Origin of the sequence: Pseudomonas sp. PS1(2021) (assembly GCF_020405165.1) — a bacterium.
Classification (GTDB): Bacteria; Pseudomonadota; Gammaproteobacteria; order Pseudomonadales; family Pseudomonadaceae; genus Pseudomonas; species Pseudomonas aeruginosa.
This window is the reverse complement of sequence record NZ_CP084484.1, coordinates 7,468,892-7,524,387: the sequence shown is the minus strand read 5'-3', so window position 1 is coordinate 7,524,387 and position 55,496 is coordinate 7,468,892. Positions and strand designations below refer to the sequence as shown.

Sequence of the window (55,496 nt, the reverse complement as noted above, 5' to 3'; positions counted from 1 at the left end):
CACCCGCAACCTGCGCATCACCGGCGAAGGCCGCGCCATCGCCGAGCGCGCACGGGTCGCGCTCGGCGTGCTGGAAGAAGTGCAGGAACTGGCGAGCGGCGCCAGCCAGGAGCTGAGCGGCACCATTCGCCTGACCGCGCCCACGCCGTTCGGCCGCAAGTTCGTGGCACCGGCGATCCACGACTTCTGCCGCCTGCATCCCAGGGTCGGCTTCGACCTGCGCCTGTCCGATCAGGTGCAGGATCTGTATAGCGGCGACCTGGACATGGCGATCCGCATGGGCGAGCTGGCCGATTCGCGCTTGGTGGCGCGGCGCGTGGCCGACAACCGGCGCATCCTGGCGGCATCTCCCGCCTACCTGAAAGCGCATGGACAACCCGCGCAGCCGGAAGAACTGGAGCGGCACAACTGCCTGGTGTTCGCCTACCCGGGCCTGCTGCAAAACACCTGGCCGCTGCGCAAGGGCCGCCGGGAGAAGCCTGTCGCGGTCAGCGGTACGCTGTGCAGCGACAACGGCGACGTGCTGCATGCCTGGTGCCTGGCCGGACTGGGCATCTCGCTGCGCGAGACCTGGGACATTCACGAGGAACTGCGCGACGGGCAGCTGGTACGTGTGTTGCCGGACTGGGAAGCCACGCCCTCGAAGATCAGCATCGTGCGGGCACGGCGCGAACCGGTGCCGCGCCGGCTGACGGCGTTCAGCGATTTCCTGCTGGAACGCTGGCAGAACGCGCCGTGGGATCGCTGACTCGGCATACTGCCGATAGAGTTGCGCCCACGGTTCACGGTCGCTTTGTGCGACGCCCCTGAAGGTGACGGCGTCCGCGCTTTGATGCGTGGTGTTCGCGTTCATGCGGTGTCCGTCCATCTGGCCGCCAACAACCGCCTGGGTTGTCGTGCCAAGGGAATGTTCCTGCCGCTCGTCCATGATGAGCATCTCCCGTTCAGCGCTGACGGGCGATCGTCGCCGTGCGTTGCAAAGTCATCGCCCAGAACAGCAACGCCAGCAGGCTGACCGCCGCGCCCAGCGCACAGACGCCCTGCCAACCGGCATGCGCATAGGTCACGGTGGTGCCGATCGCACCCTGCCCACTGCCGACCGCATAGAACAGCATGTAGAGGCCGACCAGCCGGCTGTGCGCCTCGGGCCGGGTGCGGAAGATCAGGCTCTGATTGGTGACATGCAGCGCCTGGCAGCCCAGATCGAGCAGCACGATGCCGATCACCAGCGCCCACAGCGACCATTCCATCAGCGACAGCGGCCACCACGCCAGCAGCAGCACCGCAAGCGCCGCCGCGCTGGTGCGTTGGGCATGTCCCCGATCGGCCCATTGCCCGGCACGCGCAGCGGCCAAAGCGCCCACCACGCCGACCAGGCCAAACGCACCGATGACAGTGTGCGAAAAGTCGTAGGGCGGCGCGCTCAACGGCAGCACCAGCGCGCTCCAGAAGATGTTGAACGCCGCGAACAGCAGCAGCGCCAGCATGCCGCGCACCTGCAACACCTTTTCTTCCCGCAGCAGTGTCAGCATCGAGGCGATCAGGCGGAGGTAAGGCATCGGATTCGGTGCCGGAGGCAAGGCAGGCAGTCGCCGCCACAGCGGTAGCGCGATCACCAGCATCAGCACGGCGGCGCAGAAGTACACGCCGCGCCAGCCCGCCAGATCGCTGACACCGCCAGCGAACACTCGCGCGAGCAGCAGGCCGATGAACACGCCGCTCTGTGCCGCTCCCACAACGCGGCCTTGTTCACGGGGAGCAGCGGCGCTGGCCGCGTAGGCGATCAGCCCCTGTGTCATCGCCGTTCCCAGCAGGCCCACGGCAAGCATGCCTGCCAGCAGGATTGGCGCAGACGGCGCCATGCCGACCATCACCAGTGCCGCCACCAGCGCCAGTAGTTGCACCGCCATCAGGCGGCGGCGCTCAACGCGATCGCCCAGCGGCACCAGCAACAACAAGGCCACGGCGCATCCGACCTGCGTGGCTGTCACCACGCCACCCACGGCTGCATGGCTGATACCGAAATCGCGGGCCAGCGCATCGAGCAGGGGCTGCGCGTAGTACACGTTCGCCACGCTCAGGCCACTGGCAGCGGCAAACAGCAGTACCAGGCCGCGTGGCATATCGGCAGTTCGGGTTGGCATCGTCTCCAGAGGGGCCGGCACCATCGAAACGTGGGATGACTTCATGATCCATCGCCCATTCAATCTAGTTTCAAAATAAAACTGTTTGAATGTTAGATCAAGTGGTTTTAAAATGCAACCATTAGCCTTATCCCTGTCAGCCAGCCAGGAGATTTCATGCCAACCCGCAAACCTATGAACGACGCACCTTGTCCTGTTGCGCGCTCCGTCGATCTGATAGGGGATCGCTGGTCGTTGCTCATCGTGCGCGATGCCTTCGACGGCATGCGCCGCTTCGGCGACTTCCAGCGCAGCCTGGGCGTCGCTCGCAACATCCTCTCCGACCGCCTGCGCAAGCTGGTCGATGCCGGCGTCCTTGAAACGCAGGCGGCCTCGGATGGCACCGCCTACCAGGAGTACGTGCTGACAGCCAAAGGGGAAAACCTGTTCCCCATCGTGGTGGCGTTGCGGCAATGGGGCGAACAACATCTGTTCGAGCGTGGCGAGCGGCATTCGGTGCTGATCGACACGCGCACCGGCAAGCCGATTCCGCGCATGGCACCCACGGCGAGGGATGGCTCCGTGCTGGAACCGGCCACGACCGAAGTACGGAAGGTCACATAGGGCAATCGGTTGTTGTCCGTTCTTCATTGCCCCTTCAATCCTTCACCATCCTGCGCGACAAGGCCGATTCCCGCCTGCGCAGGAAGTCCCGCAGCAGCGCCGGGTAGTCTGGATGCGCGGCCTCGCGCACCGACGCGCGGCCGGCCAGCGCAGCACGCCAGGCCGTGGTCTTGGGCAAGCCGTCGAAGAAGCGGAAATCCCCCAGGCCATCGAACACGTCGAAGTAGCGAAACACCGGCCCGAACACCGCATCCACCAGACTGAACGCTTCCCCCGCGAACCAGGCGCCGTTGCCGGTGCGAATGGCCAGCGCAGCCTCGACCTGCGCCAGCCGCGCACGGAGCTGATCGGCTTGCGCGTCCAGCGCTGCATCGTCCTTGGCGTTGTAGAACGCGGCGATGGTGTTGAGCAGCGATGAACCGAACTCCATCCAGGCGCGATGGCGGGCACGGCTCAGCGCATCCTCGGGATGCAGGCGCGGCATCAGAGTGTCATCCAGGTACTCGCAGATCACGGCCGACTCGAAGATCGGCGCATCACCGACCAGCAGCACCGGCGTCTTGCCCAGCGGCGAGCAGGCCAGGAACCAGTCTGGCTTGTGTGCCAGATCGACATCGCGGCGCTCGAAGGGCACGCCCTTTTCCTTGAGCACGATCACCGCGCGCTGCACATACGGGCACAGCACATGGCTGACCAGGGTGAGTGGGTGGCTCATCGCGCGATCTCCCGCTCAAGCTGCCGGCACGAAGCGATGGCTGCGCCGCAGCGCAGGTGCGCCGTCGCCCAGCAACCACAGCGCCACCGAGGCCGCGACCAGGAACACCGGGTACTCCCAGCCGCCGCCGGCATTGGTATGCGCCCAGCCATTGGGCACATGCACCCAGGCCGCCACGGCCATGACCGGCACCAGTGCCAGCGCGATCTGGCGCGCATAGAAGCCCAGCAACAACGCGATGCCGCCCAGCAGCTCCACGGCGAACACCGGATAGGCCAGCCAGCCTGGAATGCCGACGCTGCCGAAATACTGCGCCGTACCCGGCAGGGTGAAGACGAACCATTTGAGCAACGCGTGCGCCACCCACATGACGCCCAGGCTGATGCGCAGCAAGGCAATGCCATAGGCCGAAGAAGATGGCGTGATTGCCATGAAACCTCCAATTTACGAATGAATGGTCTCAATCGTATGATTGCGGTGACGCAATAAAAATAGGCAGGCAGGAAAGAAGTGATTGCAAAAACGCAATACAAACTGGGCGCAGGCGACCTGGAAATCGTCCTGGCCCTGGTGCGTGCCGGCAACCTGGCCGGTGCGGGCGAACGGCTGGGCGTCGATGCCTCGACCGTCTTCCGCTCGATCCGTCGCATCGAGCGTGGCTTGGGGCAAAGGCTGTTCGAGCGGTCACGCGCGGGCTACTTGCCGTCGGAGCAGGCGCAGGTGCTGGCCGAACATGCCGAGCAGGTGGAGTCGCGGCTGGAACAGGCGCGCTCCGCCGTGCAGCTCACGCCCGAGCAAGTGTCGGGCACGGTGCGCATCACCACCACCGACACCATCCTGCACGGGCTGATCGCGCCAGCGCTGCGCACACTCGCTACCCGCCATCCCTTGCTGGACTATGAGCTACATACCGGCAATGAGTTGACCAGCCTGACGCGGCGCGAGGCTGACATTGCGGTGCGCGCCACCAAGAAACCGCCGCAGCACCTGGTCGGCAAGCACATCGGCCCGATCCGGGTGGCGCTGTACGCCAGCAAGGGCAGCGGCATCCGGCGCTACCAGGATGTTGAAGCCGGCAAGGCCGCCTGGATCGCGCCCGACGATGCGCTGCCGGAACACCCCTCGGTGCTCTGGCGCAAGCGCCATCATCCCAAGGCAGTGCCGCGCTACCGCGTCAACAGCATCCTGACGGTGATGGAACTGGTGGCCGCCGGTATGGGTGTCGGCGTGCTGCCGGTATTCCTGGCGCAGCCGCGCAAGGACTTGATCGCGCTGACCGACATCCTCGACGAATGCCAGACTGAACTGTGGCTGCTTACGCACCCCGAGTCTCGGCATCTGCGGCGGGTGTCTACGGTGTTCCGGCATCTGGGGGAGCACTTGAACCTTTGACTGCCAGGGTGCTTGCCAGCGGGTCGATTTCATCTGCACGGCTAAAGCGATCAAAACCGCCCGGAAAGCAGATACCCCGCATCAGGTACATGCGCCGCCAAACCCAGGGTTTTGAGTATCTGATACCGGAAACAGTGGAAGACCTGCAGCATCACGAATGCCTATCGTTCAGCCCGACAGCCTTGTCCTATTGGCTTGGCACTGGTGAGGACGTGCGTCGTCGATCAGTGTCGGGAAGATTGCAGATAAACAACGGCCAGGCACTCCGCATTGCTGCACTCAATGGCATGGGCATCGTCTTGCAATCCACCCTTCTGTTGGAAGAGGACATTCAAGCTGGCCGTTTGATTCAATTGTTTCCCGAGCAAGGTCTGCCGAGCCGACCGATGAGCGTTGTTTACCTTCCTGACCGCTACCATTCGACCAAGCTACGTAGTTTTGTGGCGTTTCTCATGGAGCACTTCCCGCCAATGGCCCGCGTGTAGTGCCTGCACCTAACAACTCAGCTTATTGAGAGATTGCGCTGCCGCCCGATTTCCCATGACACTCCACCGCCGCGCACCGTCGCTGCAAGCTGCTGCCCCAGCCGCTGTTCAATCACCGGACGCCACGGCACAAGCGAGAAGCCCATGCCGTCGTCCAGCATCGCGTACCGCCCGCTGGCGAGCATGACCGAGCGCCGGTAGATGCCGGCTACGCGCTGTCCGTCCGCCACTGGGCGATGTGACAGTCCGGTTTCGGCGGCAATGTCCTTTCCAACTTGCGCCAGCTCCCGGTTGCGCAGCGTCGCCAGCAGGTTGCGGGCGAGGATCACGCGCTGGCCGCGCCGCTGGGCCAAGCCCTGTTCTTCAAGGAAATCGGCGCGCTGCTGCATCGCCTGCTTGGTCTCGCTGCCAAAGCCCAGGTCGCCCAGCCCCTTGCCGCCGCCGATCAACTGCTGATCCAGCCAGGTCGCGCCGATCACCCGCGCCTGTCGCTCGATCGGCAGGTGCGATTTCAGCTCCACGGCCACGCCACCGAGGCGCTGCGCGTCGTACTGGCGGACACGCTCGGCCAGGTCGTCCGGCACCTTCCATAAGCCATCGGCCACGCGCTCCACGATGCCGGCCCGGCGCAGGGCTTCCAGCCGGCGGACGTGGGCCGCTACGACCTCCTGCGGGTCGCGGCCGGGCGTGGCTCGGCCCTGCTCGATCGCCAGGTGATGATCGGTGCGGTACAGACCATCGCTCGCCAGCGCCGCAATGTTTCTGTCGGCCGCCCGCACCCCGGCGGAACCGCGCACCTCCACCACCGCTCCGGTGGGATAGTTCGCCAGTTCGTCGCGGGCGTTCAAGGCAACGTAGTGAGCCTTGCCGTCAATGCCGTCGATGACCAGATAGCCGCGGTCGTGCAGCTCGTCGGCCAGCCCCTTGGCAGCGACGTGGCCGATAACGGTGCGGCCGTCGTCTCCCGGCTCGAACACCGCCAACTCGCGCGGCTGGCCGCTCATGGCCCGCTGCATGGTGCGGATGATGTCGCCACGCTCGCCCAGGGCGCGCAAGGTCTTCTCCGCGTCCGCATGGACGGCCCAGGTGCCGGGCTGCATCTCGTCGGCCAGGCCCAGGCGCTGCAAGCGTTGCAGGCGGCCGATCAGCAGCAGGCGCTGGCGTTGCAGCCGGGGTTCGTTGAAGCGTTCGATCTGCACCCGGCCATCCTCGCCGGCCTCGCGCTGCAACGTGCGGTCGAGGCTCGTCCACCGCTCTTGCTCCACTTCGCGCTGCAAGGTTTGCTGGATCTCCAGTTCGGTGCGCGGCCCCAGCCATTCCGTCGCCAGCTCGGCGGCGCGATGCCGGAAGCCGTGGGCGATGTAGTCGCCCGCGATGATGAGGTCTTTGCCGGTGTCGTCGCGTCCGCGCACGATCAGGTGCGTGTGCGGGTTGTCGGTGTTCCAGTGATCGACCGCGACCCAATCGAGCCGGGTTCCCAGGTCGGCTTCCATGCGGTTCACCAGATGCCGGGTATAGGTGCGCAAGTCGTCCAGTTCCGCGCCGTCTTCGGGCGAGACGATGAAGCGGAAATGGTGCCGGTCGTCGGCGCAGCGTTCCTTGAAAGCGTCCAGGTCGGCTTCGTCCGTCTGCGCCCCATAGGCCCGCCCCGGTTCGCCATCCCGGCCCGCGCCGTCGCGCTCGATGTAGCGCAGATGCTTGGCGAGCGATTGCGGGCTGGCATTGCGCTGATTGACCAGCAGGGTCTTGATGGTCACGCGCCGCGACATGGGCGTCAGCTTCACCCCGGCGAAACGCGCCGCCGTATGGCCGCGCCCCAGGCGCGAGCCGGGCCGCTGGCCGGTGCCGGCCGCCCCAGGACTGCGCACCGCTGACTTGCCGCTGCTGGCTTTGCCGGCCTGCTTGAGCACCCTGGAAACGAAGCTCTGCCCCTGGCCCTTGCCCCGGTTCTTCGGGGCGCTGGGGCGCACCCGGAAATCGTCGTCGCGGCGGTCGGTCATGGCTGCGCTCCTTGCAAGCTCTGGCGTGTCCTGTCGTGCGAAGCACGCGGACATGCCTGCATTGGCGCGACCCTCGCGCCGAAAGCGGCACGGCGGCGAAGCCGCTCCGTGCCGCTTTCCCCCCATGTGCAGACTGGCTTTGCGGTCGGCAAGGTGCCGAACCCTTTTGTCTTGCCTTCCGCCTTCGCTCCTCGCTCTCGCTCCGGGCGTCGGCGGCCCGGCGGCGCTGTGCTGCTTGCAGCCAGCGCGCCGGTGAACCCGCCAATGGCCGCAGGCCGGGCGCATTCGAGGCAAGACGCCTGCACGTGGGGCGGCTGCGCCGGAGGCAGTGCGAAGTGCGGTGCGAATGCACCCGCACTGCACGCACGGCGACATGGCGACGGCCAGCAGAACGACACGCTCGATGACACCACGAGATGCACGGCAACGTGCAGCGAATTGGCGGCCATCATGGGCGTGCCTTCAGCCAGACCGGATGCGCGACGCCGATCACGGCGGATGCGCTGACCGGGCCGAAATACCGGCTGTCGAAAGACGCCGGATTGGTCACGCTCAACAGGAATAGCTCGCCCGGTTCGAGGCGCCGGCAAAGCTGCAAGGATGGCAGCGGCCGGCCCAGCCGGTCGGCAGGCAGCACGGCGGCCGAAGGCACGCCGTCGATGCGTACCTGACCGGCGACGATGCAAACGTGTTGCGGTGCGACTGCGCCCACACGTTTGAGCAGCGGAATGCGCGTCGGCAGGTAGCCGCGCTGCGCAGCCAGTGCGGCGGCCTCGGCCGGCAGCGGCACCAGCACGATGCTGTCCACGGACAACGGACGTGACAGCGAGGCGGTGCGCGGGTCGAACGGCTCGATGCGATACCAGCCGACCGCCACGCTGTCGGATGGGTTGTACGTCAGGCGAGGCAGCGGCGACACGAGAGCCGCCCAGGCCAGCGCAGCGAGGCCGCAGGCGGTCAGGCCCGCCAGCACGATGCGAGCGCGCAGGCGCGAGCGAGGACGTGGCGCGGGGCCGGTCGTAGAAATGCTGGTCATGGGAATGTCCTTCCGGCCAGCCAAGCGGCGTGCCGTTCGATGCTGTATTCGGGCAGCGGCAGGCGCGCCGCTAGCCGGTTGCTCAGCGTGCGCCAGTACGCAGGCGAGACGGCAGACGGGGCGATGCCCAGCGCCTCGATGGCGTCGATGCGTTCCAGCACGGCGCGCACGCTGGCGTCACCCTCGGCGTGCAGCAGCAGGCGCGCACCGGGCCGCACGCCGGGGATGCGCTGCAAGGCATCCAGCGGCGTGGCGGCTTGCATCACCATCAACTGCCAGCGGATCGTGCCGTAGTCATTGGCCTGCCAGCGGATGCGGCAGAACATCGCGCCTGGCAGGAACTCCGCACAGCGCCGCCAGCGGTCGAGCCGAAGCGTGCGCGCCGGTTCGCCGAAGCGCAGGTAGAGCTTGAATCGCGGTTCGATGTAGGCCAGCGATACGCGCGTCAGCGGCACGTTGCCGGCCTGGCCGGCGAGTACCGCGAGCGACGGCGCAGCCGCAGGCGATGCGGCAGCCGTGGCCGTGTTCGCGGCGGGTGCAGCGGATGCGTTCATAGCGTGTTCTCCGTGCGGTTCTCGGGAAATTCCCGCTCTAGCAAAGCGCGCAGCAGTTCGGCCACCGTCACGCCCCGCGTGAAGGCCGACACCTTGATGCGCGCCCGCATGGCGGGCGTCACGTCGAGCGTCAGGCGGGCTGTGTAGAGGTCGCCCTTGTTGAGCGCATCGGCGTCGCCCTGGCGAATCCATGCCTCGGCATGCGGATTCGCGGGCGGACGTGCGCCGATACCGACGCGCTTGGCCGTGCGTTTGCTGTTATGTGGTGGTGGCTTCGCTGTCATGTCGGCCACCGCAACAGTTCATCGACCAGCGCCGTGATTTCGCGCGCGGCAGCGCTGTCCGGTGCCGTCTCGCGGGCCAGCCGGCCAGCGGCCACGCTGTCGGCGAAGACGATGCGCTGGCGAACCTCGGCGCGTAGCGCCGGCAGCGGCTGCTCGGCCAGCGATTGCCGCGCCTCCCTGCCAATGATCGTCGTGCTGATGCGCCGGTTGATGACGAAGGCTGCGCGCAGCGCAGGCCGGAACACCTGCGCCTCGCGGATCAGCGCCACCATCTCGGCGCTGGCCCACACGTCATAGGGGCTGGGCTGCACCGGGATCAGAACACGCTCGGCCGCCAGGAGCGCAGAGCGCGCCAAGGCGGCAATCCTGGGTGGCCCATCAATGACGACGTGATCGGCCCGCCTGGCAAGTTCTGGCGCTTCCTGATGCAGCGTTTCGCGGGCCAGGCCCACGGTGCTGAACAGCCGTGGCAAGCCTTGCTGGCTTCTGCGCTGCGTCCAATCCAGTGATGAGCCCTGCGGATCGGCATCGAACAGGACAACATGCTGGCCGCGCAGCGCCAATTCGCCCGCGATGTGGGTGGCGAGCGTGGTCTTACCGACACCGCCTTTCTGGTTGAGCAGAGCGAGAATCATGGTGCGGCCCTCCGTGTTGGAAAGCCGGTCTTTCGCTTCTGCATTTCGTGCCGTTTGGTGGTTGTCCACCGAAACGGCGCTTCTCTACTAAAAGTTAGAGAATTTAAGTTAGGAATGTTAGAGGGCGGCAAAACCCAATGGTGGCAAGGGTTTGCGGCCGATTTTGTTGCCTGATAGCACGAGGATTTGTTGCCTGATAGCACGAGCCTCCTGTTGCCTGATAGCACGAGTGAATTAACAGGTTTTCCCGCAGTTATCCCCGTGCCGTGGGCGGCACGGGCCGGAAGGTCAGCAGCTCGGTTTTCTCGCCGGGCATCCGCTCGATGCCCAGGACGTAGCCGGGCAACGATTGCCGCGCCACCAGGGCGCGCAGGTCGGCGGCGAAGTCGTAGAAACGCGCCACGCTGCCCGACTTGCGGTACAGATGCTGGAAATCGAATTGCCAGCCGTGCTCCTGCCGGCCGCCATGCTTGCGCACCAGGCGGTACAGCCAGCGTTCGATGCCGCCCGTGAGCCGGAAGTACGTCGGGTCGATGGTCAGCACCAGGGCCGCGTCCACCACGCCCGCGTAGAACCAGTCCGGCAGGATCAGCTCGATGCCCAGCGGCGTGCCGCTGGCATCGGCCAATTCCTTCCACTCGTTGATCCACGAAAAACGGTGCAGCCGCCTTCCCGTGGTTTCGCGGATGGACGTGGCCACTGTGGTCGATTGCAGCCGGTCGAGGGCGGCTTTCAGGCGCTGGTAGTCGCGCAAGCTTGTGCCACGCCCGATGAAGCGCAGGATTTCGTAGGGGCGCACCTGCATCAGCCGCGAGGTCGGGATGCCCGCATCGCGGGCTTCCACGATCTGGCTGGCGGCCCAGATCAGGATGTCGGCATCCCAGATCGTCGCGATGCCGTGTTCCTGCGTCCCTTCCACGCGGATGGTGATGCCGCCCGCCCGGAAGTCGATCGGCGCGGTGCGCCGCGACTTGGCGAGCGAGAAGAACGGAAAGGCCATCAAGTCCTGGCTGTCGCGCGGCGCCATGTCGCCCGGCAGCGCGCGGAACAGGTCGAGCTGTTCGCGCTGCTGCGCTGGTCGCTGCCGCAGGGGCAGCGATGGGCTGGACATGGCGATGGCCACCGGCGAGCCAGAGATCAGCGGCCGTCACGATAGTCGCCCGCATGCCGCTCGGCGTATTCCGGGTCGGAAGTCGCCGCGTAGCTGCGCGCATCGGCCCAGGCGTCGAGGTCGCTCACGGCATACATGACGCGGCGGCCGAACTTGCGGAACTTCGGCCCGCCACCGATCACGCGCTGTTTCTCCAGCGTGCGCGGCGACAGGCGCAGGTAGTCGGCGGCTTCGTCGTTGGTGAGATAGCGTTGGGGCTGCGCGGGCGCAGCGGCGGCAGGCCGCAAGGGAGCAGGTCGCATGGGAAGTACCTCCATCAAGCCCGGCCACACCACGCGGCCGGATAGAGGCACTTTCAAGAAAGCGAGGCTTCTTGCTAAGGGACGAATTGCAGGGACTGCAAAACGTCCCCCCTTACTGCGATACAACTGGCGGGAGCTGCGCCAGGCTGCGATAGCCGCCGCGCATCAGCGCCTCGCCACGGCGCACCAGCCTCCGCACGCGGGCACGCAAAGCACTGTCTTTGTGCCAGTCGGCCGCGACGACATCTGCGCCGAACAACCCTTCGGCCACTTCGCGCAAGGATGCACCTGCCAGGGTCGCGTCGAGGGCCTGCAAGGTATGCAGTTCCAGCACCGCGGCCGGCATGGGTCGGGAACGAGCCGCTGCCGCCGGTGCAGCAACCGTGGCGGCGGCCAAGGCATCCAGTTCGGCCGCCAGCGTGCGATAGCGCGCGCAGGGCGTGGCGCAGGCGCGGGTGGCGTAGAGGTAGGCCATGCCATCCTCCAGGCCCGGCCCGAGGGCGAGCCGCAGGCAGCAGCCGGGCCAGTGCGACACCAGCACCAGGCGCTTGCCGTCGTGGATCAGTTGCTTGCGGCCAGGCACGCGCCAGAACTCGAAGGCGTAGGCATCGGGCGGCGGATCTGCATCGGGGTAGAGCTGCACCACGGCATCGTGATCGGGGAACCAGGCCGGATGCGCGTCACGCGCATCCAGGGTGGGATCTTCCAGCAGGCGCAGGCCCCACGCCTGCGCCGCGTCCGGCCGGCGGCGACGGCGCAGCCAGTCGCGGCGGTAGTCGGGATTCCTTCGCAGGTACTCCCAGGCCAGCGCGGGGCCGTCCAGGTGCAGGATGTAGAGATAAGCCGCTGTCGGATACCAGTGTTCGGCGCTTCGATCAGTCATGGCGAGACCTCCCTGTGCTTGGGGTGCGTCGCCACGGATTCCGTCGTGCGGGAGCTATCGAAACGCCATCAGGTCGTCATCAAAAAAGATTAAGCTGTAACTGTCGGTGTCAAGACCGTTTGGCTCCGGCGTGTTGCGGAAATCGTCTGAATGCGACGGCTACGCAACCCGGAAATGGTGCGCGGCATCGGATACCGTGCCGCAGGCCGCGCCAAAGATCATGACTGTTTGCATCAGGCTGGCACCGCTTCGGTGCATCAATGCCGATTGAGACCGTACAGGTCTTGGGTAAGACCGAAATAGTCACAATGCGCCCCGGCTGGCCGGGCTGCGCTGGCCTTCATCAGTCCGTGATCGCGCCGTTTTCCTGCGCCAGCCGGACGTACTCCGACAGCGGGCGTAGCGCCTGGAAATACCGATCCCGCCGCACCGGCAGCTTGCGCGGGCCGACGATGCCGGCCAGGTCGGAGAGCTTGACCGTGCCCAGCGAGGGCATCCCGATACCGAGGTCGATCAGCCCGTAGGCCGTGTCGCCGTCCACCGGGTCGAGCGACACCAGCAGCCAGGTCACATGCGCATCGGGGGTAAACAGCCGCACCACGGGCAGCGGGTCGAGGTGCTGGCCAGCGGCGAGCGCCGCGCCGTGGGCGAGCAGCCGGGCGCGTTCGTCAGCGGTGACAAGTGGCAGGGTCATGGCCGGAACCTCCACGAAACCGAGGATGCACGGATGCGCTTCTGCGTCGAAGCACGGAACCGCCGAACCGTCTCCGTGCTTTCGTGCGCAAGCACGGATGCGCAAGCCATCGCATCCTGAGAAGAACGCAAGCGCAAAAGCGGAATTGTAGAAAGCCGGAAAGACACGGATGCGATTCCCCGGTTCTGCTGGAATCCGTAGATACGGATTTCCGTAAAGGCACGGAACAGCGTTTTTTCGTCAATGAGTTAAAGATAACGTGGTTTTAATTGTCCTTCGATTCGACGCTTCTGTCTATGCAGAAGCGATCCGTTCAGCCAGGCCGACCGGCCGGCGTTACCACCTTCGATGCCGATCTGGCGCAAGCCTTCGGCGCGGCGGTGCGCGCGCTACGGATGGAGCGAGGGATTGCGCAAGAATCGCTGGCGCACCTGGCCGGCATCGAGCGTTCGCACATGGGCAAGGTCGAGCGTGGCGAACACATGCCCACGCTGGCGGCCATCTTCAAGATCGCCCGCGCACTCGATTGCAGTACGGCGGTGCTGATGGCCGAGACGGAAAGCCAGATCGCGGCGTCCGAGACATAGCCGCAAGCGGAGCGCGCAGCGCCATCAGGCGCGAAGGCGTGAGGGATTGAAGCCGCATGGCCGTGACGGCTTGCCGGTACGGGGCGCAGCCCGAAAGCCCGGCGGCGCTTCCAGCGCCGACACGCCATCTTGCGCTTGCTGCCACGGGCTTGGGGGTTGGGGAGCAATGGAACTGAAAACCAACGTAAGCCGAATTAGAGTTCGTTTTACTCGTCAGCGACTGCGAATTAACGAACTTTGATTCGTGAGAAAGGTTTATTGCACTGATTTTCGGGTGTTGGTGACCTTTCCTCGCGATAGCGGAAACGGTTTCATAAAACGGTCGTTTTTCGAAACTATCCAGACGTTGCAAGGGTTTGCGGGGCAGCGACTGAGCTTAAGTGCACTTTCTGTTCCGTTGCTCCCCCAACCCCATCATCATTGCCGCCGCCGATGGCGAGCATTACGAAGTGGTGGCCGGTGGCCGTCGCCTCGCCGCGTTGAAGCTGCTGGCGAAGAAGCACCGCATCAGCAAGGAATGGGAAGTGCCTTGCCTGCTGGTGGCCGATGGCACCGCCCGCACGGCCAGCCTCACCGAGAACGTGCAGCGCGAAGCCATGCACCCCGCCGACCAGTTTGAGGCATTCGCCGCGCTGGTGGCCGATGGCCGCAGCATCGAGGACATTGCAGCGGATTTCAGCGTCACGCCGCTGGTGGTGCAACGCCGCCTGAAACTCGCCAACGTGTCGCCGCGCCTGCTGGCCGACTACCGCGCCGATGCCGTCGCGCTCGACCAGCTGATGGCCCTTGCCATCACCGACGACCACGCCGCGCAGGAAAGCGCCTTCTACGATGCGCCAACGTGGCAGCGCCAGCCGTCCGCGCTGCGCGACCGTCTGACCGAACGCGAAATCGACGCCTACCGGCATCCGCTGGTGCGCTTCGTCGGGCTGGACACCTACGACGCCGCAGGCGGCGGCATCCGCCGCGACCTGTTCGCCGAAGGCGATGCGGGCGTGTATCTGACCGATGCCGCGCTGCTGGAACGGCTGGCGCAAGACAAGCTGGCAGGCATCGCCGCAGAGGTGAAGGCCGAGGGATGGGCATGGGTGGATGCCACGCCCGGCACGACCCATGCCGACCTGCACGCCTTCCAACGCGCCCCGAGGGAACGCCGCGAACCGAACAAGCGCGAAGCCGCACGCATCGAGAAGCTGCAAGCCAAGCTGCACGAACTGGCCGAGGCCGTGGATGCCGCGCTGGACGCCGACGACGAGGAAAAGGCCGATGCCTTGCAGGAGGAAGGCGAACGCCTGGGCGAGCAGTTGCAGGCGCTGGAAGATGGCTTGCAGGACTACGGCGCGAACGTGAAGGCGGCAGCCGGTGCCATCGTCACCATCGACCGCAGCGGCGAAGCCGTGGTGCATCGCGGCCTGATGCGCGAAGCCGAAGCCAAGGCGCTGCGCACGCTGGAACGGCTGCGGCAGGGTTTCGGCGGCACAGAAGCCGAGAACGACGACGAAGGCGAGGACGGAGACAGCGAAGGGCAGCCCAAGACCGCCGCCATGTCTGACAAGCTGGCGCAGCGGTTGAGCGCCCACCGCACCACCGCGCTGCAAATCGAAGTCGCCCGGCATCCGCAAGTGGCGCTGGCCGCGCTGGTGCATGGCATGGTGCAGACCGTCTTGCAGGAAAGCCACTACGGGCACGACCTGCCGCTGGGCGTGAGCCTGAAAGTGCAAGACCGGCTGGAAAGCCTTGCCCCGGACGTGTCGGAATCGCCTGCCGCCGTGGCGCTGCGCACCTTGCAGGAAGTCGCGGGCGAAGCCTTGCCGGAGGACAGCGCCGAACTATTCGCCGCGCTGGTGGCGAAGTCGCAGGATGAACTGGTGCGGCTGCTGGCCGTGTGCGTGGCTTCCACGGTGGACGTGGTGACGCCCCGCGCTACGACGCAGCAACCGGGCGCGGAACTGGCGCAGGCTGTCGGCTTGGACATGGCCGCATGGTGGAAGCCCACCGCTGACGGCTATTTCCAGCATGTGCCGAAGGCCGCAATTCTGGAAGCCGTGGAGCAGTACGCCCCGGTGCACGTCACCCGGCTGGCGAAGTTGAAGAAAGGCGACATTGCCAGCGAAGCCGAGCGGCTGGCCGATGGCACCGGCTGGATGCCCGCCATCTTCCGTGCCGAAGCCCCGCAGCAGGACGCGCAGGACGTGACGGCGGACGAGGAAGCCGAACCGCCGGAGGAAGTCGCCGCCGTGGCGGATGAGCAGCCGCAGGCCGAGGCACTGGCCGCGTGACCTTGCACCACAGATAGCGCCCCGGTTCCGGCCGGGGCGCTTCATGCCGAGGATTCCCCCATGAGCCACGACACCACGAACCGCCCCCGCATGGCCGCGACCTACGCCCCCGGCACGGTACGCGCCCGCCGCTGGCATGGCGCTGGCGACGTGCGCGGCTACCGCCCGCCTCGCGGCTGGACAGCCCGCGCCGCCCTGACCGACCTGCACCCCATTACGGGCCGCGCCTTGCCGCGTGCCGTGTGGTGGATCATCGAAACCAAAGAATAGGGAGCAGCCCGCGCCCAAGCCGTTCCGTCTTGGGCGCGGGGAATGCCAAAATCCGGGCGCGGTCGTGGCCGCGCCCGGTGTTCAAGGCCCAAAGCCAGAGCGCCCCTGCGCCGCCTTCGGGCAGGCGACGCAGGGGCGGCGCACAAGTAGCCTTGTGCGCGAGAAACCCTCGAAGCCCATCAGTGCGTCGGCGCACAGCACCGACGACATTCCGAATGCGCCCCGCCACAATGATCGGGGCTTGTGGGCCTACGCCCCGGCTTGCTGCCACAGGTTGCATGAAAGCGTGCCGTCCTCGACGCTGGCGGTTCGTCGCTTGTACGTCACGAAGGACGGTTCACCGACACGCCGCCCGGCCTTGCAATGGAGCTTCCACGCCACGCCTCAGGCAAGAAGCCACCTGCTACGTCAGGGACGCTTTCACCTTGTCGCTGGGCGTTGTCCTTGCCCGTGTCAGGGCGCAAGCCGATGAAGCCGTCACGCGGGGAGCCGAGTCGGCCATGTTTCCTTTCGGAGCGGGTCGGCCCAAGGCGTCCTTTCTGTTTGTGAATCCTGGCGGTGGCCGGGCTTCTATGGCTGCAACCTTCCAGCGAAAACAATTTCCCCTGCGCTGCGCGCATTCCTCGCGGGACAAATTCTTTTCGCTTCCAGGCGCTCCACTGCGTTGCGCCCGCAAGCGGTGCAGCCAGCCCGTCCCCCGCCGGTCGGATCACAACAGGACGCGATGGGCGCGAACCCTGTTCAACCGAAAGGAAATTCATCATGGCAAACATCGGCACCTTCACCGCAGAGAAAGACGGCTTCACCGGCACGCTTCGCACCCTGACCCTCAACGTCAAGGTCAAGCTGGTTCCCAACGACAAGGGCGACAACGAGAACGCTCCCGACTACCGCCTGCAAGCGGCTGGCCACGACATCGGCGCTGCGTGGAGGAAGACCAGCGAGGCCGGGCGCCCCTACGTGTCCGTGACCCTGGACGATCCTTCGTTCCCGGCGACCGTCTATGCCCGCCTGATCGAAGGTGAGAACGGCACGCACGACCTGATCTGGTCGCGCAACAAGCCCAAGGCGGCCTGACGGCCGCCCACCGCGCCCCGCCCATTGCGGCGGGGCGCGATGCTGCTGATCGCAGCGCCGCACGCACATGGTTTCGGCGGTTGTCTCCTGCCCCGCATGTCCAGCGACGGCATCGCATCGGTGATGGTCGAATGGCTCGAAGCCGGGGTTTGGGGAGCAATGGAACCAAAAACCAACGTAAGCTCTGAATCCCACCGTAAAGGGGCTTTCCGATCTCCAGCTCACCCGCCAGGCATTACTCTCTGATCAGTGCCTCGATGATCGGGCAGATCGTTCCGCCGTCTCCCGCATCACATTGCTGCACCAGTTCGCCTAACAGTTGCTGCATGACGACCAAGTCGGCCATCTTCTGCTCGATCAACGCGAGCTTGCGTGCAGCCCGTGCTCGCGTTTCGGCACAGGCGCACGACTCATCCAGCGTCAGCAGTCCACCGACTTCCGAGAGCGTGAAACCCAGCGCCTGAGCCCGCTTGATGAAACGCAGTCGCTTCACCATGTCCACCGGATAGCGCCGATGGCCACCCAAGGGTTTGGCTGGTTCATCCAGCAGCCCGCGTCGCTGGTAGTAGCGGATCGTCTCGACGTTCACCCCGGCGGCGTCTGCCAGCTTGCCAATGGTCAGCTCTGTGGCCATCACTTTCTCCTTGATTCCGTACTTTGGTACGGAGTTTAGAAATAGCACCTAGGCAATCAGGCTCAGGAGATGGGAATGGGGATGCAACTCACCGGGAAAGGCTCGCTGGTCGCGAGTTCGCTGACCGCCATCGGTGCGTCGGTGTGCTGTGTCGGGCCACTGGTGCTGTTGGCACTCGGTGTCGGCGGTACGTGGGTGGGCGCTCTGACCATGATGGAGCCACTACGCCCCCTCTTCATCGGGTTGACTCTACTGTTCCTGGGATTGGCATTCCGCAAGCTCTACCTGGTGCCACAGGTTTGTACGCCAGGTACACCCTGCGCCGATCCGCGCACGCTCGTGCGACAGCGACTCGTGTTCTGGATCGTCAGCGTGCTGCTGCTCGGCCTATTGGCCGTGCCGTGGCTCGCCCCGCTGTTCTACTGAAGGAGATTAACCATGCGCAAACTGCTGATCGCCGTGCTTTTCGCCTTGCCCTTCGTGGCGCTGGCGGCTCCCCCGAAAACCGTCACGCTCGACGTGCAGAACATGACGTGCGGACTCTGTCCGATCACGGTCAAGAAGTCGCTGGAGAAGGTGTCCGGCGTGAGTGACGTCCAGGTCAATTTCGACCAGAAGACGGCGACCGTCACCTACGATCCCGATAAGGCCCAGCCCGAGGCACTGACTGAGGCGACCGCGAACGCGGGATACCCCTCCACAGTGCAGAAGTGAGGTCACGATGAGCGCCATTGTCCTTGAGTCCGTGCTGACTTGCCCGCGCTGCGGCTTCGCCAAGCCGGAAACCATGCCCACGGACGCCTGCCAGTTCTATTACGAGTGCAGCAACTGCAAGGCGCTGCTGCGCCCCAACCCAGGGGATTGCTGCGTTTTCTGTTCGTTCGGCTCGGTGAAGTGCCCGCCGATCCAGCAGCAGCTTGGGTGTTGCTCATAGCGTTTAGGGGATCACAGGTCGTCGTCTGGATTACGCAGTGGCCGCAGCTCGCCGCGCGCAACTTCTTCCGGTACCGCAAAGGAATACCGCCCGAGCATGTTGATGTGCTCGTAGATCAGCGGCGATAGCCGGGCCAAATCCTCTTCCAGCACTGGATAGCCGTGCTGCTTGAGCCGTTCCACGGCCGCCGTCATGTAGAGGGTGTTCCACAGCACGATGATGTTCACCACCAGGCCCAGAGCACCGAGCTGGTCTTCCTGGCCTTCGCGGTAGCGCTGGCGGAGCTCGCCGCGTTTGCCGTGGAACACGGCGCGGGCCAGGCTGTGCCGGCCTTCGCCTCGGTTCAACTGGGTCAGGGTGGCGCGGCGCTTGGACTCGTCGTCGATATAGGTCAACGTGTGCAGAGTCTTTTCGATCCGCCCGAATTCGGCCAGCGCCTGGGCCAGCCGGGTGGGTCTATCTCCCGTTTGCAGCGTGCGCATGATGCCAGTCGCCGGCACCCGGCCGAGTTTGAGCGAGCCGGCCAGGCGCAGCAGGTCGTCCCAGTGCTCGGCGATCAGGTCGAGTTTGACCGACTGGCGGGCCAGCCCGTTGAGCTTGCCGTAGTCCGCGTCCGGGCGCGTGCGCCAGAAGCGGGTACCGCCGACATCGGCCAGCCGCGGACTGAAGTGGTAGCCAAGTAGGCGGAAGAGCCCGAACACCACATCGCTGTAGGCCCCGGTGTCGGTCATGATTTGCGTCGGCTGCAACTCGGTCTGCTGTTCCAGCACGACCGCCAGCAACACCAGGCTGTCGCGCAGCGTGCCGGGCACGGTGATGGCGTTGAGGCCGGAGAATTGGTCGGAAATCAGGTTGTACCAGGTGACACCCCGGCCGGTGCCGAAATACTTCGGATTGGGGCCGGCATGCACGGTGCGCACCGGTACGACGAAGCGCATGCCATCGGCGGAGGCGACCTCGCCGCCACCCCAGACTTGGGCCAGTTCCAGTTGGCTTTGCGCTCCGACCAGGATGGCGTTAGCCGCTGACAGGGTGTCGTCGCGGATATAATTCTGGCTGACCCAGGACAGCCGGTCACGGCGCAGCGCCGGGTTGTCGGTGCGGATCAAGGGCTCCAGGCCGGTGTTGCAGGCCCCGCCCAACAGCACCGCGCAGAGGCTGGTGACCAGGTTGTCGGCGCGTGCATTGCGTTCGGAGACATGGGTGAAGGCCTCGGAAAAGCCAGTGCGGGCGGCGATTTCCAAGAGGATTTCCGGCAGATCGACACGCGGCATCAGGTCAGACACGGCCGCCCGCAGTTGCAGCAACGAGCAGGGCTCGTCCAGCTTGTCCAGCGCCCCGAGCGACAGTTCGGTCTTGCCCTCGGTGTTCTCGCTCAGTTGAATCGCCGGGTTGTCGGGCAGGCGCGCGGCTACTGCCAGCCAGGTTGCATCCAGCTCGACGGACAAGGCGTCCAGGGTGGTTTTGGCGTCGATGGTCAGGCCCAGTGACCGGCAGATGATCGGTCGCGCCGCCAGCCATTCGGCACCGTCGAGCAGGCCAAGGCGCGGGTCGGCATAGCGCCAACTGGGCGAGACGAAGACATCGCGGCGGCGCAGGGCCGTGCGCAGCGCATCGAGCGTGCAGAACACATAGGCACCCATGTCGAGGAGCCATCTTCGCGGGTGATGTGCTTCTGCCAAGCCTTGGCCACGATCTCCTGCGGCGCGTCATCCTCTGGCTTCCGGCGCGGCAGGTTCAGTTGCAGCCACTCCAGACTAGCCGCCACGCCCTTGCCGGCCGGGCTGAAGCCGAAGCGGATGTGCTTGAGCAGGTCGGGCAGGAAGCGGCGCACGCTGCGGTAGCGCGCTTCAATGCAAGAAAATAGACGTCATCTACCGGGCGGATCAGCGCGTTGACCTCTTCCAGGGCCTTTTCCAGGGTGGTCCTCGGCAGGTCGTTGAACAGCCGGGCGCGCACGTTGTCATCGCTGATCGAGCTGTCCAGCACGACCTTGCACGCGGCGGCGAGCGTCGCGGCCGACCGATCCAGGTCTTTCAGGCTGCGCATGCGGGCTTTCTTGTCGGCCTTCTCCGCGTTGCTGAACAGGTCGCGCAGCAAGGCCTCCAGGACTTCCAGTGCGTCGTCGTGCGCAGTCGCCTCCAGGCAGAGTGCGAAGGCCACCAGTGTCGCCATCCGCCGCGACGCCGGCAGCCGATTAATCGCGGTGACCTTGGCCGTGTTGGCGAAGCGGGCCAGGGCGGCGATACGGCTGGGAGGGATGTGCGCCGCCGCCGGCAAGGTGATGCCGATGCCGCGCACGTCATCGAGCCGGCGCAGTGCCCGAATCAACGCGGGGCCACTGACCATGACCGGGCCGGAGCGCAATTGATCCAGCCGGGAGCTGCGGTTGCCTTCGGCCACCGTCAGCAAGTCTTGCAGTTGCAATCGCTGTTCCTCAGTCACGCTGCGGCCCAGCGTAAACCAGAGGCGTTCTTCGACCCGACTGCGCAACTGGGCGATAAAGCGCTCTAGTTGAGACACACCAGGCAGGAGGACTTTCTGTGTGAACAGCCACGAGGTGGCTCGCTCAAACAGCACTCCCGGCCGGTCGGTGCCCGTCCAGCAGAGGGCATACAGCCAGCGGCTCAAGCGAAAGCCGATGCCCGGATCGGTGAAATGACGATAGCCAAAGCGGTTCTGAATATCGGTGGCATGTATCCAGCGGCGATGATCGCTATAGCGCTGGAGGCAGTCGGGGTCTGGAATCGCCAGTTGTCGGCAAAGCACCTGCAGGACTTCCACCGGCACGGCGGCGGGCTTGTCCGGCAGAACGCCAACGAAGCGGACGGTGGTCAGCAGAACGGCATAACCCAGACGGTTATGGTTACCCCGCAGCACCTGGATGGCTTCACGGTCTTCATCGCTCAGGTGGAAGTAACGTTCCAGCTCTTCACGGCTGGGCGAATCAACATAGCGGCCAAAACCGTCGCGTTGCTCTTGAGTCAGAAAACCGACCGGCATTGATCACAGCACCTCGACGCAGAACACGGCGGGCGTGACGATCCGCGTGCGTTCGATGTGCCCGCGTTGCAGCAGGCCGGCGCGGCGATCACCGGTTACCAGGTAGTCCGCATCGCCCGCCAAGGCCATGGCCAGCAAAAACGAGTCATCCGGATCATCGGCTTCGACCTCGATGGTCAGGCGCTCCAGTACCACAGCCCGTTGCAGGTTATTGATCATGGCGCCCACCTTGGCGGGCTGTAGGATGGCCTGAAGCTTGGGATAGCGGCTGGCTCGACGAATTTCATCGAGTTGCATCCGCGAGGTCACCACCTCGAAACGCGCCGCCCGCCAGGCACGGTAGATCGCATCGGGCGCGCCATGTGGCGAGATCAGGGCGCTGAACAGGATGTTGGTATCCAACACGACCCGCATCAGCGCTTACGTGCCCAGTCGAGCGCTTCGTCAACCGCGTTGGTCAATTCTGCCTCACTCAGATGGGCGTTAGCGGCCTTGGCCTGCTCAGCGCTCAGCTCCAGGATGTGTGCCCGTACCGCTTCTTCGATGAAGCGCGACAGGTCGCCCTTACGGCCGCCGCCCTGGCTGGCCAGAAACATCCGAAGCGACTGGTCGGTGTCGGCCGAGACGGCGACATTCCAGCGAATGGTATTCATAGCGTTCTCCGCTAATAGGTGTTTGTGTGTTTATACGCCAATCACAAAGGGCGATGCAATGGTTCGACAAAACGAACAGATACCTGAGCGTTGACGACGTAAAGGTGGAAACCGCTATCAAAACCAGAGCTAGATACAAACGCTCTATAGCCTAAGGAATTCATGATTGTCCGCTGAAATGACCACATCACCTCAGCCGTCAGCGACCTCAGTCCTACGATCCAAGTCTCGCTGATCATTAAGAGCCACGGCGTCCGCACGCATTCGAGCAGGCACTGTATCTCTCACCTTTGAAAAGTCAGCATCGCTTGCAGGCTTAACCTTAACCGCTTCTGCACGTCCAAATCTTTTATCGCCATAGCGGCTAATCGAATCGGTAGCCTGGTGCCCCATGACGTATGCCATTTCTATTGCGGACATGCCTGAGGCTTTCAGATTTGAGCCGAACTGGTGACGAAGTGTGTACATACTCGGCACCTTCCTCCTACCGAATAGCTCAGTAGCGACTTGGTGAAGCGCAACGCGTATTGAATCCATACTGCGCGGCTGACATTTAAAAGCAGCGAGAGCGTTTCTCAAGATATTGCAGACGTCTCCATCAGCCTCAAGCGTTCGGCTAGCGCCGCGTAAACCGTTGTGGCTAAGCTTTGCACCGGATATATGGATGCGCCGGCCATCGATAGAAATTCCGTTAAGCTCGCATGGTCGCGCTCCGGTAAGAGATATCACCATTAAAGCTCCCGCTTCGACAGGCATATCTCGTTCAGCCAGACACCGTAGCCACGCTTCGAAATCAGCGGTAGAAAGCTTCTGCGGACGTCGCTGCTTTTTCTTTCGCGGCAGATTTAACACAGTGACCGGATTGAGCGTACGATTGATTTCTTGGGCAGCCCAGAAATTTCCTCGATGCTTTTGATCAAACGCCAAAGCGTTACGTAGGCGCCGATAATAATCCGGGCGGTAATCAGGGGCCGCCCGTAGTAAAGCACCAATAATATTGAGCTCATCAAGCTCAACGCCCTGCATCCGAGTCGCATAAAAATTACTGGCCAAACTAATATAGGCGCTTTGAGTCTCTGCATTCATATTATTCTTCTAATTATTATTTGCGTGACACATGCCACACAATCAATTATTGCAAATACGAAAACAAAAAAACAACAACCAGAGCATTATTTTTTATATAACCCCAAAAGCCAAACATTGCAAAGGTGCAAAAATTCTATCCTTTCTATATCGCATTCCGGACTTTGGTTCGTTGGCCAAGGACGCACCATGTTAACCGGATCCCACAAGACGACCGGCCGGGAGCAGCACATAGGCCGACTGGATAGCGCTGGGTATGAGCAGGTGCTCCCATTCTTACAGCCGATTCACATTTTAAAATGCCAGAAGCAAGTGGAGTGATTTTAAATTGTGCTCACAGTTTGGGTCGGCGACGGACTGGGGCAATCGCCTACCGAGACACCACTGCCCACGGCATACTGCTTGTGCCAATTTTAAATTATGGGTTTGGGTCGGACACGCTACTAGATAGCCAGCCGAACGGCCTCCGGGGCGTTAACCGTGAGAGCTGTATAAAAATACAGTATAGCCTATTGCCTTTTTAAAGCGGAGCAACTTAGAATTATGAACAGAACAACAACCTGAGGAAAAAACATGTCTGTCCTAATTCTTAACTGCGAGCGCGACGAAGTCGGCGGTCAATACCTAGTAGCAAGCATTCACGGTGTGGAACACTACGTATCACTTGATGATGACTATCCGGAGCAAATCCCAGATTCAGATGATATAGTCCACCGCATTAATGCAGATGACTTCAATGAGCTTTCAGAGCAGGTACGCTCCTACGTGCGCAAGCACAGCATCGCCCCCATTCATTCACTCGATGATGTTAAGCTGCTTGCAATGCGGCTCGGCGATATGAAAGCAAAGACCTACGAAATCGACGAAGAAGGTCTTGGCCTCACGCTCCGTGACTGTAACGTAGATAAAGGTGTACGCATCCTAGCTCGTAAATTTCAGAGTACATATCAGGCACATCGCTGGCTGACCGAGCAACTGGATATTTTAGGTTTCAATGCGTCACGGTAAGCGTGCAAGCGCTAATGTCCCGCCATTGCATTCCTAATCAAAAGCCGCATGCAACCGCAGGCGCGCTATAGATAAAGACGTTTAACCGACTAAATTGACTTCATCCGACTCGGTTAGACGTTGGCTTTATTGTAGTCCACCTGATTAACTTGAAGGCTGCTCACTTCAAATCTTTTCTGTCTCGCGGTAGCCTTTCGTTTAGCAATGCTCGGCAACCGACGCACGCTTTATAGATTGAACCAACAAAGGCGCATGGATCATGGTTCATCTACAGCAGAAGTACCGTCATCCAGTATTTCCGCCTCGAGGCGCCCCATATAACCATTAAGCAATACTATAGCCAGCAGACAACATAGCGGAGCAAGTGCTTGCTCCGCAGAGAGTTGCGAAGACCGTCGTCAATTCGTACACCACCGTATTTCCCTGAAACAACCGTTAGTGGTCTATTTCTCAGGACAGGCAAAGGAACGCAGACAGCCGCCTAGTTCGCCTATTACCGTTGGCTACAGGCCGATGGTTTCGATTAATGATACCTACTTCGACTCAGACGAGCTTTTCCAACTCCGGCAGGATCTCGAACAGATCCCCGACCAGGCCGTAGTCGGCGACCTGGAAGATCGGCGCTTCCTCGTCCTTGTTGATCGCGACGATCACCTTGGAGTCCTTCATGCCCGCCAGGTGCTGGATCGCACCGGAGATGCCGACGGCGATGTACAGCTGCGGCGCGACGATCTTGCCGGTCTGGCCGACCTGCATGTCGTTCGGCACGAAGCCGGCGTCGACCGCGGCTCGCGAGGCACCGACTGCGGCGCCGAGCTTGTCGGCCAGCGAGTACAGGTGCTTGAAGTTGTCGCCGTTCTGCATGCCGCGGCCGCCGGAAACGACGATCTTGGCCGCGGTCAGCTCCGGACGGTCGGATTTGGCCAGCTCTTCGCCAACGAAGGCGGACTTGCCGGCGTCACCGCTGCCGGAGACCTGCTCGACGGCCGCTGAGCCGCCCTCGGCGTTCACCGCGCCGAAGCCGGTGGCACGCACGGTGATGACCTTGATCGGGGCGCTGGACTGCACGGTGGCGATGGCGTTGCCGGCGTAGATCGGGCGCTTGAAGGTGTCGGCGCTTTCGACGGCGATGATCTCGGAGATCTGGTCGACATCCAGCAGCGCCGCCACGCGCGGCAGGAAGTTCTTGCCATTGGTGGTGGCCGGAGCCAGCACGTGGCTGTAATTTTTCGCCCCACTTTCCCCTACAAGCTGCGCGATCAGCGGCGCGACGTTTTCCGGCAGCTGATTGGCGTAGGCCGCGTCGTCGGCGACCAGCACCTTGGACACGCCCTCGATCTTGGCCGCCGCTTCACCGATGGCGCCGCAGCCGCTGCCGGCGACCAGCACGTGGATGTCGCCGCCGATCTTGGTGGCCGCCGCCACGGTGTTCAGGGTTGCAGCCGCCAGGACCGCGTTGTTGTGTTCAGCGATAACCAGGATAGCCATCAAATCACCTTCGCCTCGTTCTTCAGTTTCTCGACCAGTTCAGCCACGAACTTGACCTTGATACCGGCGCTGCGGGCAGCCGGCGCTTCGACCTTGAGGGTCTTCACGGTCGAGGTGGTGGTCACGCCCAGCGCCTCGGGCGTCAGGGTTTCCAGCGGCTTCTTCTTGGCCTTCATGATGTTCGGCAGCGACGCGTAGCGCGGCTCGTTCAGGCGCAGGTCGGTGGTGACGATCGCCGGCAGGTTCAGCGCGACGGTCTGCAGGCCGCCGTCGATCTCGCGGGTGACGTTGACCTTGTCGCCAGCGACTTCCACCTTGGAGGCGAAGGTGCCCTGGGCGTAGCCGGTCAGCGCGCCGAGCATCTGCCCGGTCTGGTTGTTGTCGCTGTCGATCGCCTGCTTGCCGAGGATGATCAGTTGCGGCTGCTCCTTGTCGACCACGGCCTTGAGCAGCTTGGCGATCGCCAGGGAATTGAGTTCATCAGCGGACTCGACCAGCACGGCGCGGTCGGCGCCCAGCGCCAGGGCGGTACGCAGCTGCTCCTGGGCAGCGCTCGGGCCGACGGAGACGACCACGATTTCGCTGGCCACGCCTTTCTCTTTCAGGCGCACGGCTTCTTCCACGGCGATTTCGCAGAAGGGGTTCATCGACATCTTGACGTTGGCCAGGTCAACGCCGGAGTTGTCCGCCTTGACGCGGACCTTGACGTTGTAATCGACCACTCGTTTGACGGCGATCAGTACTTTCATGTGGAAAACCTCTCGATCTCACGGGAGCGGATGCCCGCCGCCCAGCCGGCGGGTAAGGCGAGCACCTGCCGGGTCGGTTCAGAAAAGCTCTTCGACGAGCGCCATGGTGCTGTGGCTACCGGCGAGCACGCTGGCAAGCAGGGCGCCGGTGCGAGGCAGCAGGTGGTCGGTGTAGAAGCCCGCGGTGACCAGCTTGGCCTCGAGAAAGGCGGGATCGCCGCGCCCTGCGGCCAGCGCGGCGGACGCGGCCAGCGCCGAGCGCGCCATGGCCCAGCCCCCGCACAGGTAACCCAACAGCATCATCAGGTTGAAGGCGACGCTGCCGGGCAGCGCGGGATCGCTTGCAGCACCTTCCAGCAGGTACTGGCGCGCTCGCCGTGCAGCTGCCAGCGCCTCGGCCAGCGGCGCCGCCAGCCTGCTGCAGCGCGCATCCTGGCGCAGGTGGCCGAGGGTCGTGTCGATGTCATCGAGCAGCTCGGCCAGCAACGCTCCTTCGTTGGCGAGGGTCTTGCGCCCTACCAGGTCCATCGCCTGGATGCCGTTGGTGCCCTCGTAGATCGGCAGGATGCGCGCATCACGGAAATGCCGCGCAACACCGGTCTCCTCGACATAGCCCATGCCGCCATGAACCTGCACGGCCAGCGAGGTCACCTCCTGCGCCAGCTCGGTCAGCCATCCCTTGATGATCGGCGTGTAGAGATCCACGCGGCCCTGGCGGGCACGGTGGCTGGCCGGGTCGGGCGCATGGCGGGCGCGGTCCAGTTCGGACGCCGCGAGCAGCGCCAGGGCGCGCATGGCCTCGGTCGAGGCCTTCATCTGCATCAGCATGCGGCGCACATCGGGGAAGCGGATGATCGGGTAGCGGCTGCCGTCGCGCTGGGTGCCCTGCAAGCGCTCGCGGGCATAGCTGCGGGCCTCCTGCCAGGCGCGTTCGGAAATCGCCAGGCCCTGCAGCCCCACGGCCTGACGCGCGTGGTTCATCATCGTGAACATGCAGGCCAGCCCGGCGTGCGGCTCGCCGACCAGGTAGCCGATCGCCCCGCCCTGCTCGCCAAAGCTCATGGTGCAGGTCGGGCTGCCGTGGATCCCGAGCTTGTGCTCCAGCGACACGCAGCGCACATCGTTCGGCTCGGCGGCTTCGCCTGCGGCGTTCGGCAGGAACTTGGGCACCAGAAACAGCGAGATACCCTTTACGCCAGCAGGCGCATCCGGCAGGCGAGCAAGCACCAGATGAATCACGTTGGATGTCATCTGGTGGTCGCCCCAGCTGATGAAGATCTTCTGCCCGGTGATGCGGTAGTGCTCGCCTTCGGGAACCGCGCGCGCCTTGACAGCCGCCAGATCGGAGCCGGCATCCGGCTCGGTGAGATTCATCGTGCCGGTCCACTCGCCGCTGACCAGCCTGGGCAGATAGCGTGCCTGCAACGGTGCCGACGCATGATGCGCCAGTGCCTCGATGGCGCCCTGGGTCAGCAGCGGGCAAAGCGCGAACGCCATGTTCGCCGCGTGCCAGACCTCACTGACCGCGGTCCCCAGCACACTCGGTAGCGCCTGCCCGCCAAACGCCTCGGGCGCGGTAAGCGAACACCAGCCCCCTTCGCTGAACAACCGATAGGCGTCGGCGAAACCGGGCGCCTCCTTGACGCCGTGCTCGGTCAGCCGGACGCCTTCCCGGTCGCCGATCGCGTTCAGCGGCGCCAGCACTTCGGCGCCCAGTTTTCCCGCCTCGGCCAGCACTGCCGCCGCCAGCTCGCTGTTGATATCGCCCAGGCCAAGCTCGGCGCATAGGCGCTCGAAGCCCAGTACTTCATTGAGCACGAACTCGGTGTCGCGGTACGGATGGACGTAATCGGCCATGTGCGTTTCTCTCGGTGCGTTAGTGGTAGCGCTGGCCGCTGTGCAGCCGCGCGCGGAACTCGTCGGTGAGTTGGTACAGCCCGCCGTGGTGTGCATGGCGCCTGGCGCGGGCGGCGAACTCGGCGAGCCCCTGGTTCTGGATGTAGCGCAGCGCGCCACCGCGAAAGCGCGGGAAGCCGAGGCCGAGCACCAGGCCCATATCCGCTTCGGCGGCACTGGCGACGATGCCGTCTTCGAGGCAGCGCACGGTTTCCAGGCACAGCGGGATCATCAGCCGGTCGACGATGTCCTGGTCGCTCACCTCGGCGCCCGGCGTACCCAGCAGCGCCCGCGCCTCGGCCGACGGCTCGCGCTGGCGCCGGCCCTGCTCATCGGTGCCGTAGAGGTAGAAACCGCGGCCGTTCTTCTGGCCCAGGCAGCCGGCCGCGAGCAACTGCTCCATCACCGGCTCGCCGTCATGCCCCATGCGCCCGGGGTAGCCCTCCTGCAGCACCCGGTCGGCATGCACCATGGTGTCCAGGCCGATCACGTCGGCGAGATAGGCCGGGCCCATGGGCCAGCCGAAGGCTTCCATGACCCGGTCGATACGCTCAAAATCGACACCGTCCTGCAGCAGCCGGTTGAAGCCGTTGAAGTAGGGAAACAGCACCCGATTGACCAGAAAGCCCGGGCAGTCGCCGACCACGATGGGCGTCTTGCCCAGCGCCAGGGCGAAGGCCACGGTGCGCGACAGCGTCGCGTCGTCGGTGTGGCGACCGCGGATGACCTCCACCAGCGGCATCATCGGTACCGGGTTGAAGAAGTGCATGCCGCAGAAGCGCTCGGGGTGGCGCAGCCCTTCGGCCAGCCGGTCGATGGAAATGGTCGAGGTGTTGGAGGCCAGCACCGCGGCGTCGGCCACCAGCCCCTCGGCTTCGCCGAGCACCGCGGCCTTGACGTCGGCCCGCTCGACCACCGCTTCAACCAGCAGATCGACCTCGGCGAAGCCCTGCCAGTCCAGCGTCGGGGTGATCCGCTCGAGGATCGCCGCCTTCTGTGCCTCGCTCAGCTTGCCCTTGGCGACCTGCCGGTCGAGCTGGGCGGTGGCGGTGCGCATGCCCAGCTCCAGCGCCTCGGCACGGATGTCCTTCATCAGGATCGGCGTGCCGCTGGCCGCCGCCTGGTAGGCAATGCCGCCGCCCATGATGCCAGCGCCGAGCACTGCGGCGCGGCGCACCGGCGCGGCACCTTCGGCATGCCGACGGGCCTGCTTGCGCACCGCCTGATCGGCGAGGAACAGCCCGACCAGCGAGGCCGCCTCGGGTCCACGCGCCAGGGCCACGAACGTCTCGCGCTCGACTCGCAGCGCCTCGGCGAACTGCAGCCCGGCGTGGGTCTGCACCGCGGCGAGAATCGCCTGCGGCGCCGGGTAGCGCGGGTCGAGCGTATCGCCACGGGCGGCGATGCCGTCCGGCACAGCCACCGGCCGACGCTTGCGTGCGCGCCGGGCCTGCCAGTCGCCGCCCTCGGCAACCTCACCGAGCAGCGCCAGCGCCTCTTGGCACAAGGCTTCCGGGGCCACCACACGGTCGGCGACACCGGCCGTCAATGCAGCCCCGGCCTTTCGCGGCTTGCCCTCGAGCAGCCAGTCCAGCGCATCGGCCACACCGACAAGGCGCGACAGCCGCACCGTGCCGCCGAAGCCGGGGCAAATGCCCAGGGTGACTTCCGGCAGGCCGACTCGCGCATCCTCGGCCAGCACCCGGTAGTCGGTGGCCAGCGCCAGCTCCAGGCCGCCACCAAGGGCGAATCCGTTGATCGCGGCAACGCTTGGGTAGGGCAGCGACTCCAGGCGCCCGAGGCTGTCCAGCGCCTGCTCGAGCCAGGCATGCAGCGCGCCCTCCCCGGCCTCGAACAGCGCGGGGAATTCGCTGACGTCCGCACCGACCACGAACGCCGGCTTGGCGCTGCGCACCAGCAGCCCGCGCAGCGCGGTGTGCTCGAGCACCTCCAGCGCCGCGCGCAGATCCGCCAGGGTGGCGCGGTCCAGTTTGTTGACCGACGAGCCGTCGAGATCCAGCACCAGCTCGGCGAAGCCGTCGCCAAGCAATTCCAGGCGCAGCGCCTGCCCTTGGTAAAGAGTCATCAGAGGCGCTCCAGCAATGCGGCGATGCCCTGGCCGCCGCCGATGCACAGGCTGACCACGGCGAAGCGGCCGCCGCTGCGTTGCAGCTCGTGCACGGCCTTGACCATCAGGATCGCCCCGGTGGCGCCGATGGGGTGACCGAGGGAGATGCCGCTGCCGTTGGGGTTGACCTTTTCCAGCGGCAGGTCGAGCTGCTGCACCACCGCCAGCGCCTGTGCCGCGAACGCCTCGTTGAGCTCGAAGAAATCGATATCGCCGATCTCCAGCCCGTTGCGCGCCAGCAGCTCGCGCACCGCCGGCACCGGGCCGATGCCCATGATCTCGGGTGCCACGCCGGACACCTGGTAGTCCACCAGCCGCGCCATGGCCTGGTGGCCGTTGGCCTCGGCGTACTCGCGGTCCATCAGCAACAGCGCCGCGGCGGCGTCGTTCAGGCCAGACGCGTTGCCCGCGGTAACGGTGCCGCCCTCGCGCTTGAACGCCGGGCGCAGGGCTGCCAGCTCTTCCGGCGTGCAGTCGTGGCGCACGTGCTCATCGGTGTCGAACGACCGCGTGCCTTTGCGGGTTTTCAGCTCCACGGGGACGATTTGCCCGGCGAAGCGCCCCTCGGCGATGGCGCGAGCCGCCCGGCGGTGGCTTTCCAGGGCGAGAGCGTCCTGCTGCGCACGGCTGATGCCGTAGCGCTCGGCGACGTTTTCCGCCGTGATTCCCATGTGATAACGGTTGATCGGACAGGTCAGCGCGCCAACCATCAGGTCGAGTGTCTGGCCGTCCCCCATCCGCTGGCCAAAGCGGGCCGCGGGCAGCAGGTAGGGCGCGCGGCTCATGGACTCGGCCCCGCCCGCGATCGCCGCCTGGCAAAGGCCGAGTTGAAGCAGCTGCGCCGCACTGATGACCGCTTGCAGGCCGCTGCCACAGAGCCGGTTCACCGACATGGCGACGCAGCGCTCGGTCAGGCCCCCTTCCAGCGCCGCCACCCGCGAGAGATACAGATCGCTCGACTCGGTCGGCAGTACGTTACCGAACACGCAGTGCCCTACGCTCGCCGGGTCCACGCCGTAGCGCTTGACCGATTCGGCAACCAGTTGGGTTGCCAGCTCACTCGGCCTGGCGTCTTTGAGGCTGCCGCCGAAATCCCCGATCGCCGTGCGCAAAGCGCCGGTGATCACCACCTCTCGTAGTTGCATGGAAGGCTCCCTGCTCAGGTAGAGTTGCCGGATAGCGCGCAGCAAGCCCTCGAGCCGGCCATTGCACCAGCCGAGCACGTCGCCGCTCGCTCGTTCGTAAAGCGCTGCTAGCTTCGCCGCTCACGCAGGCGCCAGCCATAACCAAAGCTGACTAATACTTGACATAAACGGACAATCCGAGAGCCTCACATGTCTTACGAGGGCTACAGCATTTCGGTCCACTTCGCCTGCAGCGCCATCGAGGCGGCGCAGCGCAGTGGGCTCGACGAACAGGCGTTGCTGCAGGAAGCCGGCATCGGCCAGCGCCTGCTCGACAACGCGCAGATGCGCATGACCTCACTGCAGTTCAGCCGGCTGATGCTGGCGCTATGGCGCGTTGGCGACGACGAATTCATGGGCCTTGCGCCCTCCCGTAGCCGCCACGGTGTGTTCGCCCTGATGGCCCGCCAGGTCATCGGCTGTCGTCGCCTGGCCTCGGTCTATTACCGAATGGCGCGCTTTTACAATCTGGTCAACGATTCGCTGCGTCTGGAGCTGACCGCCGACGGCGGGCAAACGGCTTTCGTGATGCGCCTGGCCGATCCGGAGCGTGATTCGGAGCATCTCTTGCGGGAAGTGTTCATGCTGCTCTGGCATCGTTTCGCCAGCTGGCTGGTGGGCCAGCGCATCGGATTGCGGGAGGTGCACTTCGACTACCCGCAACCGGCCAACCATGCCGAGTACAGGCTGATGTTTCCCTGCCCGGCACGCTTCTCGATGCCCGATTGCCGCCTGGTGCTCGACCCTCAATGCCTGGACATGCCGGTGGTCCAGACGCCCGCCACGCTGCGTGAACACCTGCGGCGGGCGCCGCTGGAATGGTTCACGCGCCCGTCCTACCAGGCCGCCTTCACGCGCAGCGTCAGTGACCTGTTCCAAAACGATGGCGCGTTCAGGGATCTCGGTATCGAAGCCGCTGCAGAGGCGCTGCATATCACCGAGCGCACGCTGCGGCGGCGTCTTGCTCTCGAAGGTGTCCGATTCCAGGCGCTCAAGGATGGCCTGCGCCGCGACCTGGCCATCCACTACCTCAGCCAGGCAGGGCTGCCGATCAGTGAAATCGCCCAGCGTCTCGGCTTCTCCGAGCCTTCGGGTTTCACCCGTGCCTTTCGCCAATGGACCGGCGACAGCCCACGCGCCTATCGGGAAGCGGCGCGGGCCTGAACGCCTAGCCGCGCAAGCGCAGCGGATCCACCAGGCGTGCCGCTACGGCCATGCCGACCAGATCGGCCAGGCGCTCGGCCTGCATGCGCTTCATCACCCGGGACCGATAGAGGTCGACGGTCTTGATGCTGATGTCGAGCTGGCGAGCGATTTCCTTGGTGGTGTAGCCCTGCACCAGCGGCAGCAGTACATCGCGCTCTCGCGGGGTCAGGCTGTCCAGGCGGGCCTGCAGGCTGACGTGCTCGCCGGTGCCGCCGGCACGTTCCTGTCGACTGAGCGCCTGCTGCACGCTATCGAGCAGCAACTGCTCGTTGTAGGGCTTCTCGATGAAATCCACCGCGCCGGCCTTGAAGGCGCGAACCACGATAGGCACATCGGCATGGCCACTGACGAAGATCACAGGCAACTGCAGCCCGCGCGCGCGCATGGCCTGCTGAACCTGCAGACCGCCCATACCCGGCATCCTGACGTCCAACAGCACGCAGGCGTTATCCGCGCCATTGCAGGCTTCGAGAAACTCCCGCCCGCCGATGAACGGCCTGGCAGACAACCCCACCGACTCCAATAGCCAGACCGTCGAGTCGAGCATGCCCTGGTCGTCGTCGACGATATACACCACCTGCTCGTGAGCATCGCTCATCAGCGTTCCTCTGTTGTTATTGTCTTGATCGGCAGGCGACAGCGCATGCACAGTCCTCCGCTCTCGCCCGGCTGGCCCTGCAACGCGCCGCCAAACCCCTCGATGATGCTGCGGCTCATCGGCAACCCGAGCCCGAGACCGTCCGGCTTGCGGGTGAAGAACGGCGTAAAGGCCTGCTCGAGTTCCTGTTCATCCAACCCACGGCCCTGGTCCGCAACGGCCAGGACCACCTCATCGGCCTGTCGCTCGGCGCGCAATACGATACGCGACGGCTGCCCCGGGTGGGCTTCGCGGTTCGCTTCTATCGCATTGCGCAAGAGGTTGATCAAGACCTGCTCGAGCAGCACGCGGTCGGCATAGACCCGTGGCAGGTCGGCGGCCAGCGCCTGCTCGACGGTCACCTGGGCGGCAGCGGTCTCCCACGCGCAGAGGCGCACCGCGTCGCGCGCGACCTCGGCGACATCGAGCGGCTGCATGCGCCGCTGCCCCTTGCGCAGGAACGCCCGCAAGCGCTTGATCACCTCCGAGGCATGGTTGGCGTGCTCGGTAATCCGCTCCAGGCCCTGGGCCACCCGCTCGGCTGCTTGCGGATTCTGCCCCAGGCTCTGCAGGTAGCGCTGGCTGGCACTGGCGTAGTTGACCACCGCCGCGAGCGGCTGGTTGATCTCATGCGCGATGCCGGATGCCAGCTCGCCGAGGGTGATCAGGCGCCCCGTATGCGCCAACTCGTCCTGGTGGCGCCGCTGCTGCGCCTCACGCAGCTCACGCTCGCTCATGTCGCGGGCCACCAGCGAGTAATAACGCTCGCCGCCGGTCGTCCGATGCGCCAGCAGCACGAGGGAAATCGGCACCGAGGCACCGCCGTCCTGGGCGAGCAGACGCGAATCGCAGCTCCAGACGCCCTCGCGCTCGGCGGTCGTGCGGCCGGTTCCGTGCAGCAGCGCCAGTACCTCGGTATCGAACAGCGCATCGAGCGCCGGCATCTGCCCATCCTGCAGGCGCAGCGTTCGCCTTGCCGCCGGATTGAGATAGGTCACCCGCCCCTCGGCATCGATGAACAACACCAGGTCAGTGTTTACTTCCACCACCTCGGCCAGACGCCGGCGGTTCTCTTCGGCCTGCACCCGCGCGGTGATGTCGCGCGACACGCTGACCACCTCGACCACCGCGCCGGTATAGGTCTCGCGGATGGCATGGCTGGCGGTCTCGAACCACAGGTAGTGACCGTCTCGATGGCGCACCCGGTAGGTCATGGTGTGATAGCCGTCCACCTCCAGCGCGTCGCGGCTGCGCGCCGGCAACTGGGCTCGGTCTTCGGGGTGGAACAGGGTTTCCACGAGTTGGCCACGCAATTGCTCCGGCCAATAGCCGAGCAGCCGCCAGGCCGCTGGCGAGGCGTCGAGAAAGCGCCCATCGGGCGCGTGCCGGGAGATCAGGTCGGTGGTGTTTTCGGTGATCAGCCGATACAGGCGCCGGGCGCGTGCCGCATCCCGCTCGGCCAGGACCTGTGCGGTCGCCTCTCGACAGCGCGCGAGCACCCGGTTCTGCGCGGGATCGGGAACAAAGGTCCAGATCAGGATGCGCTGATCGTATTCGGCCTCCACCCCTTCGATAGCCCGTTGTTGCGCCAGACAAGCGCCGACCAGCGCGGTGTGATTGACGGGCAGAAAGCGCAGCAGCTCATCCAGAGGGCGATCGGCCAGGAGCGCCAGCAGGGCAGCGTTCAGCTCGACGGGATGCGCGTGCTCGTCCAGCAGCAGGCTCGGTTGCGGATCCAGGCCGAGCAATGGCGATTGACGCGCCAGGCCGCTCGCGCATGCGAGCAGGCTGAGCAACAGCTCGCGTACCCAGCTCAGCGAGCAGGGACCGACATCGCCATCGGTGGCAAGCAACAACAATCCGGGTACCGCTTCATCCAGATCCAGCGCCAGCACGGCGCCCTGAACGATGCCTGCCCGGCGCAGGCGGCCGGCAAGCCAGCAGTCCAGCCCACGGACAACGGCGAGGTCGAGCAGGCCCTCGCGGCCGAGCCGCTCATGCAGCAGGCGATCACTGGCCTGCAGCGGATCACCCAGCCCGGGAGGCAGCTGTGCGCCGCTGCCCTCATGGGTGTAGATGCCGGCGCCGGCCTGCCAGGTCATGTAGTACGCCTGGCGTACCCCGGCGCAGCCGCGCAGTACCCGGCACAGGGCATCGGCGCGCGCGTCGAGCGCTACCTGTTCACGCTGCAGACGCAGCCAGGTGTGAAGGCGAACGGGAGTTGTGCTCATAAGCAATCCGTCTGAAAGGTTGGCCGGGAGAAAACCCCTGGCCCGCACGGAAATAGATATAGGAGTATTACCATATTCTTCCAGCAATACTTCCATATGCCTTCCGACTGATCTATAAGATTTGCAAGCCGCCCGGGCGAAGCTCCCAGGCGATGCAGAACAAGAGCTAATAATCAGCCAAGTGGTGTCTTGCATGACCATCTATGAACAGGGCCTTGCGCCCGCCGCAGTCAACCATGTTGCCCTCAGCCCGCTCAGCTTCATCGAGCGCACCGCCAGCGTTTATCCCGATTACCCCGCCGTGATCCACGGTTCGATCCGTCGCACCTGGGCCGAAACCTACATGCGCTGCCGACGCCTGGCCTCTGCGTTGGCCGGGCGTGGTATCGGCAAGGGCGATACCGTCGCGGTGATGCTGCCCAATATCCCCTCGATGCTCGAGGCCCATTTTGCCGTGCCCATGATCGGCGCGGTGCTCAATACGCTCAATGTACGCCTGGATGCCGAAGCCATTGCCTTCATGCTGCAGCATGGCGAGGCCCGGGTATTGATCGCCGACCGCGAGTTCGCCTCGGTCGTGAGCGCGGCCGTCGGGATGCTCGATCACCCGCCGCTCGTGATCGATGTGGACGACCCGGAGTACGGCGAAGGCGAGCCGGTTTCCAGCCTCGACTACGAGGCGCTGCTCGCCGAAGGCGACCCGGCGTTCGCCTGGCAGTGGCCGGAAGACGAGTGGCAGGCGATCAGCCTCAACTACACCTCCGGCACCACCGGCAACCCCAAGGGCGTGGTCTATCACCACCGCGGCGCCTATCTGAACGCGCTGGGCAACCAGATGACCTGGGCGATGGGCAACCATCCGGTGTATCTCTGGACGCTGCCGATGTTCCACTGCAACGGCTGGTGCTACCCATGGACGATTACCGCGCTGGCCGGCGTCCATGTGTTCCTGCGCCGCGTCGACCCGCAGAAGATTCTCGGGCTGATTCGCGAGCATCAGGTCACTCACCTGTGCGGCGCGCCGATCGTGCTCAATGCGCTGGTCAACATGCCCGCTTCGGCCAAAGCCGCCATCGACCACCCCGTACACGCCATGGTCGCCGGCGCCGCGCCGCCGGCCAAGGTGATCGGCGCAGTCGAGGAAATGGGCATCAAGGTGACGCATGTCTACGGCCTGACCGAAGTCTATGGGCCGGTCACCATCTGCGCCTGGCATGCCGAATGGGACGAACGCCCTCTGGAGGAGCGTGCGGAAATCAAGGCACGCCAGGGCGTGCGCTACCCGACCCTGGAAGGGCTGATGGTGGCCGATCCCAAAACCCTGGAGCCGACCCCGCGCGACGGCCAGACCATCGGCGAGATCTTCATGCGCGGCAACACGGTGATGAAGGGTTACCTGAAGAACCCCAGTGCAACGGCCGAAGCATTCGAAGGTGGCTGGTTCCATACCGGCGACCTGGCCGTCTGCCACCCGGACGGCTACGTGGAGATCAAGGATCGGCTCAAGGACATCATCATTTCCGGCGGGGAGAATATTTCCACCATCGAACTCGAAGGTGTGCTGTACCGCCATCCTGCCGTGCTGGAAGCTGCCGTGGTGGCTCGACCGGATGAGAAATGGGGCGAAACCCCCTGCGCCTTCATCAACCTCAAGGCCGATCACCAGGTCGTCGACGAAGACGCCATCATCAGTTTCTGCCGCGAGCACCTGGCCTCGTTCAAGGTGCCACGCACCGTCATATTCGGGGCGCTGCCCAAGACCTCGACCGGCAAGATCCAGAAGTACGTCCTGCGCGAACGGGCACGCGACCTGTCGCCACCCCAGGCTGCACCTCTGCGCAATCTGGCCTGACCCCTCTTTATTCTGCCTGGTACTGCCATCCCGTTGCAGGGATGGCGGCTGCCGGCGGCATCCGTTCACAACAACAAGAAGGCGCCACGCGGCGTCAACGGAGGCTCCATGCAACTGTACAAACGTAACGACGGCGATGAACAACCCTGCTGGAAGGCCGGACCGTTCAAGCTTCGCCTGCCCTTCGTGCACTACCGCTGGGAAACCGCGGAGATGCTCCAGGCGCTGATCATGTTCGTGGTCAGCCTGGGCATGATCCCGCTGTTGGAGAAATACCTCGGCCTGCCCTACGAGGTGGCGCTGGCCTACGTGGTGGTGTGCGGCATCGGCTTCATGCTGCCGGCGTTGCTCGGCGTGCCGCTGGTGCCGGGCTGGATCACCCCCGGCATCCCGGTGGTGCTGCTGTTTCTCGGCAACTTCGAGCCGGGGCCGGAGGCGATCCGCGCGCTGTTCGCGCTGCAGATCCTGGTCTGCGTCATCTTCTTCCTGCTCGGGGTCACGCGCCTGGGCAGCGTGATGGTGCGCATCGTGCCCAACTCGATGAAGGGCGGGATCATCATCGGCGCCGGCATCGCCGCGCTGATCGGCGAGATCGAGACCGGCGGGCGCCTGGCCAACACGCCGATCTCGTTGGTGCTGGGCAGCCTGATCTGCCTGTACCTGATGTTCTCGGTGTCGTTCCGCGGGCTTACCGAGCGGGTGCCGCTGGCGCGCAAGATCGTCAACTACGGCATGGTCCCGGGGATGATCGTGGCCATCGTCGCCGGCATCGCGGTGGGCGAGTACAGGATGCCGGACGTGCGCTTCGGCATCACCGCGCCGGCTTTCGACCAGCTCTGGCAGTACCTGCCCTTCACCGCCGGCTTCCCCGACGCCCAGGTGTTCATGCTGGCGGTGCCCACCGCGGTGATCGCCTACATCATCGCCTTCGGCGACATCATCGTCGGCCAGTCGCTGATGCAGCGCGCCGACGAGCTGCGCACCGACGAGAAGATCGAGATCAACGTCGACCGCATCCACCTGGTGTGCGCCATCCGCAACGCCCTGCATGCCTTCTTCGCGCCCTACCCGGGCCTGGCCGGCCCGCTGTGGACGGCCGTGGCGGCGACCATGGCCGAGCGCTACAAGTACGGCCGCAAGGCGATGGAGTCGATCTACAGCGGCGCCGGCACCTTCTGGATCACCGGCTTTCTCGCGCTGTTCGTCCTGCCGCTGGTGAGTTTCTTCCAGCCGGTGCTGCCGATCGCCCTGTCGCTGACGCTGATCCTCACCGGCTACATCTGCCTGATGGTCGGCTTCGAGCAGCTCAACAACAACGCCGAACGCGGTATCGCCGGCACCATGGGTGTGGTGCTGGCGGTGTACGGCGCGGGCTGGGGCCTGGCCGCTGGCGCCGTGCTGTACCTGCTGATCGAGCGCACCCACCTGCTGCGCTTCGCCTCCCCCGGGGTGCGCGCCCAGCGCCCCAGCGAAGCCGACTGACCGCCGCCCGCCCCCAAACCTCCCCGCATTGGTCCGCGTGGCCAGTGCGGGCGACTAGAAAAGCCAGTCCTGATGAACAACTACAGCAGGCCATTGCAACAACCTTCCGCGGCGCCCGGCTCAACAGCCGCGAGAAGGAAGGGCTAACCGTCGACTCTGGAAGGCTGGCTGGAGGTGATGAATCAACGCAGCTCCTCGTTCCACGATGATATGCGCGCCCCCAAGGACGTCGCGCAACATCGTGTTCAGCCAAGACGCCAGCGATGATTCCTGTTGGTCCTGTTGGTCCTGTTGAAATAGGGGCAGTTGCTGGGAGAACAGCAACGCCTGTTCTAGTCGCTCAATCCCGAAATCACGTCCGCCTAGCACTTCACGCGCAGCGTCGAGGAGTGCCTGAATGTCAACAATCTGAGCAGCTACCTCGTGAATCTCTATAGACCCGCCGGGCCTTCCTCGATTGATCCAAGAGTTGATGGCGCGAGTTCTCGTCGGTACCCCCATAGCAGCCTCTATAACGTAAGCACCCGGTACTAGGGAGCTCGTCCAGACCGAATGGCCATGCAAGAAAACGAGAAACAACGGTGTGGTCCATTAGCCTTGCAGCGGCCGCCTCGGTCCTTAAGCTTCCGAAACTGGCGCCGCTCGGGCGCATACGCGCTCCTTCATCTTGCCGAGCACCTGCAGGCAAATGTCGCTGTGCGGCATGATCCGGCAGGCTAGCACTATGTCCTGCGCCTGTTCCTCGGCGCTGACGTGGGCCTGGCTCATCACCTTCGCCTCGTAGCTGCCCTGGGTGATCTGCACCTTGCACACACCGCAGCCGCCGCCACGGCACAGCGCCAGCCTTCTGTATTTCGCGGCCTCAGCCATTCACCAAGCTGATCTTGTACCTCCGCGAAACGCTTTGCAGTATCGACGTCAGATTGAGATATGCCGGTCAGCCCCGTGCAAAACTCAGTTAGCGTGGGGCGAAGTAGCGGCCAGACAAACTGTCCGAAATGATCGACAATCCTGTACTCCAACTGAACATCCAACAGCCCGATGCCAATTTCGATCGTCTCCATCTCGTCGCGCTGGACCTCCAATACGTGAGCGTTCCGGGCCGCCTCGTTTAGGTCGGCAGGGTAGTCATCGCAAGTCGCTTCCAGATCCACGCAAAGTAACCAGCGACTTTCGCCAAGTTGTTGACGAAGCGCATCAAGTTGTCCCCAACGCTTTACCTGCATGACACCCGCCCTTCTTTTCCTCAGAGGATATAAACCTACGAGCATCAGCACGGACCGTGGGCTCCGTTTTATAGTAGTGACACGAGAAACGGATCACTGAATCGTTACCGGGGTTGCGTGTAAGCCTTTTGCCCTCTGTGCCAACAGCCAATCCAGTGACAGACGCCCGCCGTCTTCTTTGAAAGTCACAATAACGTACAAGCTGCCCGTGGCGGTAAACAGCGCCCAAAACCCGCCTTGCTCATGAGCTTTCAGTACATCGGAGGTCCGAACCCGGTGACCGTCCTGAAACCTTCCATACACATCCGCCCGCACGTGACGATGAACCACGCCGATACAACAGCCTGCGATTAAATAAGCGTCCGTGAGATACGCCGTAACTTCCCTACCAAAAGACATATCCATTGCTCGCGACAACGCGCCAGATACATCACGTGCTTGGTTGATACTTCGTTTAGTTGAACCCATCACGTCAGCACCCAAATTCGGATCAAAACTCGTTGCCTCCCCCCCACTAACGGCTAGCTGTCCAACCAATAATCGTCTCGAGCAATACGCCCAAACTTGTAGTCTTCATGCTGCGGGGCGTCGCCAAACAAATGATGTATGCGTCGCTCCTGTCGCAAATACGCCAAGGTCATGAAGAAGCAGGTTTCACACATCCGTACGCGATAACGCTCACCGTCATGTCGCGCGCCGTATCCCCAGTGCGCTTGCAGCACACCGAACTGTTCGCCGTACCCAGGCACTCGCATGGAGGTACCACAGACGTCGCAAGGCACATCGGGGTGTCGGTTGTCTGGTACGTCCATGCCCGCCAATATCTGTCTACGCATCAAAAAATCTTCAACACAGTAGTGAGCTCGGCGCTTTTGCGAGCCCCTGGGCCAGCAAGCACATATCGCGTATTGCGCGTTCTGAAAATGCACCCATCGGCAAACTCAATCAGTTGTGTTGTACGCACCCAGTCACCCTCTTGGAAACGGTTGGCACTGTCGTACAACACGCGGCCGGCATACACCATCGCGGGCTGTTGCCCGGACGCCTGTAACGTTTCTCGTATCGCGTCAGGCACGATGAGATCGATCCAGATCCAGTCACGCACAACACAGAAAGGCACCTCGTCATGCAACGCAGCCGCTGAACCACGCGCGCACGCTTCTGCTAACGACATCTCGATACCAGGCATTACCTCACCCGGGGCGTATAACAAATGAGATATTTTCTTTAAATCGTCCATACCGTCTCTCTATCTGAACCATAGATGTCTAGAGGCAGAATCTGGGCAAAACTTCCCTACCTTGACAAAATTACCAAGTATGAAAAGCTTGCTTCCCAATGAGCGTCAGTTCTGACTTTTGATATATGGCCTGAGTCTAAAAGGCGAACAGCGCAACCCCATCAACCTCCATTATTAAACTAAGTACTTTATTCATCAATGCAAGCCTATGGCGTCGCCCCACTACGCTCAGTATTGGACAAAAAACAGCAACCTGAAACCAATGCAATAAAATAATCCAGCTCCAACGACCGCCCGTCAAGCACTTTTAGAAAAGAAAAAGCCAACCACTGACCGTCGGTATTTGTAATACGTATATATTGACAAGGATTGCCAGAACTCATGCACCAGAAGAGCAAGAAGATAATCCTTATCGGACTTACCCTGGGCGCGGTCAATGACTATTTGAGATCAAGACATATCTCCACGGACGATGCGAAGCTGATCCAACCGGCTCGGAGTCTTCTTTTCGAATTTTGAAATTTCGCACCGTTGGTAATCACCACAAGCGAGGCGCGTCGGTGACGCGGAAGGGTACCGCGACTCCTCGCGACTGCTTAAATTGCAAACGAAAGCGGATGATCTGAGTAATTTGTAGCGAGGGGCAGGTTCGAGAAAGTCTGCGTACGCTGAGATCTGCTCACTAACACCTAGCTACCCATCTAGTGCACGCACGAAGCGCGCCACGCGTCGAGCTGTACGGCGAGGCCACAAAATGATGAAAATTATGGCTCAGCAATAATTATGGCTGAGCCATAATTTCATATAACCGCAGCGTCACGGAAAAACCGCAATTATTTACAGCCTGCAATTGACCATGACAGCTGCCCCTCCAACGAGGGGATAGACTAAGTAGGTTAGCTAACTCGGGGCTGTGGAGATGATCGAGGATCGCGCCAATGAGCTGTTCATCAGCGCCGCTAGCAGCTGGAAAATCGGCCAAAAACGCGATGAGCAAAGCCAGCTTTCAGTTCGATTCAGGAGTACTAAGAAGGTCTCTTCTGGACGGCGACTACAAGGAGCTGTCCATGACCAGCCGACACGCCATTAAGGCTGCGGCCTCGCCTCTCCTTCACAGCGCCCATTTGATCGGATGCTCATTGGACAAGCAGCTTCGGAAGGCTTCATCCTAGTAACCAATAATCATGCTATAGCGAAGTATTCGGGGCCAATCAAGCACGTCGGTTGAATGCGCCAGCCTTCGATACCCTGTCGTGACGGGATGTCTAATGACCATACAAGCCGTCATTTTTGATGCTTTCGGGACACTGATAAAGATTCAAGATGGGTCGCATCCGTACCGACAGTTGATGAAGATCGGAAAGGCGCATGGGCGGCGCCCCCGCCCGGACGACGCGTCTTTCCTGATGAAATCTGCGATAACGTTGACGCAAGCCGCAGCGCATTTGGGGAGTAAGCGTTCATTCCAAGACATCCTGCCATCCCGCTGACTTCCGCCCTAGAGTGACCTCGCATTCAACAACGCGAGGTTATTTCCATGAGAAAACACCGCACCGCAGAACAGTGGCAAGTCCTAATCGGTCAGCAGCGTGACAGCGGCCTGTCGGCCACGCAGTTCTGCAAGGAGCACAAACTCGGTTATGCCAGCTTCTGTAGTTGGCGCAAGCGCCTGTTGAGTCAGCCGGTCGGTGAGGCTGCGGATTCTGGTTATGCCAGCTTCCTGGATCTGTCATCGCTGATGGATGACTCGGCCTCTCCCGGAAGCGGCTGGAATATCGTGCTGAGCCTGGGTAATGGTGTTGAGCTAAGGCTGAGCCAGATCAGATGATCGGTCTGGATAGCCAGGCCCGGATCTGGCTGTGCACCGAGCCCACGGATATGCGTAAATCCTTCCGGGGCTGAGCGCTCTGGTCCGCAATCAACTCAAGCAAGATCCGCTCAGCGGGCAGTATTTTGTCTTCGTTAACCGTCGCAAGACCCAAATGAAGATGTTGTATTTCACGCCCACGGGCTACTGCCTGTGGGCCAAGCGACTGGAGCAGGGGCAGTTCCGGGTACGGCCGTCTTCTTCGGGACAGCGCCCCTTAAACCTGACTGATCTCCAGTTGCTGATTGACGGTATCGAGGTGCAAAAGTACCGTCAGTTCAAGCGTTTTCGGGGCACGTAGCGGGTTGTGTTCCGGTATAATATCGGCCATGAATTCAATGGCTTCCGCGTCCTATTCCAACGCCCCTTCCTACTCGGTACTGGCCGAGGAGAATGCCCTGTTGCGTGAGCAGCTACAGGTCATGCAGCGGCAGTTGGACTGGTTCAAGAAGCAGCTGTTCGGCCCCAAGTCCGAGAAGCAGGTGTATGACCTCCCGGAGCAGGGCGGCCTGTTCCAATCGAATGATGCGGCTAGCCCGGAGAAGCCTCTCGATGCGGAGAAACGCCCGGTTCGGGCTTATCAGCGAGGCACCGGAAAGAAACAGCGGGACGACGACTGCCTGAACGATACGGGTCTGCGTTTTACAGCGGACGTGCCAGTGGAAGTTGTTGAACACCTGCCGCCGGAGCTAAGCGGCCCCGACGCCGACCAGTACGACATCCTTGGCACCAAAACGACCTATCGGCTGGCCCAGCGGACGTCCAGTTACGTGGTGTTGCAAGTGGAACGCCCCGTATTTCGGCGCAAGGGCAGCGACAAGCCCGTGACCACGCCGGCCCCGTCCAACGTACTGGACAACAGCCTGGCCGACGTCAGCTTGTTGGCGGGTCTGATGGTCGACAAGTTCCAGTTTCACCTACCGCTGTATCGCCAACACCAACGCATCCAGCAAGCGGGTATTACCCTCAGCCGCAGCACCCTCACCAATCTGATCAAGCGATCTATTGATCTGCTGCGGCCGATCGTGGATGCCCAGACCGACAATGTTCTGCGCAGCCGGGTGTTGGCGATGGATGAGACGCCGATTAAAGCTGGCCACCAGGGTCGGGCAGGCCCACAAAAAGGCAAGATGAAATCCGGCTGGTTCTGGCCGTTATACGGCGATGCCGATGAAGTGGTGTTCACTTACTCGAACAGTCGAGGCCGAGCCCATATCGAGCAGGTACTGAACGAACAGTTCAGCGGAACTCTGATCAGTGACGGCTATGCTGCTTATGCCCGCTATGCCGCCGCACAGCAGAACATCATCCACGCGCAGTGCTGGGTGCACAGTCGTCGTTACTTCATTGAGGCGCAGAAGGACCACCCGATAACTGCCACCGAAGCCCTTCAGCAGATTGCCAAGCTATACACCAACGAAGAAGAGATCCGCGTCCAGCAACTGACCGGCGAAAAGAAACGCCAGTACCGGCTGCTCCACTCAAAGCCGGTGGTCAGCGACTTCTTCCAATGGTGCCGGGATCAACTGGCACAGGGCGGTCTGCTGCCCAGTGATTTATTGACCAAAGCACTGAACTACGTGCTCAGCCGTGAAGCCAGCCTGACCGTCTTCCTGGAAGACCCAGACGTCCAGCCAGACACCAACCACCTGGAACGGGCCCTGCGCCCCATTCCCATGGGACGCAAGAACTGGCTGTTCTGCTGGACTGAACTCGGCGCGGAACACGTGGGCATCATCCAGAGCCTGATCACTACGTGCAAACTGCACGACATCAACCCGTACACCTATCTGGTGGACGTGCTGCAGCGCATCAGTCAGCACCCGGCCAGCAAGGTCGCTGACCTGACGCCTCGGCTCTGGAAGACCCGGTTCGCCGATAATCCGTTACGCTCGCTGATCGATCCGCGCCATTCTGATCGACAGACCGCACAGCCAAAGGGCACCCTCCATGCGCATTGAAGACATGAGCATCGATCAGCTATTGGAGCTGAACCGAATGATCTGCCGGCGCATTGATGAACTGCAAGATCAAGAAAACCTGCAGGCGCTGAGTCGGCTGCACGTGGGGCTGAAGGTGACCTTCGAAAGCCGAACTGGCTTGACTATGGGGATCGTCACCAAGATCAACCGCAAGAGCGTGATCGTCCTGGCCGAGAACGGCACGAAACAGTACAAGGTCTCACCGGAATTGCTAAGGCCCCTTCGGGACGTAAAGTAAGTCCAGTACGTCGTGGAATGAACGCTTACTTTGGGGATCACTGCAAGCCCTGAACAATTGAGCACTCTGGAAACTGTCCTGGCAGAAGAGATCGCAGCCGTTGAGGCATATCCTGACGGGCTCGAAGCGGTGAAACTGCTCCAAGAGCAAGGCATTCGAATCGGTGTTTGCTCGAATTTGGCTTTCCCGTACCGGCAAGCCGTCCTGCGTTGCTACCCCATGCTAGACGCATATGCATTTAGCTGTGATTTAGGCGTAATGAAGCCCGAACCCACCATCTACAGTTGGATTTGCGATCAGCTTGGGGCGTCCCCGACCGCATCGTGGATGATCGGTGACTCCCAACGTTGCGACCGAGATGGGCCAACGGCAGTAGGCATCCGAGGCTTTTTTGTTGACCGAAACAGCACCAACGGTGACTGCCCTGAATTGGTTACGTTCGCTCGTAAGGTATTGGCAACCGCGCCTTGAGCGAGCGATGTCAGCCCCATCCATTTTCGCACTTCGCGATTGAAACCTGGAATCACACCAAGCAATCCTGCTCCATGAACCTCGAACCGCAGTCAAGATAAGACCGTAAATTGAGTTGAGGTGATTATGATCGGGGGCCAACGGGAACACCTTAGAAACCCAAGACGCCTCCCTAGATCATTGGTAACTTCAAACTCAGGAGCGTTTGGCTTCAACGCAGCCTAAACCCAACCGACTGCGGGCAGCTCTACTCGCCAACGCACGCAAAGCCACTCTCACAGATAGGTGAATGCGATGCTTGACAAGGCTCGAAAGGTTCATATACTCGCGCTCACTGTGAGCAATCCAACAAATCAAGGTTTCCTGCATAATGCGCTGAAGCCTTGATTTGGCCGGGATATTGAAGTTTGGGATTCAAATCCCCCGACAGAACCTCGACCTCGCGAAAGCTAAAGCACTCGTGGGTCACGCTGATAAAAGTACAACTGGCGGCTATGGCGACTGCTATCCGGCAGGCGTCCTCAAGGACGAGCTCGACAAAATCGATTTCGGCATTGGCTTGGATCATATCCATTACCGGCACTATCAGAAGCTACAAAAAGCACAAGGTGACTTCAAAGTTGGGCGGCCGGTTGGCACGCCATTCCCGAACGTGCGAGCTCCTAAGCGCCACTGGAAATCGTACGCATAAGGCCTAGCCAAACAGAGGCGGGAGCCTTGCTCCCGCCCTTTTTACACATCCCTTAATTATTGACAAAGTGTCAATAAAAGCTATCGAAGCTAAGTTTCCAATAGATTACCTTGACTGTTCATTTATACAGTAATAATCTGAAGCCTCACCCACTGTGAGGTATATATGAATGTAACGTCCCCTGTCTCCATTCCTTTTTATAAGGGCCTGAGTCTGATCGTAGAGCCTGGCCATGAAGAGCACTTGCGAATCGCCTTGGCGAACATCTCCGCGGTGACGGACGCGATAAACCGCTTCCACTCTTCACCGTTACTTACCGAGTTCATGGACACTACGCTGTCCCGCTTCCTGCGAGAAAACACTTACGCAGGAAAGTCCGAGCATATGCTGCGGGCTCGAATGGAAAAGCTGAAGGTCGTCCTGACCCGAGATAACCCTACACGCCGAGTCGCTGAGCTTGATCGAGCTGATGTGCAGCGTCTAAAGGATCAGTTGCCATTGTTACTGAAGCAGAACTCGGCTTCGGGAAGTAAAGGCGCAAACCTGATGACCTATTACCAGCTGTTCAATCGCATGCTGGATGAAGCACTTGAGAGCAAGCTGATTACCGATGCAGTCAAGGTGGCGACTTGCAGTACAAAACAGGCCGAAGTCACCAAGCCATTTCTAGATAGCAACCTGATTCAGATGCTCGCCGGCTGGCCTTACCAAAAGTACCTCGCGGGCACACTGCCCACGGTCTATCAGGACGCCAAGCCGTATCGGTTCTGGTTGCTTCCTCTCGGGCTCTACACCGGCGCGCGGCTTAATGAACTCTGCCAGCTTCGCGTGCATGATGTTATCCAGGATGTCCACGGCGTAGACCTCATCGACATTAACGATAATGGCTACAACAAGTCGCTGAAAACAGGGACATCGGCACGGCAGCTTCCGATCTGCACTAAGCTCGTGGAAATGGGCTTTCTAAATTTCGTAGAGGAACGGCGTCAGGCCGATGGCAACGATGCATTGCTTTTCTGCGAGCTGAGCTTTGATCCGAAGCACCTATACTCCCGAGATCCGAGTCGCTTTTTCTGTGGGCCATGTACGGGAACGGGATACATCGGTCAGCACTGTCCGCCGGCGGTTGATGGCGGGCTGAATTTTAAAAGCTTCCGTCGCTCATTCGCCGTGAGGCTGGAGCGGTCGGGCATATCTCCTTCCACGATCGCTCACCTGCTGGGCCATGAGGGCGGTACTCCTGAGGTTACAGCAGATCACTACTTGGAAAAGCCACTGAGTTTGAGATTGCTGGAGCAGATGGAACGCGGCCTGACTTACAACATCCGGACCGACGAGATTCGCTGGGAGCATTTTAAAAAGCTGCTCAATAGCCAGTTGGGACGTGAAAAGCGCGGGAGGAAAAGTAAGCTGCAGCTTCACTAACGCATAGAGCGGGAACGATCATCGCTTGGAGATGGTTATGAGACAGGATGAATGAAAGGCCGCAGCTAATCTGCGGCCTTTTTCGTTCTGAACACAACAGGAAAGAAACCGTATATTCACACGACTGCGGGTAACACTTGCGGCGACCGTTGGAACACCCAATCGCTGAGCACGCTCCTCCACCGAAAAATTTGGATCGGCTGCGACGCGAATTTCGTAACAGTCGGCGGTTACTGCCACACAAATCGCACTTGAAGCATGGGCGCTTTGGGATCAGACCGAACGCTGCATCATTGCTCCGTGACAAACACCCGGCACGGTCACCCGGCGCATCGACGCGCACTAGGTGCCGCAAGCCCTAAGAGTGACACGGCGAGAGTGCAGCACTCGAGTCATGCGGCATGGTGGTCGTGATAGAACAAGTGTGCAGCGGCAATCGGGCCGAGTTTGTTAGGCCGGATACGGGGGCGCGCTCGCGGAGGCGCAGCTCACGTCTTCTGCTAAATCGCTGCGGATTTCGGTGAACGTGACCGAGCGTTTCGCTAATACGTGACCGGTGCTTCCGCCCCGGTTGCGCGGGTTGTGGATTGTAATCGCATCGGTCACGATGCGGTTTGCTCCTCAGCTTTTTTCCGGCGCAGTGACTCGCCCTTCAACGTCAGTCGGTAAGCGCTGTGCACCAGGCGGTCAAGGATGGCGTCGGCCAGGGTCGGGTCGTTGATCCAGCCATGCCAGTGTTCGATTGGTAACTGGCTGGCCAGGATGGTGGAGCGGTTGCCGGCACGGTCGTCGATCACTTCCAGCAGGTCGTGCCGGGCACCTTCTTCCAGCGGGGCCAGCGCCCAATCGTCCAGCACCAAGACATCGACCTTGGCCAGCTGTTGCAGGGTACGGCCGAAGCTGCCGTCGCCATGAGCGATGCGCAGTTGCTCCAACAGGCGCGGGGTGCGCAGGTACAGAGTGCTGTAGCCCTGGCGGCAGGCCTGGTTGCCCAGGGCGCAGGCCAGCCAGGTCTTGCCGGCGCCGGTCGCGCCGGTCAGCAGCAGGTTGTGCTGCTGGCGGATCCAGTCGCCGCCTGCCAGGCTGGCGATCAGGCGCTCATCCAGGCCGCGGCCAGGGCGGCGGTCGAGGTCTTCCAGGCAGGCGTTGGCATATTTGAGCTTGGCCTTCTTGCGCAGCCGTACCAGGCGCTGGTTGTCACGCCAGGCCAGTTCGCGGTCGAGCAGCAGGCCGAGGCGCTCATCGAAGCTCAGGCTGTGGCTGGCCGGCAGCGTCCATTGCTCTTCCAGGGCGCGGGCCATGCCGTCCAGGCGTAGCTGGTGCAGTTGATTCAGGGTGTGTTGCAGCATCATCGAACAGCTCCTGTTGCGGGGGGTGGTAGTAGTCGGCGCCACGGACGTTCTCGTGGTCGCTGGGTAAGCTCGTTTCGGCGGTGCGCGTGGGCAGCGGCTGCTGATCCAGGCCTTGCTGGAGCAGGTTGCGCACGCTGCGCCCGGTGAAGGCGCGCAGCTGGACGGCCCGTTCGGCGGCGGCTTCCAAGCGTGCATTGCCGTAGCGACGAGCCAGCGAGAGCAGGCCGAGACAGGCGCGGTAGCCCATCTCCGGATGCGGCTTGTGGGTCAGCTGGTGATCGATCAGTTGGCGCGTGTAGGGGCCGATCCGCGCGCCCCAGTCGAGCAGGCGTTGCGGCGTCCATTCGCGATGGGCCTGGTGTGCGGCGGGCATGTGTTCGCGCTGGGTGCTGTAGGCGCCGCGACGGCCCAGCAGCACATGGCTGGCCACGCGCCGGTTGCCATGCAGCACTTCCAGGGTGTGCGCTGTCAGCCGCACCTCGACGCTCTGCCGGGCCAGGGCGGAGGGCACGCTGTAGAAGCTGCCATTGACCTCGATGTGGTAGTCGATGTTGACCTTGCAGCGCTTGAAGCTGGCGACCTCGTAGGGATGTACCGGCAGCGCTCGCAAGGCCGGGCGATCCAGGCGCTCGAACCAGTCGCGCCGGCAGCCATCGAGGCGCTTGAACGGGCGTCGATTCAGCTCCTCCAGCAGCTCGGCGATGGCCTGGTTAAGCGCATGCAGGCTGAAGAACTGCCGGTGGCGCAGTCGCGCCATGATCCAGCGCTCGACCACCTGCACCGCCACCTCGGCCTTGGCCTTGTCCTGGGGTTTGCGTGGCCGGGCCGGCAGGATCACCGTCTGGTAATGCCGCGCACACTCCAGCGTTGCCCGGTTCAGACCCGGCTCGTAGCGATCTGGCTGGGCGACCAGGGCGCGCGGATTGTCCGGCACAACCATCTCCGGCACACCGCCAAAGTAGGTCAGTGCCTGGCCCAGCGAAGTCAGCCAGTCCACCTGGGTTTCGCCCGGCGTCGCGCAGGCATAGGTGTAATTCGAGGCGCCCAGGGCGGCGACGAAGATATGCGCCCGGCGGACTTCGCCGGTGGCCGGGTCGACCACCGGCAGCGTCGGCCCTGCATAGTCGATGAACAGCTTCTCGCCCGCGCGGTGCACCTGGCGCATCGAACGTTTGAGCGTCTGGGCGTAGCGCCGGTAGTGCTCGACGAACTGGGTGTAGCGGTAGGTCGGCTGGCCCGCATGCGCGGCGAGATATTCCTCCCACAGCAGCTGCAAGGTCACGCCCTTGCGCCGCAGCTCGCGGTGGATGCTCAGCACGTCGGGTGGCACCCGCTCACCGCGCGGCTTGTTTGTCGGCGCCGACGCAAACAAGGCGGCCGCCAGTGCGGCCTCGTCCATGGCCGCCAGCGCCGGCCAGTCCAGTCCGGCCACGCGCGCCGCCGTGACGTATTTGCTGACCACGCCTTTGGACAACTGCAAGGCGCGGGCGATCTTCTCGTGGGACAAACCGGCCTCGAACTTGAGGCGCAGACATTCTTTGATGTTTCGCATGGCTACTCGCGGCGCCGCCATCTTCCCCTCCCGAAATCGGGCGAGGGTGACGGCGCATCAGGTCATGCGCAACGAGAGGGAAGGCTTTCGCTAAGCCGTGACCGGCGATTTCGGTAAGCCGTGACCGCCGGTTTCGGAACGGGCGGAAAATCGGTCACGTTGCTACCGAAATGAGCGGTCACGCGTTAGCGAAATGACCGGTCACGATCTACCGAAACGGCCGGTCACGATGCTCCGAAATCCGCAAAATCGCCATTTCGGCCAGGCAACGCCCGGCGATTTTCAAGGTAGTTGTCGCGTGAGCGTGTCACGCTGCCTTTGATGTTTGCTGCAGTACCGCTTCCCGCTCCGGGTTCAGGCACACGATTGGTGCCAGCACCCAGTTCCTGATGTTGCCGCTCCAGCGCTCCGGGTGCCGTGCACGCGCCGCCTCGTACAGCTCGATACGCTTGCGCAGCAACTCTTCCGCCTGGCCAGTATGTCGCTGCGCCGGGGTCACGAACTTCAGGGCGCTGTGGCGATGTTCATGGTTGTACCAGGCCACGAAGCTGTTCACCCAGTTCCTGGCCTGCTCCAGCGTGTCGAAGGGCCGCTCCGGCCACAGCGGGCAGTACTTCGCCGTGCGGAACAAGGCCTCGGCATAGGCGTTGTCATTGCTCACCCGCGGGCGGCTGAACGAGGGCATCACACCCAGGTTCTGCATGGCCGCCAGCATGGTCGAGCCCTTCATCGCGCTGCCGTTGTCCGAGTGCAGTACCAGCGGCTGGCCTGCCCGCTGTTCACGTAGGCAGGCCTGGCGTAGCAGCTGGGCGGCCTGCTCGGCGCTTTCACTTTCATGCACCTCGTTGGCCACCAGCTTCCGGCTGTAGACGTCCTTGATCATGTACCAGTAGAAGTAACGGCCCTTGACCGTGGTCGGCAGCCAGGTGATGTCCCAGCACCACAGCTGGTTCGGGCCGTCGGCCACATGGGTCGTCAGCGCTCGTTTCACCGGTGGGCGGCTACGACCGCGTGGATGCTGCTGTTCGGCGTCCTTCAGCAACCGGTAAAAGGTCGACTCCGAGGCCAGCCAGGTGCCCTGATCGGCCAGCCGCGCCACGATCTGCTGCGGCGGCAGGCTGGCAAACTCGGGCTGGTTGGCGACCTCCAGCACGCGGCGGCGCTCTTGCGGGGTCAGCTTGTTGGCCGGCTCAGCTCGCTGTGCCGAAGGACGCCGATCCTCCGGGCAGTGCTGCCAGCGCTGCAGGCTGCGCAGCGACAGGCCCAGTTCGGCGCAGGCCTGCGCCCGCCGCGCTCCCGCCGCCACGGCGTCCTCGATCAACTGCAGCGTTTCACGGCGATCCGGGGCGCTGATCATTCGTCCTCGTCCTTCCCCCAGAGCGCCTCGGCTTTTTTTCGCAACACCAGCAGAGCCGCGGTTTCTGCCAGCGCCGCATCCTTGCGCCGCAGTTCACGCTCCAGCTGCTTGATGCGCTTCTTCGCGGCCTTTTCCTCTTCGCGTTCGCGCCGGGTCTTGATCGGCTGAGCCAGGCTGTTGGCCTGCTCGCAGGCTTCGCGCCAGGCGTTGATCTGCTCGACATACAGGCCTTTGCGCCGGCAGTACTCCGCCAGCTCAGCCGCATTGAGGCTGGCGCTTTCCAGCACCACCCGAAACTTGTCCTGGCTCGACCACTGGTCGGCCTGCTGTCCATCTCCCGGCACCACTGCTCCCGCTGCTCTGGCCTGTTTGCGCCAAGCATACAGGGTGGCATCAGTAATGCCTGTCGCTTCCACCAGCTCCGGCACCGTCCGGTTCAAGGCGGCATCATCTGCCGCACCACCCACTCCCGATGCTCTATCGAATAACGCGCCACACGGCTCTCACTTCCGCCCACCGACCAAGACTCATCGAATCAACTCACACGACAACTATCCTGACGCGGCGGGCCTGCGAACTGGCTGTCCGGCACGATGCGAGTAGCGCCGTTTTCGGCGGTGTAGTCGGTCATGGCCCACAAGGTGTTGCACTGAACTTCGTAATCATCCGGAAACTGGAAGAAGTCCCATGCCAGCTGATCCTGGTGCAGCACTTGAGCAGGAGAGCCAGGGTGAACAGTGATCACCTGAGTCAAGTGCAATTGGAAGGTAGACGCTTTGCTCAAGTGATTTGCGGCCACGCCTACAACGAGCGGGTTCATGATGAGATCACGAGACGTCTCAGAACGAAGAATCATCGCGCCAGTGCGCTGAATTGAGAATCCTACGAACTTGTCTTCGCCGAATGGCGTGGTCTCGATGTAAGGGCCCATCTCAGCGGCAACCTTGTCCATGACTTCGGCGCTTACCAGTTCATCGATTACCACATAGCCATGCTCTTTCAACGAAGCACTGACTTCTTCAATGGTGGCCGTATTTGGGAGGCGATTGATAACCATTTTGAGTTTCCTGTTTTGCGTGGAACAAAGGGAGATGACTTACGCCAACTGGCGAAGAGCCTCGTAACGAACGGGATGACGGGTACGGAAGCACTCGGCGATACAGAAACCGAAGGCAAAAGTGACTAGGAGGAAAGAGACCACGAGGATCGAAACTGTTTGGGCATTGTGCCCACCGATCAGGTCAGGCAGGTTCGATACAGCGACCCAGAGGCAACTGAGGATGCCCAGCAGGCCGGCAACAGGAGCGACAAGGGTTTTCCACAATTGGCCGATCGACTTCTCGCGCCGAAAGAAAACCACCACTGCAGCACAAGTCAGCGAAAGGATGGTCATATAGCCCAATGTGCCGGCCATAGCACCCCAAGCGTAGATCTGGCTGGCCGGGTCAGCTCCAATGGCGATAAGCAGTGCAAAGGCCACGACGCTGAAGAGTGATAGAACGACTGAGGAAACGTGAGGCGAACCGTGTTCAGGATGGACACTGGAAAAGCGGTTATTCAACACACCAAACCGACCGAGGGTGTATTTGTACCGCACCACGATGTTGTGCAACGAGAGGGCGCAGGCGAACAAGCTGGTGATGAGCAGCACATGCATCACGTCCATGAAGATCACCCCGAAGTAGTGCTCGGTGACAGCCAGATACATATCTGCACCATGCGCTTCGGAGAACGTAGCGATGTTTTCCTTTCCTATTGCGCTGACAGCACACCACATGGAGATCACGTAGAAAACACCGACCAGTAACACCGCTATGTAGGTAGCACGCGGAATAGTGCGATCCGGGTCCTTCGCTTCTTCGCGGTAGATGACAGTGGATTCAAAGCCGATAAAGCTAAAGATGGCGAACAGAATCCCAAGCCCAGGGGAGCCGGACACAATGTTTTCGAGGTGGAAGGTAGCACCCTCCAAGCCAGTTGGGCCTTTTTCCATGATCACGGCGATATCGACCAAGATGACCACGGCGATCTCTAGGATCAGGGCGATGCCCAAAAACTTGGAGCTGAGCTCGATGTCTCGATAACCCAGATATGCAATGATCCCGACTGCTATGAGGGAGTAAACCCACCAAGGTACTGCGAGGCCCAGGAAGCCGTTCACCGCAGAGGCCGTCGTGTAGCCGATATAGCCTTGTAGCGCGACGAGAATCAGGGCATAGGACACCACCGCAAGCGTCGCAGAACCCAAGCCGATGGAGCGACCAAGCCCTTTTTGAATGAAGGCGTAGAACGCACCCGCATTGGTGATGTACTTGGACATGGCTACAAAGCCTACCGTGAAAAGGAACATGATCACGGTTGCGATGAATGCGTCGACCGGGGCGGCTATGCCATTACCCATAGACACCATAAGCGGCGTATTGGCGACCATTACGGTGAGCGGGGCAGCAGTTGCCACTACCATCATCACTATTGGAGTCACACCAAGCGACCCCTTCAATTTTTGTTTTTCAACCTCTCCCATGGGAGCCTCCTCAATCATCAGCTATCAGGTCATGAGTGCATGGACAGAGGCTGATTGCCTGCCACGACGCTGATGCCAGTATCAAGAAACGGCCGGTGACAAAACTTGTTTTGAGATGACAACTCCTTGTCATCAACTCACACGCCGGCGAACCGATTTGGCGCACTCAGCACGAGATTGGTGCGCTTAGTTCTGGCCAGGTGTGGCTATTCCCCACGAACCCGGGGGAACCCCAAGGCGGTACAGAGGTTGCATTCCTGGCTTGTCTGACTGAATAAAAATGGAGGTCGGAAATGCACCGATTTACTCTCGCCCGAGATACCAAGCAGCCCACGACAGTGATGGGGGC

The 55,496-nt window shown here is 62.7% G+C and carries 52 protein-coding genes and 5 pseudogenes (2 of these 57 running past the window's edge); 24 read left to right on the top strand and 33 right to left on the bottom strand.

Annotated elements, in window-relative coordinates; translation table 11 throughout:
• Nucleotides 1–748: the 3' portion of a LysR family transcriptional regulator gene (locus tag LE197_RS35670; RefSeq protein ID WP_054441669.1), read on the top strand. Its footprint begins 161 nt before the window's first position; the window shows 748 of its 909 coding nt (coding positions 162–909); its start codon lies beyond the left edge, outside the window; the stop codon is at nucleotides 746–748.
• A gap of 196 nt (nucleotides 749–944) precedes the next feature.
• Here the strand turns inward: LE197_RS35670 and LE197_RS35665 are convergent, their stop codons facing one another.
• On the bottom strand, nucleotides 945–2,189 hold the full coding sequence (locus LE197_RS35665; protein ID WP_033938331.1) for an MFS transporter: 1,245 nt from the start codon (nucleotides 2,187–2,189) through the stop codon (nucleotides 945–947).
• A gap of 111 nt (nucleotides 2,190–2,300) precedes the next feature.
• Between LE197_RS35665 and LE197_RS35660 the strand changes: the two genes are divergently transcribed.
• On the top strand, nucleotides 2,301–2,747 hold the full coding sequence (locus LE197_RS35660) for a winged helix-turn-helix transcriptional regulator (protein WP_033938336.1): 447 nt from the start codon (nucleotides 2,301–2,303) through the stop codon (nucleotides 2,745–2,747).
• Nucleotides 2,748–2,781: 34 nt separating this feature from the next.
• Here the strand turns inward: LE197_RS35660 and LE197_RS35655 are convergent, their stop codons facing one another.
• Both LE197_RS35655 and LE197_RS35650 read right to left on the bottom strand, forming a co-directional pair.
• A complete protein-coding gene (locus LE197_RS35655) occupies nucleotides 2,782–3,462 on the bottom strand; it encodes a glutathione S-transferase family protein (protein WP_054441668.1) in 681 nt (226 codons plus the stop codon).
• A 15-nt stretch (nucleotides 3,463–3,477) separates the two neighbouring features.
• The gene (locus LE197_RS35650; RefSeq protein WP_226033834.1) at nucleotides 3,478–3,894 is read right to left on the bottom strand and encodes a DoxX family protein; all 417 of its coding nucleotides are present in this window, start codon (nucleotides 3,892–3,894) and stop codon (nucleotides 3,478–3,480) included.
• A gap of 78 nt (nucleotides 3,895–3,972) precedes the next feature.
• On the opposite strand from LE197_RS35650, the gene LE197_RS35645 reads away from it, so the two are divergent.
• Together LE197_RS35645 and LE197_RS35640 are read left to right on the top strand one after the other, a co-directional pair.
• Entirely contained in the window at nucleotides 3,973–4,854 is an 882-nt protein-coding gene (locus LE197_RS35645; RefSeq protein WP_054441664.1) for a LysR family transcriptional regulator, read from the top strand.
• Nucleotides 4,855–4,943: 89 nt separating this feature from the next.
• Nucleotides 4,944–5,339 carry a LysR substrate-binding domain-containing protein gene (locus LE197_RS35640; RefSeq protein ID WP_082402904.1) on the top strand — a complete coding sequence of 132 codons (396 nt, stop codon included), beginning with the start codon at nucleotides 4,944–4,946 and terminating at the stop codon, nucleotides 5,337–5,339.
• Nucleotides 5,340–5,356: 17 nt separating this feature from the next.
• On the opposite strand, the gene LE197_RS35635 is transcribed toward LE197_RS35640, so the two are convergent.
• From LE197_RS35635 to LE197_RS35595, 9 genes are all read right to left on the bottom strand, one after another.
• The gene (locus LE197_RS35635; protein WP_054441660.1) at nucleotides 5,357–7,339 is read right to left on the bottom strand and encodes a relaxase/mobilization nuclease domain-containing protein; all 1,983 of its coding nucleotides are present in this window, start codon (nucleotides 7,337–7,339) and stop codon (nucleotides 5,357–5,359) included.
• 448 nt (nucleotides 7,340–7,787) lie between these two features.
• The gene (locus tag LE197_RS35630; RefSeq protein ID WP_054441658.1) at nucleotides 7,788–8,375 is read right to left on the bottom strand and encodes a S26 family signal peptidase; all 588 of its coding nucleotides are present in this window, start codon (nucleotides 8,373–8,375) and stop codon (nucleotides 7,788–7,790) included.
• Nucleotides 8,372–8,929: a DUF2840 domain-containing protein gene (locus LE197_RS35625; protein ID WP_054441656.1), complete on the bottom strand. Its 558-nt coding sequence runs from the start codon at nucleotides 8,927–8,929 to the stop codon at nucleotides 8,372–8,374. The genes LE197_RS35630 and LE197_RS35625 overlap by 4 nt, the downstream gene beginning before the upstream one ends.
• On the bottom strand, nucleotides 8,926–9,213 hold the full coding sequence (locus LE197_RS35620; RefSeq protein ID WP_054441671.1) for a hypothetical protein: 288 nt from the start codon (nucleotides 9,211–9,213) through the stop codon (nucleotides 8,926–8,928). Before LE197_RS35620 ends, LE197_RS35625 begins: the two co-directional genes overlap by 4 nt.
• A complete protein-coding gene (gene parA / locus LE197_RS35615; RefSeq protein ID WP_054441655.1) occupies nucleotides 9,210–9,848 on the bottom strand; it encodes a ParA family partition ATPase in 639 nt (212 codons plus the stop codon). Before parA ends, LE197_RS35620 begins: the two co-directional genes overlap by 4 nt.
• A gap of 253 nt (nucleotides 9,849–10,101) precedes the next feature.
• Nucleotides 10,102–10,959, bottom strand: coding sequence for a replication initiator protein A (locus tag LE197_RS35610; RefSeq protein ID WP_054441670.1), 858 nt, complete (start codon nucleotides 10,957–10,959; stop codon nucleotides 10,102–10,104).
• A 26-nt stretch (nucleotides 10,960–10,985) separates the two neighbouring features.
• Nucleotides 10,986–11,261: a helix-turn-helix domain-containing protein gene (locus LE197_RS35605; RefSeq protein WP_004335979.1), complete on the bottom strand. Its 276-nt coding sequence runs from the start codon at nucleotides 11,259–11,261 to the stop codon at nucleotides 10,986–10,988.
• 112 nt (nucleotides 11,262–11,373) lie between these two features.
• Complete coding sequence (locus LE197_RS35600; protein WP_226033833.1) at nucleotides 11,374–12,144, bottom strand: DUF2285 domain-containing protein; 771 nt, start codon at nucleotides 12,142–12,144, stop codon at nucleotides 11,374–11,376.
• A gap of 343 nt (nucleotides 12,145–12,487) precedes the next feature.
• Nucleotides 12,488–12,838, bottom strand: coding sequence for a DUF2958 domain-containing protein (locus tag LE197_RS35595; protein ID WP_028792031.1), 351 nt, complete (start codon nucleotides 12,836–12,838; stop codon nucleotides 12,488–12,490).
• Between the two features lie 296 nt (nucleotides 12,839–13,134).
• On the opposite strand from LE197_RS35595, the gene LE197_RS35590 reads away from it, so the two are divergent.
• From LE197_RS35590 to LE197_RS35575, 4 genes and pseudogenes are all read left to right on the top strand, one after another.
• Nucleotides 13,135–13,425, top strand: a complete 291-nt coding sequence (locus LE197_RS35590) for a helix-turn-helix domain-containing protein (RefSeq protein ID WP_004335983.1) — start codon at nucleotides 13,135–13,137, stop codon at nucleotides 13,423–13,425.
• Between the two features lie 407 nt (nucleotides 13,426–13,832).
• Nucleotides 13,833–15,704: pseudogene (locus LE197_RS35585) on the top strand (ParB N-terminal domain-containing protein); the annotation flags it as partial.
• A 60-nt stretch (nucleotides 15,705–15,764) separates the two neighbouring features.
• Nucleotides 15,765–15,974, top strand: coding sequence for a hypothetical protein (locus LE197_RS35580; RefSeq protein WP_043154546.1), 210 nt, complete (start codon nucleotides 15,765–15,767; stop codon nucleotides 15,972–15,974).
• A gap of 762 nt (nucleotides 15,975–16,736) precedes the next feature.
• On the top strand, nucleotides 16,737–17,051 hold the full coding sequence (locus tag LE197_RS35575) for a DUF736 domain-containing protein (RefSeq protein ID WP_043154548.1): 315 nt from the start codon (nucleotides 16,737–16,739) through the stop codon (nucleotides 17,049–17,051).
• Between the two features lie 235 nt (nucleotides 17,052–17,286).
• Here the strand turns inward: LE197_RS35575 and merR are convergent, their stop codons facing one another.
• Nucleotides 17,287–17,685, bottom strand: a complete 399-nt coding sequence (gene merR / locus LE197_RS35570; protein WP_003089120.1) for an Hg(II)-responsive transcriptional regulator — start codon at nucleotides 17,683–17,685, stop codon at nucleotides 17,287–17,289.
• A 75-nt stretch (nucleotides 17,686–17,760) separates the two neighbouring features.
• On the opposite strand from merR, the gene LE197_RS35565 reads away from it, so the two are divergent.
• From LE197_RS35565 to LE197_RS35555, 3 genes are read left to right on the top strand one after another with little or no spacing between them, the layout of a single operon-like run.
• Complete coding sequence (locus LE197_RS35565; protein ID WP_003089115.1) at nucleotides 17,761–18,111, top strand: mercuric transporter MerT family protein; 351 nt, start codon at nucleotides 17,761–17,763, stop codon at nucleotides 18,109–18,111.
• A 12-nt stretch (nucleotides 18,112–18,123) separates the two neighbouring features.
• Nucleotides 18,124–18,399 (top strand): mercury resistance system periplasmic binding protein MerP, encoded by a 276-nt coding sequence (merP, locus tag LE197_RS35560; protein WP_003150552.1) that lies wholly within the window; start codon nucleotides 18,124–18,126, stop codon nucleotides 18,397–18,399.
• 7 nt (nucleotides 18,400–18,406) lie between these two features.
• Complete coding sequence (locus tag LE197_RS35555; protein ID WP_003089113.1) at nucleotides 18,407–18,619, top strand: GDCCVxC domain-containing (seleno)protein; 213 nt, start codon at nucleotides 18,407–18,409, stop codon at nucleotides 18,617–18,619.
• An 11-nt stretch (nucleotides 18,620–18,630) separates the two neighbouring features.
• Here the strand turns inward: LE197_RS35555 and LE197_RS35550 are convergent.
• The 4 genes and pseudogenes from LE197_RS35550 to LE197_RS35535 form a co-directional block, all read right to left on the bottom strand.
• Nucleotides 18,631–21,622 (bottom strand): annotated as a pseudogene (locus LE197_RS35550) (Tn3 family transposase).
• Nucleotides 21,623–21,625: 3 nt separating this feature from the next.
• Entirely contained in the window at nucleotides 21,626–22,036 is a 411-nt protein-coding gene (locus tag LE197_RS35545) for a putative toxin-antitoxin system toxin component, PIN family (protein WP_003150546.1), read from the bottom strand.
• Nucleotides 22,036–22,275 (bottom strand): ribbon-helix-helix domain-containing protein, encoded by a 240-nt coding sequence (locus LE197_RS35540; RefSeq protein WP_003089107.1) that lies wholly within the window; start codon nucleotides 22,273–22,275, stop codon nucleotides 22,036–22,038. Before LE197_RS35540 ends, LE197_RS35545 begins: the two co-directional genes overlap by 1 nt.
• Nucleotides 22,276–22,467: 192 nt before the next feature.
• A complete protein-coding gene (locus tag LE197_RS35535; RefSeq protein WP_003291594.1) occupies nucleotides 22,468–23,361 on the bottom strand; it encodes an integrase in 894 nt (297 codons plus the stop codon).
• A gap of 573 nt (nucleotides 23,362–23,934) precedes the next feature.
• Here LE197_RS35535 and LE197_RS35530 point away from each other — a divergent pair.
• Nucleotides 23,935–24,369 carry a hypothetical protein gene (locus LE197_RS35530; protein ID WP_041110863.1) on the top strand — a complete coding sequence of 145 codons (435 nt, stop codon included), beginning with the start codon at nucleotides 23,935–23,937 and terminating at the stop codon, nucleotides 24,367–24,369.
• A gap of 543 nt (nucleotides 24,370–24,912) precedes the next feature.
• On the opposite strand, the gene LE197_RS35525 is transcribed toward LE197_RS35530, so the two are convergent.
• From LE197_RS35525 to bktB, 5 genes are all read right to left on the bottom strand, one after another.
• Entirely contained in the window at nucleotides 24,913–25,857 is a 945-nt protein-coding gene (locus LE197_RS35525; protein WP_042909929.1) for an electron transfer flavoprotein subunit alpha/FixB family protein, read from the bottom strand.
• Complete coding sequence (locus LE197_RS35520; protein WP_042909930.1) at nucleotides 25,857–26,606, bottom strand: electron transfer flavoprotein subunit beta/FixA family protein; 750 nt, start codon at nucleotides 26,604–26,606, stop codon at nucleotides 25,857–25,859. The genes LE197_RS35525 and LE197_RS35520 overlap by 1 nt, the downstream gene beginning before the upstream one ends.
• Nucleotides 26,607–26,684: 78 nt before the next feature.
• Nucleotides 26,685–28,463, bottom strand: coding sequence for an acyl-CoA dehydrogenase (locus LE197_RS35515; protein WP_042909931.1), 1,779 nt, complete (start codon nucleotides 28,461–28,463; stop codon nucleotides 26,685–26,687).
• Between the two features lie 19 nt (nucleotides 28,464–28,482).
• Nucleotides 28,483–30,588, bottom strand: coding sequence for a fatty acid oxidation complex subunit alpha FadB (gene fadB, locus LE197_RS35510; protein ID WP_226033831.1), 2,106 nt, complete (start codon nucleotides 30,586–30,588; stop codon nucleotides 28,483–28,485).
• On the bottom strand, nucleotides 30,588–31,775 hold the full coding sequence (gene bktB / locus LE197_RS35505; protein ID WP_226033830.1) for a beta-ketothiolase BktB: 1,188 nt from the start codon (nucleotides 31,773–31,775) through the stop codon (nucleotides 30,588–30,590). Before bktB ends, fadB begins: the two co-directional genes overlap by 1 nt.
• A 189-nt stretch (nucleotides 31,776–31,964) precedes the next feature.
• Here bktB and LE197_RS35500 point away from each other — a divergent pair, with 189 nt between their 5' ends.
• A complete protein-coding gene (locus tag LE197_RS35500) occupies nucleotides 31,965–32,978 on the top strand; it encodes an AraC family transcriptional regulator (RefSeq protein ID WP_226033829.1) in 1,014 nt (337 codons plus the stop codon).
• A 4-nt stretch (nucleotides 32,979–32,982) separates the two neighbouring features.
• Here the strand turns inward: LE197_RS35500 and LE197_RS35495 are convergent, their stop codons facing one another.
• Together LE197_RS35495 and LE197_RS35490 are read right to left on the bottom strand one after the other, a co-directional pair.
• Nucleotides 32,983–33,618 (bottom strand): response regulator transcription factor, encoded by a 636-nt coding sequence (locus tag LE197_RS35495; RefSeq protein WP_226033828.1) that lies wholly within the window; start codon nucleotides 33,616–33,618, stop codon nucleotides 32,983–32,985.
• Nucleotides 33,618–35,888 carry a PAS domain S-box protein gene (locus LE197_RS35490; protein ID WP_226033827.1) on the bottom strand — a complete coding sequence of 757 codons (2,271 nt, stop codon included), beginning with the start codon at nucleotides 35,886–35,888 and terminating at the stop codon, nucleotides 33,618–33,620. Before LE197_RS35490 ends, LE197_RS35495 begins: the two co-directional genes overlap by 1 nt.
• Nucleotides 35,889–36,081: 193 nt before the next feature.
• Between LE197_RS35490 and LE197_RS35485 the strand changes: the two genes are divergently transcribed.
• Both LE197_RS35485 and LE197_RS35480 read left to right on the top strand, forming a co-directional pair.
• The gene (locus LE197_RS35485; RefSeq protein WP_226033826.1) at nucleotides 36,082–37,740 is read left to right on the top strand and encodes an acyl-CoA synthetase; all 1,659 of its coding nucleotides are present in this window, start codon (nucleotides 36,082–36,084) and stop codon (nucleotides 37,738–37,740) included.
• A 108-nt stretch (nucleotides 37,741–37,848) separates the two neighbouring features.
• Nucleotides 37,849–39,222, top strand: a complete 1,374-nt coding sequence (locus tag LE197_RS35480; protein WP_042909937.1) for a solute carrier family 23 protein — start codon at nucleotides 37,849–37,851, stop codon at nucleotides 39,220–39,222.
• A gap of 618 nt (nucleotides 39,223–39,840) precedes the next feature.
• Here the strand turns inward: LE197_RS35480 and LE197_RS35475 are convergent.
• From LE197_RS35475 to LE197_RS35460, 4 genes are all read right to left on the bottom strand, one after another.
• A complete protein-coding gene (locus tag LE197_RS35475; RefSeq protein WP_226033825.1) occupies nucleotides 39,841–40,092 on the bottom strand; it encodes a 2Fe-2S iron-sulfur cluster-binding protein in 252 nt (83 codons plus the stop codon).
• Entirely contained in the window at nucleotides 39,990–40,448 is a 459-nt protein-coding gene (locus LE197_RS35470; RefSeq protein ID WP_226034117.1) for a 3'-5' exonuclease, read from the bottom strand. The genes LE197_RS35475 and LE197_RS35470 overlap by 103 nt, the downstream gene beginning before the upstream one ends.
• 521 nt (nucleotides 40,449–40,969) lie before the next feature.
• Nucleotides 40,970–41,284, bottom strand: a complete 315-nt coding sequence (locus LE197_RS35465; RefSeq protein ID WP_003291462.1) for a hypothetical protein — start codon at nucleotides 41,282–41,284, stop codon at nucleotides 40,970–40,972.
• Nucleotides 41,284–41,688, bottom strand: a complete 405-nt coding sequence (locus tag LE197_RS35460) for a DUF6957 family protein (protein ID WP_011914493.1) — start codon at nucleotides 41,686–41,688, stop codon at nucleotides 41,284–41,286. The genes LE197_RS35465 and LE197_RS35460 overlap by 1 nt, the downstream gene beginning before the upstream one ends.
• A 1,268-nt stretch (nucleotides 41,689–42,956) precedes the next feature.
• Between LE197_RS35460 and LE197_RS35455 the strand changes: the two are divergent.
• The 8 genes and pseudogenes from LE197_RS35455 to LE197_RS35420 form a co-directional block, all read left to right on the top strand.
• Nucleotides 42,957–43,139, top strand: a pseudogene (locus LE197_RS35455) (hypothetical protein); the annotation flags it as partial.
• Between the two features lie 86 nt (nucleotides 43,140–43,225).
• The gene (tnpA, locus tag LE197_RS35450; RefSeq protein ID WP_004423344.1) at nucleotides 43,226–43,516 is read left to right on the top strand and encodes an IS66 family insertion sequence element accessory protein TnpA; all 291 of its coding nucleotides are present in this window, start codon (nucleotides 43,226–43,228) and stop codon (nucleotides 43,514–43,516) included.
• A 58-nt stretch (nucleotides 43,517–43,574) separates the two neighbouring features.
• Entirely contained in the window at nucleotides 43,575–43,856 is a 282-nt protein-coding gene (tnpB, locus tag LE197_RS37405; RefSeq protein WP_226034108.1) for an IS66 family insertion sequence element accessory protein TnpB, read from the top strand.
• A 28-nt stretch (nucleotides 43,857–43,884) separates the two neighbouring features.
• Entirely contained in the window at nucleotides 43,885–45,516 is a 1,632-nt protein-coding gene (tnpC, locus tag LE197_RS35440) for an IS66 family transposase (protein ID WP_004423346.1), read from the top strand.
• Nucleotides 45,506–45,775, top strand: a complete 270-nt coding sequence (locus tag LE197_RS35435; protein WP_003458515.1) for a hypothetical protein — start codon at nucleotides 45,506–45,508, stop codon at nucleotides 45,773–45,775. The genes tnpC and LE197_RS35435 overlap by 11 nt, the downstream gene beginning before the upstream one ends.
• A gap of 129 nt (nucleotides 45,776–45,904) precedes the next feature.
• Complete coding sequence (locus tag LE197_RS35430; RefSeq protein ID WP_264086489.1) at nucleotides 45,905–46,246, top strand: HAD family hydrolase; 342 nt, start codon at nucleotides 45,905–45,907, stop codon at nucleotides 46,244–46,246.
• 415 nt (nucleotides 46,247–46,661) lie between these two features.
• A pseudogene (locus LE197_RS37205) lies at nucleotides 46,662–46,937 on the top strand (recombinase XerD); the annotation flags it as partial.
• 165 nt (nucleotides 46,938–47,102) lie between these two features.
• On the top strand, nucleotides 47,103–48,362 hold the full coding sequence (locus LE197_RS35420) for a site-specific integrase (RefSeq protein WP_226033822.1): 1,260 nt from the start codon (nucleotides 47,103–47,105) through the stop codon (nucleotides 48,360–48,362).
• Between the two features lie 602 nt (nucleotides 48,363–48,964).
• Here the strand turns inward: LE197_RS35420 and istB are convergent.
• The 5 genes and pseudogenes from istB to LE197_RS35395 form a co-directional block, all read right to left on the bottom strand.
• Nucleotides 48,965–49,714 carry an IS21-like element IS1474 family helper ATPase IstB gene (istB, locus tag LE197_RS35415; RefSeq protein WP_126621874.1) on the bottom strand — a complete coding sequence of 250 codons (750 nt, stop codon included), beginning with the start codon at nucleotides 49,712–49,714 and terminating at the stop codon, nucleotides 48,965–48,967.
• Nucleotides 49,602–51,287: an IS21 family transposase gene (istA, locus tag LE197_RS35410; protein ID WP_126621873.1), complete on the bottom strand. Its 1,686-nt coding sequence runs from the start codon at nucleotides 51,285–51,287 to the stop codon at nucleotides 49,602–49,604. The genes istB and istA overlap by 113 nt, the downstream gene beginning before the upstream one ends.
• 286 nt (nucleotides 51,288–51,573) lie before the next feature.
• A pseudogene (locus LE197_RS35405) lies at nucleotides 51,574–53,119 on the bottom strand (IS3 family transposase).
• A 39-nt stretch (nucleotides 53,120–53,158) separates the two neighbouring features.
• Nucleotides 53,159–53,680 carry a phytanoyl-CoA dioxygenase family protein gene (locus LE197_RS35400; protein ID WP_226033821.1) on the bottom strand — a complete coding sequence of 174 codons (522 nt, stop codon included), beginning with the start codon at nucleotides 53,678–53,680 and terminating at the stop codon, nucleotides 53,159–53,161.
• Between the two features lie 39 nt (nucleotides 53,681–53,719).
• Complete coding sequence (locus LE197_RS35395) at nucleotides 53,720–55,147, bottom strand: APC family permease (protein ID WP_226033820.1); 1,428 nt, start codon at nucleotides 55,145–55,147, stop codon at nucleotides 53,720–53,722.
• Between the two features lie 293 nt (nucleotides 55,148–55,440).
• On the opposite strand from LE197_RS35395, the gene LE197_RS35390 reads away from it, so the two are divergent.
• Nucleotides 55,441–55,496, top strand: partial view of an AraC family transcriptional regulator ligand-binding domain-containing protein gene (locus LE197_RS35390; protein ID WP_226033819.1) — the 5' end (the start) only. 472 nt of this gene lie beyond the right edge of the window; 56 of the gene's 528 nt are visible here — the first part of the coding sequence; the start codon lies at nucleotides 55,441–55,443; its stop codon lies off the right edge, out of view.

What these genes read in the sequence shown, in the direction of transcription:
- LE197_RS35470 (WP_226034117.1), bottom strand. Translation starts at nt 40,448, where the DNA reads ATGCAGGTAAAGCGTTGGGGACAACTTGATGCGCTTCGTCAACAACTT.
- LE197_RS35400 (WP_226033821.1), bottom strand. Translation starts at nt 53,680, where the DNA reads ATGGTTATCAATCGCCTCCCAAATACGGCCACCATTGAAGAAGTCAGT.
- LE197_RS35485 (WP_226033826.1), top strand. Translation starts at nt 36,082, where the DNA reads ATGACCATCTATGAACAGGGCCTTGCGCCCGCCGCAGTCAACCATGTT.
- parA (WP_054441655.1), bottom strand. Translation starts at nt 9,848, where the DNA reads ATGATTCTCGCTCTGCTCAACCAGAAAGGCGGTGTCGGTAAGACCACG.
- LE197_RS35640 (WP_082402904.1), top strand. Translation starts at nt 4,944, where the DNA reads ATGCGCCGCCAAACCCAGGGTTTTGAGTATCTGATACCGGAAACAGTG.
- LE197_RS35650 (WP_226033834.1), bottom strand. Translation starts at nt 3,894, where the DNA reads ATGGCAATCACGCCATCTTCTTCGGCCTATGGCATTGCCTTGCTGCGC.
- LE197_RS35655 (WP_054441668.1), bottom strand. Translation starts at nt 3,462, where the DNA reads ATGAGCCACCCACTCACCCTGGTCAGCCATGTGCTGTGCCCGTATGTG.
- LE197_RS35480 (WP_042909937.1), top strand. Translation starts at nt 37,849, where the DNA reads ATGCAACTGTACAAACGTAACGACGGCGATGAACAACCCTGCTGGAAG.
- LE197_RS35540 (WP_003089107.1), bottom strand. Translation starts at nt 22,275, where the DNA reads ATGAATACCATTCGCTGGAATGTCGCCGTCTCGGCCGACACCGACCAG.
- LE197_RS35595 (WP_028792031.1), bottom strand. Translation starts at nt 12,838, where the DNA reads ATGACCCTGCCACTTGTCACCGCTGACGAACGCGCCCGGCTGCTCGCC.
- fadB (WP_226033831.1), bottom strand. Translation starts at nt 30,588, where the DNA reads ATGACTCTTTACCAAGGGCAGGCGCTGCGCCTGGAATTGCTTGGCGAC.
- LE197_RS35665 (WP_033938331.1), bottom strand. Translation starts at nt 2,189, where the DNA reads ATGAAGTCATCCCACGTTTCGATGGTGCCGGCCCCTCTGGAGACGATG.
- LE197_RS35460 (WP_011914493.1), bottom strand. Translation starts at nt 41,688, where the DNA reads ATGGACGATTTAAAGAAAATATCTCATTTGTTATACGCCCCGGGTGAG.
- LE197_RS35490 (WP_226033827.1), bottom strand. Translation starts at nt 35,888, where the DNA reads ATGAGCACAACTCCCGTTCGCCTTCACACCTGGCTGCGTCTGCAGCGT.
- LE197_RS35545 (WP_003150546.1), bottom strand. Translation starts at nt 22,036, where the DNA reads ATGCGGGTCGTGTTGGATACCAACATCCTGTTCAGCGCCCTGATCTCG.
- LE197_RS35495 (WP_226033828.1), bottom strand. Translation starts at nt 33,618, where the DNA reads ATGAGCGATGCTCACGAGCAGGTGGTGTATATCGTCGACGACGACCAG.
- LE197_RS35465 (WP_003291462.1), bottom strand. Translation starts at nt 41,284, where the DNA reads ATGCGTAGACAGATATTGGCGGGCATGGACGTACCAGACAACCGACAC.
- LE197_RS35535 (WP_003291594.1), bottom strand. Translation starts at nt 23,361, where the DNA reads ATGAATGCAGAGACTCAAAGCGCCTATATTAGTTTGGCCAGTAATTTT.
- merP (WP_003150552.1), top strand. Translation starts at nt 18,124, where the DNA reads ATGCGCAAACTGCTGATCGCCGTGCTTTTCGCCTTGCCCTTCGTGGCG.
- istB (WP_126621874.1), bottom strand. Translation starts at nt 49,714, where the DNA reads ATGATGCTGCAACACACCCTGAATCAACTGCACCAGCTACGCCTGGAC.
- tnpA (WP_004423344.1), top strand. Translation starts at nt 43,226, where the DNA reads ATGAGAAAACACCGCACCGCAGAACAGTGGCAAGTCCTAATCGGTCAG.
- LE197_RS35630 (WP_054441658.1), bottom strand. Translation starts at nt 8,375, where the DNA reads ATGACCAGCATTTCTACGACCGGCCCCGCGCCACGTCCTCGCTCGCGC.
- LE197_RS35605 (WP_004335979.1), bottom strand. Translation starts at nt 11,261, where the DNA reads ATGCGACCTGCTCCCTTGCGGCCTGCCGCCGCTGCGCCCGCGCAGCCC.
- tnpC (WP_004423346.1), top strand. Translation starts at nt 43,885, where the DNA reads ATGAATTCAATGGCTTCCGCGTCCTATTCCAACGCCCCTTCCTACTCG.
- LE197_RS35600 (WP_226033833.1), bottom strand. Translation starts at nt 12,144, where the DNA reads ATGACTGATCGAAGCGCCGAACACTGGTATCCGACAGCGGCTTATCTC.
- LE197_RS35575 (WP_043154548.1), top strand. Translation starts at nt 16,737, where the DNA reads ATGGCAAACATCGGCACCTTCACCGCAGAGAAAGACGGCTTCACCGGC.
- LE197_RS35610 (WP_054441670.1), bottom strand. Translation starts at nt 10,959, where the DNA reads ATGTCCAGCCCATCGCTGCCCCTGCGGCAGCGACCAGCGCAGCAGCGC.
- LE197_RS35520 (WP_042909930.1), bottom strand. Translation starts at nt 26,606, where the DNA reads ATGAAAGTACTGATCGCCGTCAAACGAGTGGTCGATTACAACGTCAAG.
- LE197_RS35580 (WP_043154546.1), top strand. Translation starts at nt 15,765, where the DNA reads ATGAGCCACGACACCACGAACCGCCCCCGCATGGCCGCGACCTACGCC.
- LE197_RS35525 (WP_042909929.1), bottom strand. Translation starts at nt 25,857, where the DNA reads ATGGCTATCCTGGTTATCGCTGAACACAACAACGCGGTCCTGGCGGCT.
- LE197_RS35500 (WP_226033829.1), top strand. Translation starts at nt 31,965, where the DNA reads ATGTCTTACGAGGGCTACAGCATTTCGGTCCACTTCGCCTGCAGCGCC.
- istA (WP_126621873.1), bottom strand. Translation starts at nt 51,287, where the DNA reads ATGGCGGCGCCGCGAGTAGCCATGCGAAACATCAAAGAATGTCTGCGC.
- LE197_RS35435 (WP_003458515.1), top strand. Translation starts at nt 45,506, where the DNA reads ATGCGCATTGAAGACATGAGCATCGATCAGCTATTGGAGCTGAACCGA.
- LE197_RS35590 (WP_004335983.1), top strand. Translation starts at nt 13,135, where the DNA reads ATGCAGAAGCGATCCGTTCAGCCAGGCCGACCGGCCGGCGTTACCACC.
- LE197_RS35635 (WP_054441660.1), bottom strand. Translation starts at nt 7,339, where the DNA reads ATGACCGACCGCCGCGACGACGATTTCCGGGTGCGCCCCAGCGCCCCG.
- bktB (WP_226033830.1), bottom strand. Translation starts at nt 31,775, where the DNA reads ATGCAACTACGAGAGGTGGTGATCACCGGCGCTTTGCGCACGGCGATC.
- merR (WP_003089120.1), bottom strand. Translation starts at nt 17,685, where the DNA reads ATGGCCACAGAGCTGACCATTGGCAAGCTGGCAGACGCCGCCGGGGTG.
- LE197_RS35555 (WP_003089113.1), top strand. Translation starts at nt 18,407, where the DNA reads ATGAGCGCCATTGTCCTTGAGTCCGTGCTGACTTGCCCGCGCTGCGGC.
- LE197_RS35420 (WP_226033822.1), top strand. Translation starts at nt 47,103, where the DNA reads ATGAATGTAACGTCCCCTGTCTCCATTCCTTTTTATAAGGGCCTGAGT.
- LE197_RS35515 (WP_042909931.1), bottom strand. Translation starts at nt 28,463, where the DNA reads ATGGCCGATTACGTCCATCCGTACCGCGACACCGAGTTCGTGCTCAAT.
- LE197_RS35660 (WP_033938336.1), top strand. Translation starts at nt 2,301, where the DNA reads ATGCCAACCCGCAAACCTATGAACGACGCACCTTGTCCTGTTGCGCGC.
- LE197_RS35475 (WP_226033825.1), bottom strand. Translation starts at nt 40,092, where the DNA reads ATGGCTGAGGCCGCGAAATACAGAAGGCTGGCGCTGTGCCGTGGCGGC.
- LE197_RS35565 (WP_003089115.1), top strand. Translation starts at nt 17,761, where the DNA reads ATGGGGATGCAACTCACCGGGAAAGGCTCGCTGGTCGCGAGTTCGCTG.
- LE197_RS35620 (WP_054441671.1), bottom strand. Translation starts at nt 9,213, where the DNA reads ATGACAGCGAAGCCACCACCACATAACAGCAAACGCACGGCCAAGCGC.
- LE197_RS35625 (WP_054441656.1), bottom strand. Translation starts at nt 8,929, where the DNA reads ATGAACGCATCCGCTGCACCCGCCGCGAACACGGCCACGGCTGCCGCA.
- LE197_RS35530 (WP_041110863.1), top strand. Translation starts at nt 23,935, where the DNA reads ATGTCTGTCCTAATTCTTAACTGCGAGCGCGACGAAGTCGGCGGTCAA.
- LE197_RS35395 (WP_226033820.1), bottom strand. Translation starts at nt 55,147, where the DNA reads ATGGGAGAGGTTGAAAAACAAAAATTGAAGGGGTCGCTTGGTGTGACT.